The organism is Streptomyces bauhiniae (genome assembly GCF_004784475.1).
Taxonomy (GTDB): Bacteria; Actinomycetota; Actinomycetes; order Streptomycetales; family Streptomycetaceae; genus Streptomyces; species Streptomyces seoulensis.
The window spans coordinates 1-55571 of sequence record NZ_SRRT01000010.1 but is presented as its reverse complement, the minus strand read 5'-3'; the positions used below and the strand labels follow the sequence as shown (position 1 = coordinate 55571).

The 55571-nt window shown below is 72.0% G+C and carries 53 protein-coding genes and 4 tRNA genes (1 of these 57 running past the window's edge); 36 read left to right on the top strand and 21 right to left on the bottom strand.

Translation table 11 applies throughout. From position 1 onward, the window contains the following. Positions 1-1016: the 5' portion of a purple acid phosphatase family protein gene (locus E5083_RS28665; protein ID WP_208754183.1), read on the bottom strand. The gene continues 556 nt to the left of window position 1, outside the view; the window shows 1016 of its 1572 coding nt (coding positions 1-1016); it begins with the start codon at positions 1014-1016; its stop codon lies off the left edge, out of view. 165 nt (positions 1017-1181) lie between these two features. Here E5083_RS28665 and E5083_RS28660 point away from each other — a divergent pair, with 165 nt between their 5' ends. Further along, positions 1182-1439 (top strand): hypothetical protein, encoded by a 258-nt coding sequence (locus tag E5083_RS28660; protein ID WP_030816599.1) that lies wholly within the window; start codon positions 1182-1184, stop codon positions 1437-1439. Between the two features lie 25 nt (positions 1440-1464). Continuing rightward, the gene (gene glmS, locus E5083_RS28655; RefSeq protein ID WP_135788587.1) at positions 1465-3282 is read left to right on the top strand and encodes a glutamine--fructose-6-phosphate transaminase (isomerizing); all 1818 of its coding nucleotides are present in this window, start codon (positions 1465-1467) and stop codon (positions 3280-3282) included. A gap of 230 nt (positions 3283-3512) precedes the next feature. Here the strand turns inward: glmS and E5083_RS28650 are convergent, their stop codons facing one another. Beyond that, entirely contained in the window at positions 3513-4040 is a 528-nt protein-coding gene (locus E5083_RS28650) for a universal stress protein (protein ID WP_030816597.1), read from the bottom strand. Positions 4041-4362: 322 nt separating this feature from the next. Between E5083_RS28650 and E5083_RS28645 the strand changes: the two genes are divergently transcribed. The 5 genes from E5083_RS28645 (at position 4363) to cutA (ending at position 7522) form a co-directional block, all read left to right on the top strand. Continuing rightward, positions 4363-4608, top strand: a complete 246-nt coding sequence (locus E5083_RS28645) for a hypothetical protein (RefSeq protein ID WP_135788586.1) — start codon at positions 4363-4365, stop codon at positions 4606-4608. A gap of 387 nt (positions 4609-4995) precedes the next feature. Beyond that, the gene (locus E5083_RS28640) at positions 4996-6213 is read left to right on the top strand and encodes a GlxA family transcriptional regulator (protein WP_135788585.1); all 1218 of its coding nucleotides are present in this window, start codon (positions 4996-4998) and stop codon (positions 6211-6213) included. Between the two features lie 106 nt (positions 6214-6319). After that, on the top strand, positions 6320-6922 hold the full coding sequence (gene orn / locus E5083_RS28635; protein ID WP_135788584.1) for an oligoribonuclease: 603 nt from the start codon (positions 6320-6322) through the stop codon (positions 6920-6922). 106 nt (positions 6923-7028) lie between these two features. Beyond that, positions 7029-7101 (top strand) — tRNA-His (locus tag E5083_RS28630). Positions 7102-7201: 100 nt separating this feature from the next. Continuing rightward, positions 7202-7522, top strand: coding sequence for a divalent-cation tolerance protein CutA (gene cutA / locus E5083_RS28625; RefSeq protein ID WP_208754181.1), 321 nt, complete (start codon positions 7202-7204; stop codon positions 7520-7522). Here the strand turns inward: cutA and E5083_RS28620 are convergent. Next, complete coding sequence (locus E5083_RS28620) at positions 7519-8763, bottom strand: helix-turn-helix domain-containing protein (protein ID WP_244317684.1); 1245 nt, start codon at positions 8761-8763, stop codon at positions 7519-7521. The two genes, cutA and E5083_RS28620, sit on opposite strands and share 4 nt — an antisense overlap. 322 nt (positions 8764-9085) lie before the next feature. On the opposite strand from E5083_RS28620, the gene E5083_RS28615 reads away from it, so the two are divergent. The 5 genes from E5083_RS28615 (at position 9086) to E5083_RS28595 (ending at position 12480) form a co-directional block, all read left to right on the top strand. Then, a complete protein-coding gene (locus tag E5083_RS28615; protein ID WP_135788583.1) occupies positions 9086-9505 on the top strand; it encodes a hypothetical protein in 420 nt (139 codons plus the stop codon). Positions 9506-9693: 188 nt separating this feature from the next. Further along, entirely contained in the window at positions 9694-9990 is a 297-nt protein-coding gene (tgmA, locus tag E5083_RS28610; RefSeq protein WP_135788582.1) for a putative ATP-grasp-modified RiPP, read from the top strand. Further along, a complete protein-coding gene (tgmB, locus tag E5083_RS28605; protein WP_135788581.1) occupies positions 9990-10955 on the top strand; it encodes an ATP-grasp ribosomal peptide maturase in 966 nt (321 codons plus the stop codon). The genes tgmA and tgmB overlap by 1 nt, the downstream gene beginning before the upstream one ends. Beyond that, complete coding sequence (locus E5083_RS28600) at positions 10955-12091, top strand: methyltransferase domain-containing protein (RefSeq protein WP_135788580.1); 1137 nt, start codon at positions 10955-10957, stop codon at positions 12089-12091. The genes tgmB and E5083_RS28600 overlap by 1 nt, the downstream gene beginning before the upstream one ends. A 68-nt stretch (positions 12092-12159) precedes the next feature. Beyond that, positions 12160-12480, top strand: coding sequence for a DUF6087 family protein (locus tag E5083_RS28595; RefSeq protein ID WP_135788579.1), 321 nt, complete (start codon positions 12160-12162; stop codon positions 12478-12480). Positions 12481-12527: 47 nt separating this feature from the next. Here E5083_RS28595 and E5083_RS32085 read toward each other — a convergent pair whose 3' ends face one another. Further along, entirely contained in the window at positions 12528-12659 is a 132-nt protein-coding gene (locus E5083_RS32085) for a hypothetical protein (RefSeq protein WP_279632523.1), read from the bottom strand. A gap of 267 nt (positions 12660-12926) precedes the next feature. Further along, a complete protein-coding gene (locus E5083_RS28590; RefSeq protein WP_135788578.1) occupies positions 12927-13985 on the bottom strand; it encodes a LacI family DNA-binding transcriptional regulator in 1059 nt (352 codons plus the stop codon). 298 nt (positions 13986-14283) lie between these two features. Between E5083_RS28590 and E5083_RS28585 the strand changes: the two genes are divergently transcribed. The 4 genes from E5083_RS28585 to E5083_RS28570 all read left to right on the top strand — a co-directional run bounded on the left by E5083_RS28585 (position 14284) and on the right by E5083_RS28570 (position 19104). Continuing rightward, positions 14284-15606 (top strand): ABC transporter substrate-binding protein, encoded by a 1323-nt coding sequence (locus E5083_RS28585; RefSeq protein WP_135788577.1) that lies wholly within the window; start codon positions 14284-14286, stop codon positions 15604-15606. Next, positions 15603-16634, top strand: coding sequence for a carbohydrate ABC transporter permease (locus E5083_RS28580; protein WP_135788576.1), 1032 nt, complete (start codon positions 15603-15605; stop codon positions 16632-16634). The genes E5083_RS28585 and E5083_RS28580 overlap by 4 nt, the downstream gene beginning before the upstream one ends. After that, entirely contained in the window at positions 16621-17505 is an 885-nt protein-coding gene (locus tag E5083_RS28575; protein WP_030816590.1) for a carbohydrate ABC transporter permease, read from the top strand. The genes E5083_RS28580 and E5083_RS28575 overlap by 14 nt, the downstream gene beginning before the upstream one ends. A gap of 147 nt (positions 17506-17652) precedes the next feature. Next, entirely contained in the window at positions 17653-19104 is a 1452-nt protein-coding gene (locus tag E5083_RS28570) for a GH1 family beta-glucosidase (RefSeq protein WP_135788575.1), read from the top strand. 70 nt (positions 19105-19174) lie between these two features. Here E5083_RS28570 and E5083_RS28565 read toward each other — a convergent pair whose 3' ends face one another. From E5083_RS28565 to E5083_RS28555, 3 genes are all read right to left on the bottom strand, one after another. Beyond that, positions 19175-20614: a cellulose binding domain-containing protein gene (locus E5083_RS28565; protein WP_135788574.1), complete on the bottom strand. Its 1440-nt coding sequence runs from the start codon at positions 20612-20614 to the stop codon at positions 19175-19177. Positions 20615-20762: 148 nt separating this feature from the next. Further along, positions 20763-22139 (bottom strand): sensor histidine kinase, encoded by a 1377-nt coding sequence (locus E5083_RS28560; RefSeq protein ID WP_135788573.1) that lies wholly within the window; start codon positions 22137-22139, stop codon positions 20763-20765. After that, on the bottom strand, positions 22136-22840 hold the full coding sequence (locus E5083_RS28555; RefSeq protein WP_031182439.1) for a response regulator transcription factor: 705 nt from the start codon (positions 22838-22840) through the stop codon (positions 22136-22138). Before E5083_RS28555 ends, E5083_RS28560 begins: the two co-directional genes overlap by 4 nt. A 139-nt stretch (positions 22841-22979) precedes the next feature. Here E5083_RS28555 and E5083_RS28550 point away from each other — a divergent pair, with 139 nt between their 5' ends. After that, positions 22980-23501: a hypothetical protein gene (locus E5083_RS28550; protein ID WP_167513658.1), complete on the top strand. Its 522-nt coding sequence runs from the start codon at positions 22980-22982 to the stop codon at positions 23499-23501. Positions 23502-23507: 6 nt separating this feature from the next. Here E5083_RS28550 and E5083_RS28545 read toward each other — a convergent pair whose 3' ends face one another. Together E5083_RS28545 and E5083_RS28540 are read right to left on the bottom strand one after the other, a co-directional pair. Then, positions 23508-24374, bottom strand: coding sequence for a spermidine synthase (locus E5083_RS28545; protein WP_135788571.1), 867 nt, complete (start codon positions 24372-24374; stop codon positions 23508-23510). 47 nt (positions 24375-24421) lie between these two features. Next, positions 24422-24829 (bottom strand): hypothetical protein, encoded by a 408-nt coding sequence (locus tag E5083_RS28540; RefSeq protein WP_135788570.1) that lies wholly within the window; start codon positions 24827-24829, stop codon positions 24422-24424. A gap of 265 nt (positions 24830-25094) precedes the next feature. On the opposite strand from E5083_RS28540, the gene E5083_RS28535 reads away from it, so the two are divergent. Continuing rightward, positions 25095-26501, top strand: coding sequence for an NsdA family TPR-like regulatory protein (locus tag E5083_RS28535; protein ID WP_135788569.1), 1407 nt, complete (start codon positions 25095-25097; stop codon positions 26499-26501). A gap of 8 nt (positions 26502-26509) precedes the next feature. Here E5083_RS28535 and E5083_RS28530 read toward each other — a convergent pair whose 3' ends face one another. Then, entirely contained in the window at positions 26510-27106 is a 597-nt protein-coding gene (locus tag E5083_RS28530; RefSeq protein ID WP_135788568.1) for a histidine phosphatase family protein, read from the bottom strand. A 216-nt stretch (positions 27107-27322) separates the two neighbouring features. Between E5083_RS28530 and E5083_RS28525 the strand changes: the two genes are divergently transcribed. The 7 genes from E5083_RS28525 to E5083_RS28495 all read left to right on the top strand — a co-directional run bounded on the left by E5083_RS28525 (position 27323) and on the right by E5083_RS28495 (position 33544). Further along, positions 27323-28276, top strand: coding sequence for a phosphatase PAP2 family protein (locus E5083_RS28525; RefSeq protein ID WP_135788567.1), 954 nt, complete (start codon positions 27323-27325; stop codon positions 28274-28276). Then, positions 28173-29366 carry a hypothetical protein gene (locus tag E5083_RS28520; RefSeq protein ID WP_425276760.1) on the top strand — a complete coding sequence of 398 codons (1194 nt, stop codon included), beginning with the start codon at positions 28173-28175 and terminating at the stop codon, positions 29364-29366. Before E5083_RS28525 ends, E5083_RS28520 begins: the two co-directional genes overlap by 104 nt. Then, positions 29357-30955 (top strand): hypothetical protein, encoded by a 1599-nt coding sequence (locus tag E5083_RS28515; protein WP_135788566.1) that lies wholly within the window; start codon positions 29357-29359, stop codon positions 30953-30955. Before E5083_RS28520 ends, E5083_RS28515 begins: the two co-directional genes overlap by 10 nt. Next, on the top strand, positions 30952-32289 hold the full coding sequence (locus tag E5083_RS28510; RefSeq protein WP_135788565.1) for an AAA domain-containing protein: 1338 nt from the start codon (positions 30952-30954) through the stop codon (positions 32287-32289). Before E5083_RS28515 ends, E5083_RS28510 begins: the two co-directional genes overlap by 4 nt. Positions 32290-32402: 113 nt before the next feature. Further along, positions 32403-32774: a hypothetical protein gene (locus tag E5083_RS28505; RefSeq protein ID WP_135788564.1), complete on the top strand. Its 372-nt coding sequence runs from the start codon at positions 32403-32405 to the stop codon at positions 32772-32774. Positions 32775-32808: 34 nt separating this feature from the next. Beyond that, on the top strand, positions 32809-33480 hold the full coding sequence (locus E5083_RS28500) for a bifunctional DNA primase/polymerase (protein WP_341869892.1): 672 nt from the start codon (positions 32809-32811) through the stop codon (positions 33478-33480). Next, positions 33471-33544: transfer RNA gene (locus E5083_RS28495), tRNA-Lys, on the top strand. The genes E5083_RS28500 and E5083_RS28495 overlap by 10 nt, the downstream gene beginning before the upstream one ends. A 49-nt stretch (positions 33545-33593) precedes the next feature. Here the strand turns inward: E5083_RS28495 and E5083_RS28490 are convergent. After that, positions 33594-34808: a M6 family metalloprotease domain-containing protein gene (locus E5083_RS28490; RefSeq protein ID WP_167513659.1), complete on the bottom strand. Its 1215-nt coding sequence runs from the start codon at positions 34806-34808 to the stop codon at positions 33594-33596. A gap of 379 nt (positions 34809-35187) precedes the next feature. Between E5083_RS28490 and E5083_RS28485 the strand changes: the two genes are divergently transcribed. Next, positions 35188-36999, top strand: a complete 1812-nt coding sequence (locus E5083_RS28485; RefSeq protein WP_135788561.1) for a putative bifunctional diguanylate cyclase/phosphodiesterase — start codon at positions 35188-35190, stop codon at positions 36997-36999. On the opposite strand, the gene E5083_RS28480 is transcribed toward E5083_RS28485, so the two are convergent. Both E5083_RS28480 and E5083_RS28475 read right to left on the bottom strand, forming a co-directional pair. Then, on the bottom strand, positions 36978-38066 hold the full coding sequence (locus E5083_RS28480) for an LLM class flavin-dependent oxidoreductase (protein ID WP_135788560.1): 1089 nt from the start codon (positions 38064-38066) through the stop codon (positions 36978-36980). The two genes, E5083_RS28485 and E5083_RS28480, sit on opposite strands and share 22 nt — an antisense overlap. Before the next feature lie 95 nt (positions 38067-38161). Beyond that, a complete protein-coding gene (locus E5083_RS28475; protein ID WP_135788559.1) occupies positions 38162-38893 on the bottom strand; it encodes an aspartate racemase/maleate isomerase family protein in 732 nt (243 codons plus the stop codon). A gap of 230 nt (positions 38894-39123) precedes the next feature. On the opposite strand from E5083_RS28475, the gene E5083_RS28470 reads away from it, so the two are divergent. The 7 genes from E5083_RS28470 to E5083_RS28440 all read left to right on the top strand — a co-directional run bounded on the left by E5083_RS28470 (position 39124) and on the right by E5083_RS28440 (position 44155). Further along, a complete protein-coding gene (locus E5083_RS28470; RefSeq protein WP_135788558.1) occupies positions 39124-40071 on the top strand; it encodes a D-2-hydroxyacid dehydrogenase in 948 nt (315 codons plus the stop codon). 64 nt (positions 40072-40135) lie between these two features. After that, entirely contained in the window at positions 40136-41065 is a 930-nt protein-coding gene (ehuB, locus tag E5083_RS28465; RefSeq protein ID WP_135788557.1) for an ectoine/hydroxyectoine ABC transporter substrate-binding protein EhuB, read from the top strand. Next, positions 41062-41706 (top strand): ectoine/hydroxyectoine ABC transporter permease subunit EhuC, encoded by a 645-nt coding sequence (gene ehuC, locus E5083_RS28460; RefSeq protein WP_135788556.1) that lies wholly within the window; start codon positions 41062-41064, stop codon positions 41704-41706. Before ehuB ends, ehuC begins: the two co-directional genes overlap by 4 nt. Further along, the gene (gene ehuD, locus E5083_RS28455) at positions 41703-42353 is read left to right on the top strand and encodes an ectoine/hydroxyectoine ABC transporter permease subunit EhuD (RefSeq protein WP_135788555.1); all 651 of its coding nucleotides are present in this window, start codon (positions 41703-41705) and stop codon (positions 42351-42353) included. The genes ehuC and ehuD overlap by 4 nt, the downstream gene beginning before the upstream one ends. Further along, positions 42343-43116, top strand: a complete 774-nt coding sequence (gene ehuA, locus E5083_RS28450; RefSeq protein ID WP_135788554.1) for an ectoine/hydroxyectoine ABC transporter ATP-binding protein EhuA — start codon at positions 42343-42345, stop codon at positions 43114-43116. The genes ehuD and ehuA overlap by 11 nt, the downstream gene beginning before the upstream one ends. Positions 43117-43236: 120 nt before the next feature. Further along, entirely contained in the window at positions 43237-43995 is a 759-nt protein-coding gene (locus tag E5083_RS28445) for an IclR family transcriptional regulator (protein WP_135788553.1), read from the top strand. A gap of 86 nt (positions 43996-44081) precedes the next feature. Continuing rightward, positions 44082-44155: transfer RNA gene (locus tag E5083_RS28440), tRNA-Lys, on the top strand. Positions 44156-44458: 303 nt separating this feature from the next. On the opposite strand, the gene E5083_RS28435 is transcribed toward E5083_RS28440, so the two are convergent. From E5083_RS28435 to E5083_RS28425, 3 genes are all read right to left on the bottom strand, one after another. Next, on the bottom strand, positions 44459-45073 hold the full coding sequence (locus E5083_RS28435; RefSeq protein WP_135788552.1) for a lytic polysaccharide monooxygenase auxiliary activity family 9 protein: 615 nt from the start codon (positions 45071-45073) through the stop codon (positions 44459-44461). 159 nt (positions 45074-45232) lie between these two features. Further along, positions 45233-46351, bottom strand: a complete 1119-nt coding sequence (locus tag E5083_RS28430; RefSeq protein ID WP_135788551.1) for an SPFH domain-containing protein — start codon at positions 46349-46351, stop codon at positions 45233-45235. A gap of 87 nt (positions 46352-46438) precedes the next feature. After that, entirely contained in the window at positions 46439-47731 is a 1293-nt protein-coding gene (locus E5083_RS28425) for a peptidoglycan-binding protein (RefSeq protein WP_135788550.1), read from the bottom strand. 186 nt (positions 47732-47917) lie between these two features. On the opposite strand from E5083_RS28425, the gene E5083_RS28420 reads away from it, so the two are divergent. The 3 genes from E5083_RS28420 (at position 47918) to glxA (ending at position 52167) form a co-directional block, all read left to right on the top strand. After that, positions 47918-47991, top strand: a tRNA-Lys gene (locus E5083_RS28420). 367 nt (positions 47992-48358) lie between these two features. Then, positions 48359-50236, top strand: a complete 1878-nt coding sequence (locus E5083_RS28415) for a glycosyltransferase family 2 protein (protein WP_135788549.1) — start codon at positions 48359-48361, stop codon at positions 50234-50236. Next, the gene (glxA, locus tag E5083_RS28410) at positions 50233-52167 is read left to right on the top strand and encodes a radical copper oxidase GlxA (protein ID WP_135788548.1); all 1935 of its coding nucleotides are present in this window, start codon (positions 50233-50235) and stop codon (positions 52165-52167) included. The genes E5083_RS28415 and glxA overlap by 4 nt, the downstream gene beginning before the upstream one ends. A 9-nt stretch (positions 52168-52176) precedes the next feature. Here glxA and E5083_RS28405 read toward each other — a convergent pair whose 3' ends face one another. The 4 genes from E5083_RS28405 to E5083_RS28390 form a co-directional block, all read right to left on the bottom strand. Continuing rightward, positions 52177-53157: a glycoside hydrolase family 6 protein gene (locus E5083_RS28405; protein WP_135788547.1), complete on the bottom strand. Its 981-nt coding sequence runs from the start codon at positions 53155-53157 to the stop codon at positions 52177-52179. Between the two features lie 105 nt (positions 53158-53262). Next, the gene (locus tag E5083_RS28400) at positions 53263-53916 is read right to left on the bottom strand and encodes a class F sortase (protein ID WP_135788546.1); all 654 of its coding nucleotides are present in this window, start codon (positions 53914-53916) and stop codon (positions 53263-53265) included. Positions 53917-53928: 12 nt separating this feature from the next. Beyond that, the gene (locus E5083_RS28395; RefSeq protein WP_167513657.1) at positions 53929-54522 is read right to left on the bottom strand and encodes a hypothetical protein; all 594 of its coding nucleotides are present in this window, start codon (positions 54520-54522) and stop codon (positions 53929-53931) included. A gap of 118 nt (positions 54523-54640) precedes the next feature. After that, entirely contained in the window at positions 54641-55420 is a 780-nt protein-coding gene (locus E5083_RS28390) for an HAD-IIA family hydrolase (protein ID WP_135788545.1), read from the bottom strand. Between the last annotated feature and the right edge of the window lie 151 nt (positions 55421-55571).

Here is a 55571-nt window from a genome sequence, read left to right as displayed (position 1 = left end):
TCCAGCCATGTGGTCTGGGTGCCCCCGGAGATGCCGAGGTTCGCCGGGATCTCGTAGGAGATGTCATTGGCGTCCAGCGAGATGACGGCGGTGTTGCCGTAGACGAAGGAGTAGACGCCGGGGAGGTTGGCCGCGTCGGGGCCGTTGTCCGGGAGGGACCAGCGGGCCTCCTCGCCGCCGTAGCCGTTGGGCGAGTACCAGGCTTCCATGTCGTGGTTGCCGTAGGCGGGCATCCAGGGGATCTGCTTGGCGACGGACTCGGTCTGGTGCAGGAACTGGTCCCAGGTGCGCGAGTCGAAGCCGGTGTCGGTGGTCTTGCCGGCGCCGGCGGGGTCACCGTAGGCGATGTCGCCCGCGTGCAGGTGGAAGGCGGGGTTCTGGCCGAGGATCAGGGCGTTGTTGGCGAGGCCGTGGTAGCCGACGCCCTCGTCACCGAAGGCGGTGAAGGTGAAGGGCGCCTTGTGGGCGGGGGCGGTGGTGAAGGTGCCCAGCGTGCCGAGCAGGTGGGGTTCGGCGGGGTCGAAGCCCTGGTGGCCGACGCCGTAGTAGTAGGTCTGTCCGGGGCGCAGCCGGCTGAGGCGCGCGTGCACGTAGTACTGGGTGTGGTCGCCGCTGGCGCCGACACCGGCCGGGGTGTGCAGGGCGCGCACCTCGGCCTCGATCTTGCGGGAGAGGTCCCAGGGGTGGGCGCCGATGCGGATGAAGGGGCGCTGCACGGCGACCGGCACCTGCCAGGAGACGGTCACCTCGGTGCGCGGGTCGTTGCCCCAGGCCAGGTGGCGGCCGAAGGGGGCGGCCAGCGCGCCGTCCACGTGCTCGGTGCTACGCGGCGCCGGGGCCGCGGGGGTGGCGGCGGCGGCCGGGGTCACGGCGCCGGGTACGAAGGCGCCGCCCGCGACGGTGCCGAGGGTGACGGCACCGCCCCTGATCAGGGTGCGCCGGGAGAATCTGCTCCGCAGGTACTCGTGCCGCTCGGCCATGCTCATCCGCTCGGCCAGCTTCTCGGGTACGCCCATACGAGGAATGTCCATGACCAGCAAAACTCGTGGCCTGGGGCAACGTCGTCCAGGACGGAAAGTGGACACCGGGCGAACAGCGCGCCATGAGCGCACCAACAGTCGCCTGCCCGGAATCGGGCACGATTCTTGCGAAACCGGCGCCCGTACCCGAAGATCTACCGGGTGCACGAGGAACTTGTCGATCATCTGACGCGCTCGACCCCGCTCAGCCGGGGCGAGGCGCTGCGGGTGATACAGGACGTGCTCGCCTTCTTCGACGAGACGACCCAGGACTACGTCCGTCGTCGACACCGAGAACTGCAGGCCCAGGGCCTGCAGAACGCGGCGATCTTCGAACGGATCGATGCGGACCTGAAATACCGCGCGGTGGCGCCGCCCGAGCTCACGCTCCGGCAGTTGCGCCGCATGGTCTACGGCTGAGAAGCCAGGGTGAGGGAGCTACTACATGTGCGGAATTGTCGGATACATCGGTAAGCGGGACGTCGCTCCCCTGCTGCTGGAGGGCCTCCAGCGCCTGGAGTACCGGGGCTACGACTCGGCGGGCATCGTCGTCTCCTCCCCGAAGTCGGCCGCGCTGAAGATGGTCAAGGCCAAGGGCCGGGTCCGTGACCTGGAGGCCAAGGTCCCCGCGCGCTTCAAGGGCACCACCGGCATCGCCCACACCCGCTGGGCCACCCACGGCGCCCCCTCCGACGTGAACGCCCACCCGCACATGTCGGCCGACGACAAGGTCGCCGTCGTCCACAACGGCATCATCGACAACGCCTCCGACCTGCGCCGCAAGCTGGAGGCGGACGGTGTGGAGTTCCTCTCCGACACCGACACCGAGGTCCTGACCCACCTCGTCGCCCGCGCGGGCGCCGAGAAGCTGGAGGACAAGGTCCGCGAGGCGCTCCGCGTGGTCGAGGGCACCTACGGCATCGCCGTGATGCACGCCGACTTCCCCGACCGCATCGTGGTGGCCCGCAACGGCTCCCCGGTCGTCCTCGGCATCGGCGAGAAGGAGATGTTCGTCGCCTCGGACATCGCCGCGCTGGTCACCCACACCCGCCAGATCGTCACCCTGGACGACGGCGAGATGGCCACCCTGAAGGCCGACGACTTCCGTACGTACACCACCGAGGGCACCCGCACCAGCGCCGAGCCCACCACCGTGGAGTGGGAGGCCGCCTCCTACGACATGGGCGGCCACGACACGTACATGCACAAGGAGATCCACGAGCAGGCCGACGCCGTGGACCGCGTGCTGCGCGGCCGCATCGACGACCGCTTCTCCACCGTGCACCTGGGCGGCCTCAACCTGGACGCCCGTGAGGCCCGCCGCATCCGCCGGGTGAAGATCCTCGGCTGCGGCACCTCGTACCACGCGGGCATGATCGGCGCCCAGATGATCGAGGAGCTGGCCCGCATCCCCGCCGACGCCGAGCCGGCGTCCGAGTTCCGCTACCGCAACGCGGTCGTCGACCCCGACACCCTGTACATCGCGGTCTCCCAGTCCGGTGAGACGTACGACGTGCTGGCCGCCGTGCAGGAGCTGAAGCGCAAGGGCGCCCGCGTCCTCGGTGTGGTCAACGTGGTCGGCTCGGCCATCGCCCGCGAGGCCGACGGCGGCATCTATGTGCACGCCGGGCCCGAGGTGTGCGTGGTCTCCACCAAGTGCTTCACCAACACCACGGTCGCCTTCGCGCTGCTCGCGCTGCACCTGGGCCGCACCCGCGACCTGTCGGTGCGCGACGGCAAGCGGATCATCGAGGGCCTGCGCAAGCTGCCCGCCCAGATCTCCGAGATCCTCAAGCAGGAGGAGCTGGTCCGTGAGCTGGCCGAGGAGTACGCGGAGAGCCGCTCGATGCTCTTCATCGGCCGCGTCCGGGGCTACCCGGTGGCCCGCGAGGCGTCCCTGAAGCTCAAGGAGATCACCTACATCCACGCCGAGGCGTACCCGGCCTCCGAGCTGAAGCACGGCCCGCTGGCCCTGATCGAGCCGGCCCTGCCGACGGTCGCCATCGTCCCCGACGACGACCTGCTGGAGAAGAACCGCGCCGCGCTGGAGGAGATCAAGGCCCGCAGCGGCAAGATCCTCGCGGTCGCGCACCAGGAGCAGGAGAAGGCGGACCGGACCATCGTCGTCCCGAAGAACGAGGACGAGCTGGACCCGATCCTCATGGGCATCCCGCTCCAGCTCCTCGCGTACCACGCGGCGAAGGTCCTGGGCCGCGACATCGACAAGCCGCGCAACCTGGCGAAGTCGGTGACGGTGGAGTAGGACGGTGGAGTAGATCTCCCCCGGACACAGAGAAACGGACCCTCGCGCGAGCCTTCGTGGGGGTCCGTTTCTGTGCCGCTGTGCCCGGCCGGTGGCCGTCACCCACCGGCCGGCAGCACGACTCGCCTGCGGCGTCGGCTGTTGTATGCCCGGCAGGGGGGCGGGAACACTTTTACGCGCGAGTAGCTTCACAGAGCGCGAAGTGGGGCGTCCTGAGGGGAAGTTGAGGCTCAGGGGATCACGATGACGGGCCGCCGGGCCCGCTTGGTGAGGCGTCCGGCCACGGAGCCGAAGATCCGCCCCGCGATGCCGTGCGTGGAGCCGACGACGATCGCGTCCGCCTCGTACTCCCGCCCGACCTCCTCCAGTTCATGGCAGATGTCGCCGCCGCGCTCCACCAGAATCCACGGCACCTCGCTCAAGTGGTCGGCGCAGGCCAGTTCCAGGCCGAGCACCTCGGTGCGGTGGTCGGGGACGTCCACGAAGACGGGCGGCTCGCAGCCGGCCCACACCGTGGTCGGCAGCCGGTTGGCCACATGGACGATGATCAGACCCGAGCCGGAGCGGTGGGCCATGCCGACCGCGTAGGCGAGGGCGCGCTCGCTGGAGGTGGAGCCGTCGAAGCCGACGACCACTCCGTGCCGGAAGGCGGGATCGCAGGAAGGGCGTGCCTCTGATGCCGCCAGGGGGTCGGTCGCCGTGGGTTCGGCTACCGGCCGCTTGCGGTCCGCGGGTTCGAAGAATTCGTGACCGGCCATGGCTGTCTCGGCGTCGTGATCCTTGTATGAAGGGGGACATCGTGCGGCGGAGCTGTGTCCGGGAAACGTCTTCCCCTGCCCATACCCCCAAGGGTACGGCAGCAAGCCTCTCCATCGCAGTTCGTGCACACGCTCCGTGAGCGGCCCTCCGGGAGGTCCCGAGGGGTTCCAGGGAGCATGCACGAGCGGCGCCCCTTACGCAATGGTCGCTGCCCCGTACAGGCGGTTTGCCGGGACCCGCCCCTCATGGGGTGACCGTCCGGCCGTCCGCGCGTTGAACCCCCTGAATCCCCTGAACCAGAGCCCCCAGGGAGCCCCGCAGATGCCCGCACCCCGCTCCGCGCCCGGCCTGGACACCGCGCGCGAGGTGATCGGCTGGGCGGTGTTCGCCTGCGTGCTGGTGCCGGTGGTCCTGCTGTGGTGCGGTACGGCGCCGGTCGCGGCCGTGGGGGCGGGGCTGGGACTGGCCGGCGTCACCCTCGCCTGCCGGACGCTGCTGCGCCGTTCGCTGCGGGAGGCGGCGCGGGGAGTCGCAGATCACAGAGAAGCCAGTACACCGGTCGACTGACCGGTTTCCACACCCTCGAACGTTGGTTTTCAGCCAAGTTCCTAATATCGCTCCGGAGGGGTCCCAACCACCCCTCAACCCCCGTTCCACCTGCACAAACAGGGGTCGTCCGACCCGTCGCACCCTATGCGGTTTGGCCACCCCGCCCAGGCGTACTTCCCTGCACGCCCCACGAGTGCAACCCTTCGTGATCGAATGCTTCACGCCAAGTTGTCATGTCGACAATGCACCGCGTGTGGAACTGGCCACCGGCAGACCGCGGGAGCCAGTAGATTTCGATCTTGATGTCTTACGGCGGGGGACTCGTGCAGGACCGAGGGGAAACGTGCAGGAGCGACAGACCCGAAGCGTAAAGGGAGCCGCGACCACCGAGGGGGGCTTAGCAGTATGAGCCACGACTCCACCGCCGCGCCGGACACGACCGTCCGGAAACTCGCCGGGCGACGCCGCAAGGAGATCGTCGCGGTGCTGCTGTTCAGCGGCGGCCCCATCTTCGAGAGTTCCATACCGCTTTCGGTGTTCGGGATCGACCGCCAGGACGCCGGAGTGCCGCGCTACCGACTGCTGGTGTGTGCCGGCGAGGACGGCCCGCTGCGGACCACGGGGGGCCTGGAACTCACCGCGCCACATGGCCTGGAGGCGATCTCCCGCGCGGGGACGGTCGTCGTACCGGCCTGGCGCTCGATCACCTCGCCGCCACCGGAAGAGGCGCTCGACGCGCTGCGCCGGGCGCACGAGGAGGGGGCCCGCATCGTCGGCCTGTGCACCGGGGCGTTCGTCCTGGCCGCGGCCGGCCTGCTGGACGGCCGCCCGGCCACCACCCACTGGATGTACGCGCCGACGCTGGCCAAGCGCTATCCGTCGGTGCACGTCGATCCGCGTGAGCTGTTCGTCGACGACGGCGACGTGCTCACCTCGGCCGGTACGGCGGCCGGGATCGACCTGTGTCTGCACATCGTGCGGACGGACCACGGCAACGAGGCCGCCGGTGCGCTGGCCCGCCGCCTGGTGGTACCGCCCCGCCGCAGCGGCGGTCAGGAGCGCTACCTCGACAGGTCTTTACCCGAGGAGATCGGCGCCGACCCGCTGGCCGAGGTCGTCGCCTGGGCGCTGGAACACCTCCACGAGCAGTTCGACGTGGAGACGCTGGCGGCACGCGCCTACATGAGCCGCCGTACGTTCGACCGCAGGTTCCGCTCGCTCACCGGCAGCGCGCCGCTGCAGTGGCTGATCACCCAGCGGGTGCTGCAGGCGCAGCGGCTGCTGGAGACGTCCGACTACTCGGTGGACGAGGTCGCGGGGCGCTGCGGGTTCCGCTCGCCGGTCGCGCTGCGCGGGCACTTCCGCCGTCAGCTCGGCTCGTCGCCCGCGACGTACCGGGCCGCGTACCGGGCCCGCAGGCCGCAGGGTGAGCGGCCGGCCGAGCAGGAGCAGCAGCTCGCGCAGCACGGGATGCCGCAGGGGCCGTCGGGGCTGCCGGGCCACGGTCCGGTGGCGGTGCCGTCGGTGCTGCACCCGGACCGGGACGGCGGGGTGCCGCTGCAGAGCCGCCGGCACGCGGCGGGCGCGGTGAGTCTGCTGCCGGGGCCGCGCGGGGGCGGCTGAGGATCGTCTCGGTGGAAGGGGGCGGGGAGGGCTGGGCCTTCCCCACCCCCTTCTCGCTGTGTACGCGTGGGTCCAGGTGGCTGTGGGTCCCTTTAAGGTGAGACACATGAACGATCGCATGGTGTGGATCGACTGCGAGATGACCGGCCTCTCGCTGTCCGACGACGCGCTCATCGAGGTGGCCGCCCTCGTCACCGACTCCGAGCTGAACGTGCTCGGTGAAGGGGTGGACATCGTCATCCGCCCGCCGGACTCCGCGCTGGAGACCATGCCGGAGGTGGTGCGCCAGATGCACACCGCGTCCGGACTGCTGGACGAGCTGGCCGGGGGTACGACGCTGGCCGACGCCGAGGAGCAGGTGCTCGCGTACATCCGTGAGCACGTCAAGGAGCCGGGGAAGGCCCCGCTGTGCGGCAACTCCGTCGGCACCGACCGAGGCTTCCTGCTGCGTGACATGCCGACGCTGGAGGCCCACCTCCACTACCGGATCGTCGACGTCTCCTCGATCAAGGAGCTGGCCCGGCGCTGGTACCCGCGCGCGTACTTCAACAGCCCGGACAAGAACGGCAACCACCGGGCGCTGGCCGACATCCGCGAGTCCATCGCCGAGCTGCGCTACTACCGCGAGGCCGTCTTCGTCCCCCAGCCCGGCCCGGACTCCGACACCGCGAAGTCCATCGCCGCGAAGTACGTCCTGCCGCCCGCGTAGCCCCCTGGGAACGCGCGCCCGGAAACGTGTGCGCGAGCACCCCTGAAGACCCTGTAGACTTCTTCTCGGCCGGTCGGGGAAACGACAAGTTCCACCGCCGGTCGTGGTGGGTGTAGCTCAGCTGGTAGAGCACCTGGTTGTGGTCCAGGAAGTCGCGGGTTCAAGTCCCGTCACTCACCCTGAATGATCTAGGGCTGACCTGTGGAAACAGGTCAGCCCTAGATCTTTTTTGTGTTCTGGGAACATTCGGGCTCCGGTCCGGGCGGCTACGCTCGCCGGATGGCTGACTACTTGCAGGTCTCGACAGCGACCGAAACCCACGCCCAGGCCATCGCCCTGGCCGAGTCGGCGGTTCGCGCAAGGCTGGCTGCGGGCGCTCAGATCGTCGGTCCTGTTACCAGTGCGTTCTGGCACGCTGGGGAGTTCGGCATCGGTGAGGAGTACCAACTGCTCCTCAAGACGACGACCGCGAGGTATCCAGAGCTCGAGGCCCATCTGCTTGAGCGTCACCCTTGGCAGAACCCGGAGTTGTGCGCCGTGCCGATCGTGACCGGCGCCGCTGCCTGCCTGGAGTGGATCGGGAAGTTCACCAGCGACTAGGCGGTGCGCTCCACCAGCTCGGCGACTGCGGGGACCGCCGGGTGTCCGAGGGCGAGGGTGGACACGACCTGCCGGATGCGTCGCCGCGGGCGGACGGATGCCACCCCGTCCGCCAGATCCGCCGCGCGTACCGTCACTGCGGCGGCCTCCTCCACCTCTCCAGCCGTCGCGTACGCCTCGGCCAACCAGGTTGAGTACAGCGCCTTGTCACGCGCATGCGCGTCCTCGAATCCCTTCAGCCCTCGGACGAGCAGGGGGACTGCGCGCAGCGGACGCCGGAGCTCGGTCCAGCACCGTCCGGCCATGATGTCGAGTTCGGCCTGATCAACCCACGCCGACCAGTGCGGCTGGGGGTGGGTCGCGTCCTCTGCGGAAAGGGCCGTGTGGGCGGCGCTGAGGGCCCGCTCGGTCGCGTCGAGGTCACCGGCGACGGCGTGTGCGTAGGCGGCGCGTTCCCAGAGCAGGGCACGGACTGTAGCTGGTGTCCGCTCGGTGATCGCGTCGCAGGAGTGTGCCGCTATGGCGGCCGCCGCGCGGGGGTCGCCGCTGACCGCCTGGTAGGCGAGGAACGCGAGCGCGTTTCGTGCGACGTGTTCGGCGTTCGCCTCCTCCGCTGCGGACCGGCTCTCCCGGTAGAGGGTGCTGGCCTCATGCTCCCGGCCGCTGTCGAACGCCGCCCATCCTGCCTGCTGTGCCTGTTCGGCCAAAAGCTCAAGCAAGTCCCGGCGTACGTCGTTGCTGTAGCTCTCGCTGCGCAGGATGCGCTTGGTGTCCTGGTACTCACCCACGTAGACGCGGTAGGTGTCGCCGCCTCCGAGCAGGTCGTCCAGGTGCCGTAGCCGCGCGGTGCGTTCGCGGAGTCGCGCCACGGTGCTGGTGCCGACCCGCCCGTTGACGGGGGCCGGGGTGAGGTTGGAAAGGGTGGCGGCGAGGCCGATGACGCCTGCGGTCTGGAGCACCGCGCGGCGGCCGGGTTCTGCGTCAGCGGTGTTCTCCCAGGGGCGAGGAGCCAGCCCGATGAGGTGGCCGGGAACGCGGAGGGCGTCCGCGATGGCCCCGATCTTCTCGTAGCTCTCGACGCGGCCTTGCCCCCGGGCGAGGGTACCGACCCTCTCGGGCTTGATTCCGCACTCCGCAGCGATCTTCGAGTAGCTGATGTGGGCCTCCTGCCGAGCAATCCGGAAGACCGTCCCGAAGTCGTGCTCGCTCAGCGCCAGCACGACCTCTGGAAGTTCGAGCACGGCGGACGGCAAGGCAGTGGGCGGTTTCACCGGTATGTGGCCCCCAATCTGGCGGACAGGCTCGCCTCCGGGCCTACCCATGGTGGGGATACCCGGTTGCGGGATGGCAGTAGCCGCGCCAGGGCGAAAGCTGTGAACAGACCACGTGCCCGATGCCCGAGGGAGCGCCACCATGCAGCAACATAGCGCCGCCCGAACGCCGATGAGCCAGATTCTGATGCCGCAGGTGATGACGTCGGCTGTCCGAGCCGCGGTCCCCCAGCCAGTCGACGCGGTCAGCTCGTGGCTCGCTGGTGCGCACCCCGCCCCGGACCGAGTTCGCATGCAGTGGACGGAGGCCGAGGTCGCCTTGGTGCCGCTCGGCGTCCGATTCGCTGCGGTCCGCATCCCGGCCGCCATCATGCACGCCGCCATCGGCAGCGAAGAGCGCGATGCTGTCGCCGACGTCGCCCGCGACATCTTCCGGGGACCGGTCATGGCAGGGCTGCGCTCCCTCGGCCTCACCTACTGGGCGCTCGTACCGTGGCGCGCCAGCGTCTACTGGCCCGCGCTGCCCGACACCCCCTATCTCGGCAAGGGCGCTTACCTCAGCGTTCCCACCATCGACCGCACCGAGTTGCCCGGCCCCCACTGGATCGCCCCGCCTCGCTACGCCTACGACCTGTGCTCCCTTGAGCGGCTGTTCGATGTCGGTATGCGGGGCAGCCACATCCTGGAACGGGACGCCCGAACCAGACGCTGACGCCGATGCGCAGCCCTTCGCTGCGTACCTGAACTGTGCTCGGCGGTGAGGCATGCCACTTCGGCTCCGGTCCTCGAGCAGCTCAAGCCCCCGGCGCGGGTCCACCGCCCGAAGCGTTCCCCGCGGCAGGCCACCGCCCGCGCTGGGTCGTTCCACCCGTGCACCACCAACCATGATGGGAGAAGCACGTGACCACCGCACTCGAACGCGAGGGCTTCCCGCTCGTCGCACCCGGAGGCCGCACCCCATACAGCGCGGAGCCGCCGTCCGCCCCGCAGACCCGCCCGTGGGTCCTGCGGTTCGCCCGTATCCCCGACTCCACCAGTGCCGTCCGCGTTCCCGAGCACGAGTACGACCGGGACCGGCAGGTGAACGTCTCCTACGACGGCGGTGTGCTCACCTGCATGGCGAACACGCACACGCCGACCGTGCCCGACGGGAGCACCACGAACCCGCCGCAGCTGGACGAGGGGCCGAAGGACTAATGGGAGGGCCCGTCCTGATCATCGCGGCCAACGACGACTGGCCCACGGACCGAGTCGTCACTGAGCTGACCGGGCGAGGAGTCGAGGTGTTCCGCATAGACACCGCCGACTTCCCGCAGCAGCTCTCGCTCTCCGCGCGGATCGACCGCCATTCTGGCTGGACGGGCGAACTCGCCTCCGGGCACCGGACGGTGAACCTGCCCTGGGTTAGCGCGGTGTACTACCGCGCCCCCAGGGCATTTCAGTTCCCCGAAGGCATGTCCGGTCCGGAGGAGAGGTTCGCCGCAGCACAAGCGCGCGCCGGCCTCGGCGGCGTCCTGTCGGCCCTGAGATGCCACTGGGTGAATCACCCCACGGCCATGGCCCGCGCCGAGTACAAGCCCGTCCAGCTTGCCGCTGCCAGCCGGAGCGGGTTACGCATCCCAACGACGCTCATCACCAACGAGCCGGACCGGGTGCGGGCCCTCGCCAGCGAGGTGACAGAGGGCATCGTGTGCAAGCCGGTCGCCTCGCCCGTGCTCATCGAGGACGGCAAGCTCAAGTCCGTCTACACCCACCGCCTGCACCCCGAGGACCTCGTTGATCTCGAGGGCGTCAGCAGCACCGCGCACCTCTTCCAGGAGTGGGTGCAGAAGGATCACGAGGTGCGGCTCACCCTGATCGGTGACCGGATGTTCGCGGCCGCCATCCACGCGGGCAGCGACGCCTCCCACGAGGACTGGCGCAGCGACTACGGTTCACTCACCTACTCCGTGACCACCGTGCCCGACGACGTGGCCGATGGGATGCGCCGCCTGATGGCGCGGCTCAAGCTCGTCTACGGTGCGGCGGACTTCGTGGTCGGCCCTTACGGCGAGTGGACGTTCCTCGAGGTCAACCCCTGCGGGCAGTGGGACTGGATTCAGGCCGAGACCGGCCTGCCGATCGCCCAGGCGCTCGCCGACGAACTGCAAGGAGTGAGTTGATGCAGGTCGACTGGAAGCCGTACGCAGCAGGTCTCGCCGCCGAAGCAACCCACCCGAACTCGTTCTGGTGGGACTCCGTCAGCGAAGTGCCCCGGCACCTCCTCGTCCCCCGCTGGTACACGCAGGAGGCCGGCCGCTGGATGTGCGTGGACGGCCCGGCGGACGAGGAGGCGTGGGTGAAGGCCGCCTTCGCTGACAGCACGCTCGTCACCCGCGTAGGGCCAACGCACGCTGACCACGCCCGAGCGGACCGGCCCGCCGTCGGCAGACCCACGTCCTCGTCCACGCTGCCGAGCCTGGTCGTGGCGATGATGGAGCATGCCCGCGTCGCACCCGGTGACCGGGTCATGGACCTGGCCACCGGCTCCGGCTACAGCGCGGCACTCGGCTGCCACCTCCTCGGCGACGAGCTGGTGACCACCATGGACGTCGACGCCTACCTCACCGAAGTGGCGGCCGAGCGCCTGGACTTCCTCGGCTACCACCCACAGGTGATCACGGGTGATGCGACCGGCCCGCTCCCCAGCGTCTTCGACCGGATCGTGTCCATGGTGTCCGTGCCCCGTATCCCCGCGAGCTGGCTCCTGGCCCTCCCGGCCGGTGGACGCCTGGTCACCACCATCGCGGGGACCGGGCTGATCATCGCCGCCGACAAGACCCGCGACGGTGGCGCGACCGGCCGAGTCGAGTGGGACCGGGCGGCGTTCATGGCCACCCGGACCGGCAGTGACTACCCCGGCCTGCTGGACGGCGTGTTCGCCACGGCCGGCGAAGACGAGGGCGAAGTCCGCCTGTCCCCCTTCCCTGTGCTCGACGTGATGCGGGCCTGGGAGGTGTGGTCCATGCTCACCCTGGCCGCGCCCGGCATCGAGCATCGCACCGGTACGAGCGACGACGGCAGCCGCATGACGTGGATGCTGCACCCCGATGGTTCCTGGGCGCGGGCCCGGACCGCTCACGGCGAGCACACCACAACCGTCCACCAGGGTGGCCCGCGCCGGCTGTACGACCTGCTGGACGACATCCGCCAACGGTGGCTGGAACGCGGCGAACTCCCGGTGTACGGAGCGGCGGTCGCCATCACTCCGGAGGGGGAGACCACCCTGAGCCGCGACGGGTGGTCGGCGACATTCTGAAGGTGCTGTTCTCAGAGCACTGGAGTGCGGACAGACTGAACAGGCGGACGAGGAACGGGAGACACAGCATGGCCGAACACGAGGAGTCCTTGGACGGCTGGGCCGCCCGGCGGGACGCATGCCGTCCCGACCCCGGTGAGCGCCGCCCGGTGCCCCTCAGCGAAAGGGGGCGCGGAGCCCACGTCGCCCCGGATACGCCGCGCGGTGTGGAGGAGTGGGACGGGCAGGAGTGGGTGCCGGTCTCGGCAGCGGCGAACTACCCGGCCGCCGCTGCCGAGACTGGCGTGGACGCGGCAGCACGCGCAGAGCGGGTGCCACTGCCGAAGTTCGGGTGTCTCCCGGAACTGCCCGAGCCGTACCGGCCTACCATCCCCTTCCACCGGCCCTGAGACCCATGAATCCACGGTCGTCCTCGTCATTCCGACGAGGACGACCGTCACATCAGCAGCTCCGCGACCGGCACTCCGATGAGCCGCTCGATCCACAACAGCGTCTCCAGGGTTGGGGTCTCAAGGCCGGCCTCGATGCGTAGGGTTACGGCAGGCAGCGGTCCTCGCTCGTCGCCCACCAGACCATCAGCTGATAGGTCGACGTGACGTCCATCCGTTCGCGCAGGGCGACATGCGGCGCAGGATGGCCCGTTGACGGCTCGTGGTCACGACGTCCCGCAGGCTCTGGATCGCCTGGGCCCACGGGTGCAGCGCGCCAAGTCCGCTTCGAAGACGGCGTCCGCCCACGCCACCGAGGCGACATCTGCGACGCACCCTTGATCTGCCGGCGGTAGCCGGGCTCGTCAGGCAGCCGCAGGCCGTGCAGGGACAGATCCGCGCGTCCCCTACGACGACTCCCGCCCCACCAGCTCCGTAGCCAGTACCGCATGCCGCCGCTCCAACCCCCGCGTCCCCGCCGGACGGCGGTCCGCTATCTCCGTCAGGAGGAGGTCGATCATCGCGCGGCCCATTTCTTCTATCGGCTGGCGGACGCTGGTCAGGGGTGGGTCCATGTGGCGGGCGATGGCGGAGTCGTCGTAGCCGACGAGGGCGACGTCGGACGGGATGCGGCGGCCCGCTTCGCGGAGGGAGTGGCGGGCGCCGGCCGCGGTGACGTCGGAGGCGGCGAAGACGGCGTCGAGGTCGGGGCGGCGGGACAGCAGCGCGGACATGGCGCGGCGGCCGCCTTCCTCGGTGAAGTCGCCCGGTTCGACCAGGAGTTCGTCCACCTCAAGGCCCGCCCCGCGCAGCGCGTCGCGGTAGCCGTCGACGCGGCGCTGGGCGCCGTAGACGTCGGGGCGGCCGGTGATGTGGGCGATGCGGCGGCGGCCGCGGGCGAGGAGGTGCTCGACGGCGGAACGGCCGCCGCCGTAGTTGTCGGAGTCGACCGAGGTGAGGGTCTCGCCCGACGAGCGGGGACCGCTGATCACGGCCGGGATCTCCAAGCGGTCGAGGAGGTCCGGCAGCGGGTCGTCGGCGTGGACCGAGACCAGGAGGACACCGTCGACGCGGTGGGCGGAGAGGTAGTCCGCGAGCCGTTGCCTCTTGCGGTCGCTGCCCGCGAAGATCAGCAGCAACTGCCACTCGGTATCGGCCAGTTCGGCCCCCACCCCGCGCAGCATGTCGGAGAAGTACGGCTCGGCGAAGAAGCGGGTCTCCGGCTCGGGCACGACCAGCGCGATGGAGTCGGTGCGGTTGGCCGCGAGCGCGCGGGCCGCGGTGTTGGGGACGTACCCGAGTTCCGCGACCGCCGCCTGAACGGCCGCGCGGGTGGTGTCGCTGACCCGCGGGGAGCCGTTGATCACGCGGGAGACCGTGCCCCGGCCCACCCCGGCCCGGGCGGCCACCTCCTCGAGCGTCGGCCGCCCGCCGCCCCGGCCGCCCCGCACTCCGTGGCTCGTCATGGCCTCCGCCTCTCTCCGCGTACTGGTCCCACAGTGGCCCATGCCGTCCGCACCAAAACCCGTGGCCGGTTAACAGCCCTATAACTGAACCGTGTTGGCCGTGCGCACTCCCTTGACACCCCGTCCCGAACGGACGACTCTTCAACCCATCACATGTGGGAGCGCTCCCACACTACCTGACACCTACACAACCCGCACGTTCCCCGCCCGAGCCGCAGCGAGTACGAACGGGCCCAGATCCACGCGATTTCCATGCAGTTGGCCGGGGGGTCGGCACGTCAGGCAACAGGAGGACGCAATGCGTACGAGCATCCGCAGGTCACGCGGAACGGTGGCCATGATGGCCGCGGCCGCGCTGGCCACGGGTCTGCTGGCGGGCTGCGCCAGCGACTCGGACGACGGCTCGTCGGACGCGGGCAACGGCGACGGCAAGGGCAACATCACGCTGACGGTCGGCACCTTCGGGGTCTTCGGCTACAAGCAGGCCGGTCTGTACGACGAGTACATGAAGCTGCACCCGGACATCAACATCAAGGAGAACGTCACCACTCGTACAGACGTGTACTGGCCGAAGGTGCTCACCCGCCTCCAGGCCGGTTCGGGCACCGACGACATCCAGGCCATCGAGGTCGGCAACATCACGGAGGCCGTGCAGACGCAGGCCGCCAAGTTCGTCGACCTCGGCAAGGAGGTCGACAAGTCCCAGTGGCTGGACTGGAAGCTCGCCCAGGCCACCACCCAGGACGGCAGGACGATCGGCATCGGCACCGACATCGGCCCGATGGCGGTCTGCTACCGCAAGGACCTCTTCGCCAAGGCCGGTCTGCCCACCGACCGCACCAAGCTCGCCGAGCAGTGGAAGGGCGACTGGTCCAAGTACGTCGACCTCGGCAAGCAGTACATGAAGAAGGCGCCGAAGGGCACCAAGTACGTCGACTCGGCGTCCTCGGTGTACAACGCCTCCCTGGGCGGTGCCACCGAGCGGAACTACGACAAGGACGGCAAGGTCGTCTGGGACAAGTCCCAGGGTGTGAAGGACGCCTGGGACGACGCGATGAGCGTGGCGACCAGCGACATGTCGGCCAAGCTCAAGCAGTTCGACCCCACCTGGGACAAGGGCTTCGCCAACGGCTCCTTCGCCACGGTGGCCTGCCCCGCCTGGATGCTCGGCTACATCGGCGAGAAGGCCGGCGACTCGGGCAAGGGCAAGTGGGACGTGGCGGCGGCGCCGACCGCGTCCAACTGGGGCGGCTCGTTCCTCGGTGTGCCGACCGCGACCAAGCACCAGAAGGAGGCCGTCGCGCTGGCCAAGTGGCTGACCGCGCCGGAGCAGCAGGCCAAGGTCTTCGCCAAGCAGGCCAGCTTCCCCTCCACCCCGTCGGCGTACGCGGGCCTGAAGCCGCAGGCGGACACCACCGCGTACTTCTCGAACGCACCGCTCACCCAGATCTTCTCCGACGCGGCGAAGACCATCCCGGCCCAGCCGCTGGGCCCGAAGGACAAGCCGATCGACACCGCGATCAGTGACATCGGCATCCTCCAGGTCGAGCAGAAGGGCAAGTCCCCGGCCCAGGGCTGGGACGCCGCGTCCAAGGAGATCAAGGACGTGCTCGGCCAGTGACCTCCAAAGAGGCTCTCGCGCATCCCGCGTCGAGCGCCGAGACCGCGCCCGGCATCCCGCCGGGCGCGGTCCGGGGCGCTCGGGGTCGCGGTGCGCCGGACGGCGCCCCCTCCTGGCGCAGCCGGCTGTACCGCTGGGACACGAAGGCGTCGCCGTACGCGTTCGTGGCCCCCTTCTTCGTGCTGTTCGGTGTGTTCACACTGGTTCCGCTGCTGTACACGGTCTGGTACTCGCTGCACGACGTGCAGTTGTCCGCGCTCGACCACCAGAGCTGGACGGGCCTGGCCAACTACAAGAACCTGCTGTCCTCGGACTTCTTCTGGAACGCGCTGCGGAACACCTTCACCATCGGTGTGATCTCGACCGTCCCGCAGCTCATGGCGGCGCTCTGGCTGGCCCACATGCTCAACTACAAGCTGCGCGGCTCCACCGTGTGGCGCGTGGTGATGCTGACCCCGTACGCGACCTCGGTGGCGGCGGCGACGCTGGTGTTCACGCTGCTGTACTCGTGGGACGGCGGCATGGTGAACTGGATTCTCCACTTCTTCGGTGTTGACCCGGTCAACTGGCGCGAATCGGACTGGGGATCGCAGTTCGCGGTGTCGAGCATCGTGATCTGGCGCTGGACCGGCTACAACGCGCTGATCTACCTGGCCGCGATGCAGGCCATCCCGGCCGATCTGTACGAGTCCGCCGCGCTCGACGGCGCCAACCGGCGCCAGCAGTTCTGGCACGTGACGATCCCGCAGTTGCGGCCGACCGTGCTGTTCACGATCGTCGTCTCGACCATCGGCGCCACCCAGCTCTTCGGTGAGCCCCTGCTCTTCGGCGGGGTCAGCGGGACCAAGGGCGGCTCGGAGCACCAGTACCAGACGCTCGGCCTGTACATGTACGACCAGGGCTGGATCATCGGCAACCTCGGCAAGGCGTCCGCGATCGCGTGGACGATGTTCCTGGTCATGCTGATCATCGCCGCGGTCAACCTGCTGCTGACCCGCTGGCTGAGGAGGTCCGATGACCGCCGGTGACCTCGTTCTTCCCAAGGCGCGCACCGGCCGGCGCCGGGCCACGAAGGCGGGCAAGCAGTTGCACGCCGGTCCGGTGACATACGTGGCGCTGATCGTGTTCGCGCTCGTCTCGCTGGCGCCGCTGGTGTGGACGGCCGTCGCGGCCTCGCGCACCGACCGGCGGCTCGCCCAGGCCCCGCCGCCGCTGTGGTTCGGCGGCAACCTGTTCAAGAATCTGGAAGCCGCCTGGGACCAGGCCGGACTCGGCACCGCGATGCTCAACTCGCTGATCGTCGCGGGCACGATCACGGTCAGTACGGTGGTCTTCTCCACCCTGGCCGGCTTCGCCTTCGCCAAGCTGCGGTTCCGGTTCTCGGGGCTGCTGTTGCTGCTGACCATCGGCACGATGATGATCCCGCCGCAGCTCGCCGTCGTCCCGCTGTACCTGTGGATGAGCGACCTCGGCTGGTCCAACCAGCTCCAGACGGTGATCCTGCCGAGCCTGGTGACCGCGTTCGGCACGTTCTTCATGCGGCAGTACCTGGTGCAGGCGCTGCCGACCGAGCTGATCGAGGCGGCGCGGGTGGACGGGGCGAGCAGCCTCCGGGTCGTCTGGCACGTGGTGTTCCCGGCGGCGCGGCCCGCGATGGCGGTGCTCGGCCTGCTGACCTTCGTGTTCGCCTGGAACGACTTCCTGTGGCCGATCATCGCCCTGAACCAGCAGAACCCGACCGTGCAGGTCGCCCTGAACGCCCTCGGCACCGGGTATGTACCGGACCAGGCGGTCATCATGGCGGGCGCGCTGCTCGGCACCCTGCCGCTGCTGATCGCCTTCCTGCTGTTCGGCAAGCAGATCGTGGGCGGCATCATGCAGGGCGCGATCAAGGGCTGAGCGGTCCTGTCAGGGGCCGTCCTGTCAAGGGCCGTCTCGCCAAGGGGGCCGGGTCACCGACGTCCCGGCCCCTCCCCTTACCCCGACCTTTCCCAAGTTTCCCCGAGTCTTCCCGACGTCTTCCCGACTCTCGATGGGAGCGCTTCCATGCCCGACTCCTCCTCCACGGTCTCCCCCGTGGCCTCCGAGGTCACCTTCCCGCCGGCCTTCCTCTGGGGGGCGGCGACCTCCGCGTACCAGATCGAGGGGGCGGTGCGCGAGGGCGGCCGTACGCCCTCGATCTGGGACACCTTCAGTCATACGCCCGGCAAGACGGCGGGCGGTGAGACCGGTGACGTGGCCGTCGACCACTACCACCGCTACCGCGACGACGTGGCCCTCATGGCGGACCTCGGGCTCGGCGCGTACCGCTTCTCCGTCTCCTGGTCGCGGGTGCAGCCGACCGGGCGGGGGCCGGCGGTGCAGATCGGGCTGGACTTCTACCGGCGGCTGGTGGACGAGCTGCTGGAGAACGGCATCAAGCCCGCCGTCACCCTCTACCACTGGGACCTCCCCCAGGAGCTGGAGGACGCGGGCGGCTGGCCTGAGCGGGACACCGCGCACCGGTTCGCCGAGTACGCGCACCTCGTCGGCGAGGCGCTGGGCGACCGGGTGGAGAACTGGATCACCCTCAACGAGCCCTGGTGCAGCGCCTTCCTGGGCTACGGCTCCGGGGTGCACGCCCCCGGCCGGACCGACCCGGTCGCCTCGCTGAAGGCGGCCCACCATCTCAACCTGGCGCACGGGCTGGGCGCTTCGGCGCTGCGCGCGGCGATGCCGGCCCGCAACCAGGTCGCGGTCAGCCTCAACTCGGCCGTCGTACGCCCGGTTTCCGAGAACCCGGCGGACCTGGCGGCGGCCCGGCGCATCGACGACCTGGCCAACGGCGTCTTCCACGGCCCGATGCTGCACGGCGCCTACCCCGAGTCCCTGCTCACCGCGACGGCCCCGCTCACCAACTGGTCCTTCGTCCTGGACGGCGACCTCGCCACCAGCAACGCCCCGCTGGACGCACTGGGCCTGAACTACTACACCCCGGCGCTGGTCTCGGCGGTGACCGACAAGGTCAGCGGCCCGCGCGCGGACGGCCACGGCGCGAGCGAGCACTCCCCCTGGCCCGGCGCCGACGACGTGCTCTTCCACCAGAGCCCCGGCGCGCGCACCGAGATGGGCTGGACCGTCGACCCGACCGGCCTGTACGACCTGCTGCTGCGCTACACCCGCGAGGCCCCCGGACTCCCGCTGTACATCACGGAGAACGGCGCCGCCTACGACGACAAGCCGGACGCGGACGGCCGGGTGCACGACCCCGAGCGCGTCGCCTACCTGCACGCCCACCTCTCGGCGGTCCGCGACGCCCTGCGCGACGGCGCCGATGTGCGCGGGTACTACCTGTGGTCCCTGATGGACAACTTCGAGTGGTCCTACGGCTACGAGAAGCGGTTCGGCGCGGTCTACGTGGACTACGCGACGCAGGAGCGGACCCCGAAGTCCAGCGCCCGCTGGTACGGGGAGGCGGCCCGCACCGGCACGCTGCCGTCGGTGGAGTCGGCGGGCTGACCGGGCTGTTCCGGACGCACGAGTGAGGCCCGGCGGTCTGGACACCGCCGGGCCTCGCTTTCATACGCGCCTAGTTGAAGGCGGCGAACGCCTTGGAGAAGGCGAACTTGTCCTGGGTGATCGAGCTGCACGTGGCGTCGGCGGTCGGCTTGGTGCCGCCATCGCAACTCTTGTCACGGGTGCCGGACCACATGGACAGCGAGCCGATGCCCTTGGACTTGGCGAAGTCCACGAGCTGGCCGGCGTCGTCGACCTTGAAGATCTCGGTGGCCACGTCGTTGACACCGATCATCGGGGTGACGCCGACCGTCTTCCAGGCATCGTCCTCGGAGAGCGCGAGGACGCCCTTGATCTGGGCCTGGGTGGCGGTGGCGGCCTGGATCGCGTAGTCGCCCATGTCGCCGCTGTACGCCGGGCCGTAGTCCATCGCCATGATGTTGACGCCGTCGACGCGGACGCCGTTGGCCTTGGCGTCGGCCAGCAGGTTGACGCCGTCCTGGGTGAGGCCCTCGGGCATCACCGGGAGGGTGTAGGAGACGTCCAGGTCGGGGTGGGCGGCCTGGAGCTTGGCGATGGCCTGGGCGCGCTTGGTGTTGGCGGCGGTGTTGGGCAGCGCGCCGCCCTCGACGTCGAAGTCGACCTTGGTCAGCTTGAAGGCGTCGACGGCCTTGCCGTACGCGGCGGCCAGGGCGTCGGCCGAGGAGCAGGTGGTGGCCAGCTCCGAGCCGGAGGCGCCGCCGAAGGAGACGCGGACGTCACCGCCCTTGGCGCGCAGGTCGCCGATCTGGGCGGCCACGCCATCGGCGGTCAGGTCGCTCACCCCGCCCCACTTGGGGGTGCAGCCGCCGCCGTCGGTGACGAAGGCCAGGTTGAAGTTCTTCACGCCGGTGGCGTCGGCGGTGCCCAGCAGGTCGAACGCCGGGTAGAGCGAGGTGTCGACGTACGGGGCGAACCCGGCCGCCGCCTTGGTGCCGTTGCCCGCGGACTTGGTGGGGACCGGCGTCTCGGGCTGGCTGGGGGTGCTCCGGGTGGGCGCCGGGGTCTCGGGCTCGGTGGGGCGGCCGCTGGGCTCGGGGGTGGCGCCGGGGTCGGCGGCGCACTCGGAGCCGTCGATCCGACAGCCGGTGGGGTCGCCCGCACCGTCCACGACGAAGCCGACGGTGACCGACTTGCCCGCGGCCAGCCCGTCGGTGTCCCACTTGGCGGCCTTCACCGTGACGTGCTGCCCGCTCACGCTGGACTCGGCGTTCCACAGCGAGCCGAGCTTGGAGCCGGCCGGGAGGTCGAACTCCAGGCTCCAGTCCTTCTTGGCCGCTCCGGTGTCGTTGGTGACGACGTACTGGGCGCTGTACCCGGTCGACCACTCGCTGGTCTTGGTGTACGCGGCGCCGACCCCGGCGGCGTGCGCGACCCCGGTCACCAGGACCGCGCCGCCACCGGCCACGGCCGCCGCGACCACGCCGCCTATCGCCTTGTTCCTGCCACTGATCCTGCGCCGGTGCGTGCTCATTGGCGTGCCTGTCCTTCGTGCGGGGGTGGGGGGTGGTGGCAGCACGCTATCGATGCGGAATCCGGCAATCGGCTTATCCGGGACGGTGGTTGAAAGGCTTAGGGTGCGCTTAAGGAAGGGATCGGGACCGGTTAAAGGTCGAGACCACTCAGCGGCTGGGTATCAGCCTGCGCCGCCTGCGGACGGTGCCCCGGTGGCCGCGTCCGGCGGGCTTGCGGGCGTCGAGCTGGAGCCAGATCCGCACCTCGGTGCCGCCGAGCACGGAGGAGCCGATGCGGACGTCACCGCCCGTGGACTCGGCGAGACGGCGCACGATGTCCAGGCCGAGCCCGGTCGAGCCGGCCGTACCCGAACCCCGGCCGCGGGCCATCGCCGCGCGCGGGTCGGGTATGCCGGGGCCCGCGTCGGAGACCAGCACGATCACCGCGTCCTCGGCGTGGTGGACGTCGACCGCGAAGGCGGTGCCCTCGGCGGTGTGCCGGAAGACATTGCCCAGCAGGGCGTCCAGCGCGGCGGCCAGGTCGGCACGGGCCACCGGCACCCGTACCGGGCGCTCGGCACCGGCCACCCGCCACTTGCGGCCCTCGTCCTCGGCGAGCGCGGACCAGAACTCCATCCGCCCGCGCACCACTTCGGCCACGTCACACCCGGTGCCCGGTCCCACGGCAGCCGTCTGCGGCTTGGCCTCGCGGGCGGTACGGATGATCGTGTCGACCTCGCCCTCCAACTGGGCCACGGCCGCGCGGGTCTGGTCGGCGGCGGCACCGGCGCCCAGCGAGGCGGCGTTCAGCCGGAGCACGGTGAGCGGGGTGCGCAGCCGGTGCGAGAGGTCGGCGGCCAGTTCCCGTTCATTGGCGAGGAGTTGGACCACTTGATCGGCCATGGAGTTGAACGCGACCGCCGCGAGCCGCAGTTCGGTCGGCCCCTCCTCGGGCACCCGTGCTCCGAGCTGGCCCTCGCCCAGTTCGTGCGCGCCCTCCACCAGCCGCCGGGCGGGGCGCACCATGCGCACCCCGAGCCGGTCGGCGACCGCGACCGAACCGGCGATCAGCGCGAGCCCCACGGCGGCGAGCACCGCCCAGGCCGTGCCCACCCCGTTGCTCATCGCGGCCTCGGGCACCCACACCTCGACCACCGCGATGGCACCGGAGCCGAGCGCGACCGGCTGCAGCAGGGCGGAACCCCCGGTGACCTCGGTGGTGGAGGCGCGGCCCATCCGCCGCACCGCCTCGATGTCCCGGCCCGCGGCCCTGCCCCGGCCGAGGTCGAGCGCGCCCCGGTCGCCGTCGGCGGGCAGGTGCACGGACATCCCGGAGTCGGCCCCGGCCGCGGCCACCACCCGTTCCAGCTCGTCCCGGTCGGTGGTGATGGAGAGCGCGGGCGCCACGGCGGCGGCCTCGCGCTCGGCGCCCGCGAAGGCGCGGTCGCGGGCCATCTCCTTGACGACCAGGCCGAGCGGGACGGCGAAGGCCACGACCACCATGGTGGTCACCGCCAGGCAGACCTTGACCAGGGCCCATCTCATCGGGGCTCCCCCACGACGGGCGGCTCCAGCTTGACCCCGACCCCGCGCAGGGTGTGCAGATAGCGGGGGCGGGCGGCCGTCTCGCCCAGCTTGCGCCGGAGCCAGGACAGATGGACGTCGATGGTCTGGTCGTCCCCGTAGGACTGCTGCCAGACCTCGGCGAGCAGTTCCTTGCGCGGGACGACCACGCCGGGGCGGCCGGCGAGGAAGGCGAGCAGGTCGAACTCGCGGCGGGTCAGGTCGAGTCGGGCGCCGTCCAGCTCGGCCTGGCGGCGCAGCGGGTCGACGGTGAGGCCGCCGACCCGGATCACCGGCGAGGGCGGTGCCTCGGCGGCGCCGGAACGGGAGCGGCGCAGTACGGCGGCGATGCGGGCGGAGAGGTGCTCGACCGAGAAGGGCTTGGTCAGGTAGTCGTCCGCCCCGGCGTTGAGCAGCCGGACGATCTCCGTCTCGTCGTCCCGCGCGGTGGCGATGATGACGGGCACGTCGGTGATGCCGCGCAGCATCTTCAGCGCCTCGGAGCCGTCCAGGTCGGGCAGTCCGAGGTCGAGTATGACCACGTCGAACCGGAGATGGGCGACCTCGCGCAGCGCCTCCAGCGCGGTGCCGACGCTGCGCACCACGTGGGCGGCGTCGGTGAGATGCCGGATCAGCGCCGAGCGGACGAACTGATCGTCCTCGACCACGAGCACACTTGCCATGCGCCGCACCGTACGCCATGCGGACCAGCGAAGTGTTGGCCTGTGGACAACTCCCTGTGGACAACCGGCCGCCTCCGACAGCCTGTGCACAACTGGGGTCGCCTGCGCGGCGCGTGGCGGCTGAGGCAGTATGGCCCCGATGCGCAGAGGACTCGTACACGTACTGGCGTGGCTGCTGGCCACCGCGGCGGCGACCACGCTGTCCTGGTGGGGCGTGCACACGGTGATGGCGGGCACGGCGTACGACCCCCCGCGCGCCGTGCCGATCACCGCGGCCGAGGCCGCGGCCCACGCCTCCACCGCGACCCCGTCGCCCCCTTCGCCGACGCCGACCCCCACACCTCGCCGCACCTCGGCACCCCCGTCCCCCACCCCGACCCGCACCGCACCTACGGCCACCCCGACCCCGACTCCCCCGGCACCCGCCACCACCCCCGCCGGCAACGTCAAGGCGTACGACACCGGAGGCGGCCGGGCGGTGTTCGACCTGGGTCCCGCGAGCGCGACCCTGGTCTCCGCGACGCCGGGGACCGGCTGGTCGATGCAGGTGTGGAAGACGGAGACCTGGATCAGGGTGGAGTTCAGCCGCAGCACCGACCGCGTGACGGTCTTCTGCGACTGGCACGACGGCCCGCCGCACGTGGACGTGCAGACGTACTGAGGGAGTTCAGCGGAACACCGACGGCGGCGGAGCCGGTGAGGCCACCGCCGAGGTGTCCGTCACCGGGGTCGCGCCGCCGGTGAAGTCCGTGAGTTTCGCGCCGTGTTCGAGGCGGGCCGGGTGGGGGTCGGAGGCGGCCCGGCGGGTCAGCTCGGCCAGCGGGAGCGGGGTGTCGGAGGCGACCAGGATGGCGTTGCCGAAGCGCTTGCCGCGCAGTATCGCAGGGTCGGCGATCAGGGCGAGTTCGGTGAAGCGGGCCGCCGCCGTGGCGATCTGGGCGCGCAGGTGGGCGAGCGGGGGGCCGTCGGCAAGGTTGGCGGTGTAGACGCCGCCGGGGCGCAGGGCGCGGCGGACCTCGTCGAGGAACTCGGTGGACGTCAGATGGGCCGGGGTGCGGGCGCCGCTGAAGACGTCGGCGACGATCAGGTCGGCCCAGCCGTCCGGCACCTTGGCGAGCCCCTCGCGGGCGTCGGCCGAGCGCACCCGTATCCGGGCGCCGGGGTCGAGAGGCAGTTCCCGGCGGACCAGTTGGACCAGGGCCGCGTCGCGCTCCACCACCTGCTGGGTCGAGCGGGGCCGGGTCGCGGCGGTGTAGCGGGCCAGGGTGAGCGCGCCGCCGCCGAGGTGCACGGCCTGCACCGGCTTGCCGGGGGGCGCGGCCAGGTCGATGACATGGCCGATGCGGCGCTGGTACTCGAAGGACAGGTGCGCCGGGTCGTCCAGGTCGACGTGCGACTGCGGGGCGCCGTCGATCAGCAGCGACCAGGCCCGTGCCCGGTCGGGGTCGGGTATGAGTTCCGCGAGGCCGCCCTCGACGGCCTCCACCACGGCTTCGGCGGCCGCCCTGCGCCGGTTGTCCCTGGACCTGCCCATCGGCCCATTCTCGCAGGTGGCCCAGGCACTGTCGTCACCGTGCCGGGTCAGCGGCAACTGTCGGCGGCCTCGATCAGCCGGGCCGCCTCGCCGAGCGCCCGGCGCAGGATGGCCGGGTCGGTGGCGAGGTCGGCCTCGCCGGGCGGCAGCAGCCAGTCGGAGCCCTGCACGGGCGGCTCCGGGTTCAGCCGGAGGCCGCGCCCGGAGGTGCGGACACAGGTGCTGCCCGGCACGTCCCAGTGGCCGGCCGTGCCGGGCGGGACGAGGAAGCCGAGGGTGTCGCGGCCGTCGTCGTGCAGCACCGGGCCGACGCCCTCGGCGGCCTCGCGGCGCAGGATGTCGACGGCCTCCAGGCCCTGGCGGGTCGGCACCGTGACGAGGTCGCACGCCGCGTCGCCGGGCGGCCGCGACCACGACGGCACCGGACACGGATCGATGTTCGGACGGGTCTCCATGCCGGCCTCCAGCACGCTGCCTGTTGCGGTCCGTGAGGTACAACGCGTGACGGCGTCAAGGGCTACGGCACAAGTGCGCCGCAAAGGATGGCAGTTCATGGCAGATCGTGGATGAGATATCCGTTTTGTAGCCAAACACTGCGTGTCGGGCCGGACACAGCCTGTACGTTCTTGCCCCGCCGGACCCACGGTGTCACACGGGCGACCATGCCCGTGGAAGGCCCCGTTCCGGCATGGTTCGACGGTTCGCACGAGAGGACCGGCCATGGCGTCGTCCACCGATACCCCGGCGCAGCCCGACCGGCCGCCCCGCCCCAACACCGCCTTCCGGCAGATGCGCGGCCGCCGTTCCCCCGCCGAGTTCGCCGCCCTGGTGCGGCGCGCGGCGCGGGAGATCGGCGAGCGGGTGAGCTGCGACGCGCGCTACGTCGGGAGAGTCGAGGCGGGTGAGATCCGCTGTCCCAACTACGCGTACGAGCGGGTGTTCCTGCACATGTTCCCCGGCCGCACCCTCACCGACCTCGGCTTCGCGCCGCGCTCGGCCGTGCGGGGACGCGGCGCGCGGACGGCCGCGCCACCGGGCGCCGTCCCGGTCGCCGCGTACGAGCATCCTTACGACCCCCTGAACCACGAATCCCTGAACCACGAGGAGAGCGACGTGCTGCGTCGCGCATTCATGACCGGTACGGGTGCCACGGTGGCGGCCGCCGCCACGCTGGGCCCGCTGGGCATCGCCACGGACGCCTCGGCCGCCGCGCGGCGGCCGGGCGCGTCGGAGGCGGCCGCCGTCGAGGAGGCGGTCCGGAACATCCGGCTGCTGGACGACAAGCACGGCGCGGACGGCCTGTACCGGCGCGCGGCCGAGCCGCTGCGCGCCGCGTACGCCCTGCTGGACGCGGGCGCGACCCGGCAGACCACCGCCGAGCGGCTGCACGCGGGCGCCGGTGAACTGGCCATCTCGGTGGGCTGGCTGGCCCACGACTCGGGCCGCTTCGAGGACGCCCGCTCGCACTACGCGGAGGCGCTGGCCACCGCCCGGATGACCGGGGACGCGGGGCTGGAGGCGCACGCCTTCTGCAACACCGCCTTCCTCGCGCGGGACGCGGGGCGCCCCCGTGAGGCGGTCCGCGCCGCCCAAGCCGCGCAGCGGGCCGCCCGCCCGCTGGGCTCGCCCCGGCTGATGTCGCTGCTGGCGCTGCGCGAGGCCGGCGGCTGGGCGGGGCTCGCCGACCGCACCGGCTGCGAGCAGGCGCTCGTCCGGGCGCAGGCGCTGTTCGGGCGCGGTACGTCGGAGGCCGACCCGGAGTGGATGAGCTTCTACGGCGAGGCCGAGCTGGCCGGTCTGGAGGCGCAGTGCTGGTCGACGCTGGGCGACTGGCGCCGGGCGACCCGGCACGCCCGCCGCGCGGCCCGCCTCCAGGACCCGCACTTCTCCCGCAACATCGCCCTGTACACCGCCGAACTCGCCGACGACCTGGCCCGCGACGGCCACCCGGACGAGGCGGCCACCGCCGGACTGCGCGTGCTGGACCTGCTCGCTCAGGTGCAGTCCTCGCGCATCCACACCATGCTGGCGGGCACCGCGCGGGTCCTGCTCCCGCACCGCCGCGCGAGCGGGGTGGCGGACTTCCTGGACCGCCACGCCTCGCTGCCGCGCCCTCGGCGGGGGTAGGCCCCGCCCTAGCCGACCAGGTGCCCCGTGTCGTTCCAGCTCTCGATCGCCGGCTCGCCGTAGGCCCAGCCGAGGGTGGAGAGGGAGGTGGGGTTGAGGCGCAGGCGGGCGGCGAAGTCGATGGGGAGGCCGAGCCAGCGGGCGCCGATGGAGCGCAGGATGTGGCCGTGGGCGAAGATCAGGACGTCACGGTCGGCGGAGCGGGCCCACTGGACGACCTCGTCCGCGCGGGCGGTGACCTCCGCGAGCGTCTCGCCCTCGGGGACCCCGTCGCGCCAGATCAGCCAGCCGGGCCGGACGTCCTGGATCTCGGCCGGGGTCATGCCCTCGTAGGCGCCGTAGTCCCACTCCATGAGGGTGTCCCAGACCTCGGCGCGGTCCCCGAACCCGGCCAGCTCGCAGGTCTCGTGCGCCCGGACCAGCGGGCTGGTGCGCACCTCCACGTCCGCGAATCCGGCCGGCGGGGTCTGCCGCAGCCGCTCGCCGAGCAGCTTGGCCCCGCGCCGGCCCTCCTCTAGGAGCGGCACGTCGGTCCTGCCCGTGTGCTTGCCGGACAGCGACCAGGCCGTCTGTCCGTGCCGGGCCAGCAGGATGCGCGGTGCCATGGGGGACCTTTCCGGAAGAGGGACGCCGAGTGGACGCCGGGGAAACCCGTTCGCCGGGTCCTTCCATGATGGCGCACCGCGCGCGCGGGCAACCCGGTGGGCGACAGGTGCGTCTTCGAGAGCCGGAACGCCCGCGCGGACGGGCGGACCGACACCGTAAAGTGTCACGGCGCCCGCGGGGGGTGCCAGGCCAGCGCGAAGGGGGAGGGCGATCGGATGCCGCAGACCGAGGCAGCACAGACCGGGGCGGTGCCGCGTACCGGCCCGCGCTGGTGGACCGAGCTGCCGCTGATCCTGCTGGTCTACGGCTGCTACACCGCCGGCCGGCTCCTCGCGCGCGGGGACGTCTCCTCCGCCGTGGACCACGGTCTGGCCATCCTCGGCATCGAGAAGGCGCTGTACCTGAACGCCGAGCACCCACTGAACCGCCTCTTCACGGCGGAGCCCTGGCTGGGTGTGCCGGCCGACTTCTGGTACGCCTCGCTGCACTACGTCGTCACGCCCGCGGTACTGGTCTGGCTGTTCCGCGCCCGCTCCGAGCACTACCGGGCGGCCCGCACCTGGCTGATGACGTCCACCTTCATAGGACTCATCGGCTTCGTCCTGCTGCCCACCTGCCCGCCCCGCCTGCTCGCCCCCCGCCACGGCTTCGTGGACACCATGGCGCACTACAGCTCGTACGGCTGGTGGGGCGGCGAGGCCAGCGCCCCGCGCGGCATGGGCGGGATGACCAACCAGTACGCGGCGATGCCGAGCCTGCACGTCGGCTGGGCGCTGTTCTGCGGAGTCGTGCTGTGGAAGTACGGGCGCTCCCGCTGGGCCAGGATCGCCGCCGTCGGCTATCCGCTGCTGACCGCGATCGTGGTCATGGGCACCGCCAACCACTACTTCCTGGACGCGGTCGCGGGCGCGGTCGTGATGGGCGCGGGCCTGCTCCTGGCCCCGTACGTGACGCGGGCCGCGACGGCCGCGCGACTGCGGCTGACCGCCTGGGCGGCCCCGCTCACGGCGGGCGGAAACGCCGGTCCCGCTCCGATTGTCAGTGACGGATGCCAGACTTCCGCGGGTGAGCGAATTCCACGGCAGCGCGAGTCGCGGCTCGACCCCGCGGCCGGAACCGACGCCTCCCCCAGCGACGCGGGGGACGGCGCTGCGGCACCGGCTCGCTGAGCTGCGCGGTCCCGACGTACCGGCCAAGGCGCTGGACGCGCGCGCCCTCGCGGCGCTCGCGGCCAACCCGGGCTGCCGCAGACGCGCCATCCTGGACGGCGCCGGGGTGGACAAGGCCGCGCTCGCGGGCGCGCTGGGCGCCCCGTCGGACTACGGGCAGTCCCAGTTCGCGCTGATCCGGGGCAACACCTTCGAGGCCCGCGTGAAGGCGGACGGCGGCGCCGAGCTGCTGCGGCTCACCCACACCCTGCTGGACCCGGCCGCCGAACCGCCCGCCCGGGCGGCGGTGCCGGACCTGAGCGCGCCGGGCCCGGAGGGCCGTACCGCGCGTACGGCGCTGGCGCTGCGCGAGGCGGTCGCGGCGGGCGGCTGGACGCTGCTGGACCACCCGATGCTGGCCCTGGACGTGGCGGGTTCGCCCGCCTTCCTGGAGCCGGACGCGGTGGTGGTGCACCCCGACGGCGGCTGGACGGTCGTGGAGATCAAGTCGTTCCCGATGCTGGACGGCTCGGCCGACCCGGCGAAGGTGGGCGCCGCCGCCCGGCAGGCGGCGGTGTACGTGCTGGCGCTGGAGGCGGTCGCCGCCCGGCTGACCCCGCCGCCCGCCGTACGGCACGAGGTGCTGCTCGTGTGCCCGAAGGACTTCTCCAACCTGGCCACCGCGCGCGGGGTGGACGTACGCGCCCAGCGGGCGGTCACCGCGCGGCAGCTCGCCCGGCTGACCCGCGTGGAGACCATCGCGGAGGAGCTGCCCGAGGGCACCTGCTTCGACCCGGAGCGCCCGGCCGGTGAGCTGACGGCCGCCGTCGACGCGGTCCCGGCGACCTACGCGCCCGAGTGCCTGTCCTCGTGCGAGCTGGCCTTCCACTGCCGGGCGCGGTCCCGCGCGGCGGACGCGGTGACCCGGCTGGGCCGCCCGCTCCGCGCCGAGCTGGGCGACCTGGGCACGGTCCAGGACGTGCTGGCGGCGGCGCGCGGCGAGAGCGGCGACCCCGACGACCCGGTGGTGACCGCGCTGCGCCGGGCCGCCGCCCTGCGCGCCGAGGCGCTCGCCGAGGCGGCCGACCGGGAGGCCGTGCCGTGTCCCTGATCGCCACCCTGGCCCGCCTGGAGGCGGTCGCCACCGGCCGGGCCCAGCCCGCCGCGACCGTCCGGCACCGCCATCTGTCCGACCGCCCGCTGGTGTTCGTCCCGCTGACCACCGCCGGTGAGACGGGTGCTCCCCTCGGCGCGCTGGTCGGCACCGACCGGGACGCGCCCCGGCTACTGGTCGTACCGCAGCCCCGCGACCGCGACCAGCGCTTCGCGTTCCTCGCCGAGCTGGCCGACATCGTGCTGCCGCACCTGGACTCCTGCGCCGAGGCGGTCGAGACGGCCGAGCGCACCGACACCGACCCGGAGACCGGCAAGCGGGTCAAGGTCGAGGTCGACCTGTGCGTGGACGCGCCCCAGATCGTGGTGCCGAGCCGCGCGGGCCTGGACCTCGTCCGGCTGCTGGGCCGCTCGATGCGGTTCAGGCGTACGGCCGAGCAGGAGCCGGAGACGCCCTATCCGGCGCCGCCGCGCGTGCCGTTGCTGGGCCGCTGGCTGACGCACTACGGCGAGCGGTCGCGCGTGCCGGGCTCCTCGCTGCTGCTGGCGCTGACCGACGTGCTGTCCCGGCACTGGGCCACGGGGCAGTCCATGGTGGAGGACCAGCATCTGGGCGCCCTGCTGGCCTGGATCGACCCGCCCGAGGGCGAGTCCGGCGCCGAGGCGGCCGCGCGGGCGGAGCGGGCGCGGGACGCGGCCGGCCAGTTGCTGTGTCCCCCGGCGGGCCCGGCCACCGACCCGGCGTTCGACAACAAGCTGCTGGCCCCGGCCATCGAGCGGTACGACCGGGCGCGCACCGCGCTGGCCGCCGCCGAGGACGCCCCGAGGGCCGAGGATCTGCTGACCGCGCTCACCGCCGCCGAGCGGGAGATCCGCGAGCTGGTGGAGAGCCGTACGCGGCCGACCTGGGACGCGGTCTGGCGCGGGCTCGACCTGCTGCGGACGCTCCCCGAGGGCGGGCATGTCGAGGAGCGGTGGACCCGGGACCGCTGGTCGTTCACCGGGCACCGGGACCGGATCACCGCGGGCGAACCCCCGCAGCCGCGCCGGGACGACGCGGTGACCGCCGCCAACAAGCTGGCCTCGCGCGAACGCGAGCAGGCCCGGCTGGAGGCGCAGGAGGCGCTCGACGACCCGCTGGTGATGGCGGCCCGGCGGCTGGCCGGGGAGGCGTTCGCGGGCGAGGTGACCGAGGTGGTCATGGCGTACAGCGAGGGCAAGCGGCCGAGCCCGCGCCCGCTGGTGACCGTGCGCACCGAGGACCGTCCGCATCTGGGCGAGCGCGCCAAGGTGTACCGCGCGCTGGGCGGCAAGGCGCAGACGGCGGAGTTCGCCGGGTACGAGGGCGCGCCGGAGGACGGTGTGCTGGTGCTGCGGATCATGGACAAGATGGGCCGGGGCAAGGAGCCGGAGGCCGGTTCGGTGCCGGAGAAGGGCGACGCGGTGTGCTTCACGCTGTTCGAGCACGAGCAGCGCGGCGGCGCCAAGCTGCCCGACCCGGAGCAGACCCCGTGGACGCACGGCGGGCCGCCCGGTGAGCCCGTCGCGGAGGTGCCGGACGCGGTGACCGAGGAGGACGTGCTGTGACGACCGTGGACTTCGACCCCTCAGCCGCCGCCACGCGCGCCACGGACGCGATCCTCGCCGACACCCTGCACGGCACCGAGCGCGGTGTGGTGGTCGACTCCCCGCCAGGCGCCGGCAAGTCGACGCTGGTGGTCCGGGCCGCGCTGGAGCTGGCTTCGGCGGGCCGCCCGCTGATGGTGGTGGCGCAGACCAACGCCCAGGTGGACGACCTGGTGCTGCGCCTCGCCGAGAAGGAGCCCGACCTCCCGGTGGGCCGCCTGCACAGCAGCGACACCGACGCCTACGACAAGGCGCTGGACGCGCTGCCGAACGTCCGTACCTCCGCCAAGGCGGGCGATCTGAGCGGGCTCCCGGTGGTGCTGTCCACGGCCGCGAAGTGGGCGCACGTCAAGGTGGACGAGCCGTGGCGGCACGCGATCGTGGACGAGGCGTACCAGATGCGCTCGGACTCGCTGCTGGCCGTGGCCGGGCTGTTCGAGCGGGCACTGTTCGTGGGCGACCCGGGCCAGTTGGACCCGTTCTCCACGGTGGGCGGCGACCAGTGGGCGGGCCTGTCCTACGACCCGTCCGCCTCGGCGGTCACCACGCTGCTCGCGCACAACCCCGGCCTGCCCCAGCACCGGCTTCCGGTGTCCTGGCGGCTGCCCGCGTCGGCGGCGCCGTTGGTGTCGGCGGCGTTCTACCCGTACACGCCGTTCCGCAGCGGGACCGGGCACGGGGAGCGGCGGCTGGCCTTCGCGGTGCCGTCGAACGGCTCGGCGCCGGACCAGGTGATCGACGAGGCGGCGGAGTCCGGCTGGGGCCTGCTGGAGCTGCCGGCCCGGCACACCCCGCGCACCGACCCGGAGGCGGTGCGGGCGGTCGCCGTGGTGGTGCGGCGGCTGCTGGACCGAGGGGGCGCGGCCCTCTCCGAACGCGCGGAGACGCCGACCCCGCTGACGGCCGACCGGGTCGCCGTGGGCACCGCCCACCGGGACCAGGCGGCCGCGGTCCGCGCGGCCCTGGCCGACCTGGGCGTGGCGGGCGTCACCGTGGACACCGCGAACCGGCTGCAGGGCCGGGAGTACGACGTCACGGTGGTCCTGCACCCGTTCTCCGGCCGCCCCGACGCCACCGCCTTCCACCTGGAGACCGGCCGCCTCTGCGTCCTCGCCTCCCGCCACCGCCACGCCTGCATCGTGGTCTGCCGCGCGGGCGTCAGCGACCTGCTCGACGCCTACCCGTCGACGGAACCGGTCCAGCTCGGCACGCTGGTGAAGTTTCCCGATGGGTGGGAGGCGAATCACGCGGTCCTGGCCCACTTGGCCGAACACCGCGTCTCCCACCGGCCCTGACCCCCCGTGCGGGTCTGGCCCTGGGGCGGTCTTGCGTGGGCGCGGGACAATGGACGGTGGTCCGGCCGCTGGCGGGGCCGAGTGCAGCGAACGTACGAGGAGGAGATGAAGACATGGCGGAGCCCTCGCCGCGTCGGAACGAACCGCGGCTACGCCCCGCGCCCCTGCTCTTCGAGCCCGCGGAGGCGGCCGCCGATCCGGAGCATTTCTTCGACCTGGAGTCGATCGACGACCCGCGCGCCCTGCTGACGCGGGCCACCGACCTGACCCAGGCGTTCCGGGCGGCGGCCGACCGGGCCATGGAGTTCCAGGCCGTGGCGGCGGCCCAGCTCGCCGACCCGCGCCGGTTCGACCGGCTGACGGCGGCGGACATCGCCGAGCGGGCGGAGTGGACCGAGGACTACGCCAAGAAGATGGTGGAGTTCGGCCGCGACCTGATGCGGGGCGCCGACCCCGAGGGCCGCCGGGCGGTCGACCCGCACTAAAGGCCCGTCTCAGGGGCGCCCGCGCATCTGGCATATGCCAGGCGGGCAAGATACCCCCTCCCGCCCCCCGGTGTCCCCATTTTCCGCAACCCAGGGAAACCGCCCGCTCACCGCCGGTACACCTGTGTGCATGACCAGCGCACCGGACGTCACCGCAGCCACCGCCGAGGGAGCCGCCTGGCTCGCCTCCGCGGGAACGTATCCGCGCAGCACGCTCGCCTTCTGGGAGGAGCGGCCCGGCGCCCCCGTGGTGCTGCCCTGCGGCACGGTCTTCGACGTGGTGAGCGCGCCCTCGGTGTTCGGGCGCCGGATGCTGGACCGGTTATGGGGTGCGGACGGGCCGGGCTGCGGCCCGGTCGCGGTGCACCGGGGCCGGACCCTGCTGTTCGCGGCGCCGGGCACGGCCCACCGGCTGCCCTCCCTGCTGGCCTGGGAGGAGTGGGGCCCGCGCACCCACGCCGTCCCGCCGCTGCTCTGTCACGGCACCGGGGACGCGGTGACCGTCCCGGCACTGGAGGGCGACGCCGGACGCGCCCCGGCGGGGTCCCGCTGGCTGGTCGCCCCGGACACCCGGCACCCCTGGCTCCCCGGCCCCGAGGTGGTGCTCTGGGCGGCGGTGCGCGCGGCCCGTACGGCGGCCCGGGTATCGATTTTTCCTCCCGCCGACCAGGATGCTAAGGTCTACGACGTCAGCAGGCGCCGCTAGCTCAGTTGGTTAGAGCAGCTGACTCTTAATCAGCGGGTCCGGGGTTCGAGTCCCTGGCGGCGCACAGACAACGAAGGCCCTCGCGCAAGCGGGGGCCTTTCGCGTGAGCCCTTTCAGGCACCCTCCCCCGGTGTGATCCGTACCGTCCACGCCCCGGCCGGGGTGCGCTCCTCGACCTCCACCTTCACCCCGTCCCCCGGCACCGTGAAGCTCTCCCCCAGTGACACCGGCGCGTCGGCCAGCGGCGGATAGACGGAGTTCTCCCAGCACGCCTCGGTGTGCGGGTGGGCGTCGATCACGTCGACCGGGCCGTCCCCGGACTCGACGCCGGCGTGCACCCGGTAGACGAGGATGCCCTGCTTGCACGCCGTACGGTCGTTGCCCACCGGGCCGCGCGCCTCGAAGGCGAGGGCGGTGTCCGCGCCGGTGCGCACCACGGCGAGTTTGGTGCCGTTGCCGAGCCCGAAGGCCGGGGTGCCGGACGCGCCCCGCACCGGGACGCCGGGCCCGGCCGCGAGCGGCTCCAGGGTGAGCCGGATCGGGCCGGTCCCCCGGACGCAGGCCACCTGGCGGGGGTCCAGCCAGCCCAGCTTCCACTTGTGCCAGCCGAAGAGGTCCGGCGCGGCGCCGAACTGGCTGCCCATCAGGTCCCAGTCGCCGACGTGGGTGTCCCAGTCGTCCTTGGAGTCGGTCGGGCGGTGGTAGAGGTCGGGGAGGTCGAAGACGTGCCCGGTCTCGTGGGCGAGCACCAGCCGGTCGGGCGGGTGCTGCTCGAAGACGGTGACGACCCGGCGCACGTCGGTGCCGTCGAGCCGGACGGGCGAGTCCAGGTTGACGACCTTGGTGGCATCGGAGTCGACGCCGGGCGCGTCCGGGTCGGCCACCAGGTAGACCACGTCGTAGCGGGAGAAGTCCAGCGCCTTGTCGGCCACGGCGAACGCGTCCCGCAGATAGGCGGAGCGGTCCGCGGGCGCCCAGTCGCGCTGTATGCGGTACGCGGTGGACGGGCGCGGCATCTTGAGCCAGCGGTCCATCGGGTGCGGGCGCAGGGTGAAGCGGCCGTACGAGGACTGCTCGAAGTAGCGGCTGGTGGCCGGGAAGTGGTCGGCGGTCAGCTCGTCGGGGGTGGTGCGCGGGGCGGCGTCCGGGAAGGACAGGAAGACCAGGGCCGCGTCGAGCGTGCCCTGCGGGCGCGGGTAGGCGGAGTTCCAGGTGTCCAGGCCCTCGGAGTGGTGGGCGCTGGTGCGGTGCAGGGCGCAGGGCTCGGGCGAGAAAGGTTCGGCCACCGAGGGGCCGGTGAGGATCGAGGTCGCGGCGAGCGCCGACATCGTGGTGGCCACGGCGGCGGTGCTGCGCAGCTTGGGCACGTCGGGGACCTCCGGTCGCGGTTGGGGACACCGCCACCCAGACTGTGTGCTTATGTTGCGCTATGCCCTGTTTACCTGAACCGGAAGGGTGAGTGCGCCCGTTTGCGCCCCCGGCGGCCACCCCGGCGGCCACCCGGCGGTCGACACCCCGAATCACTCACGGAACGTCACAAGTGATCGTGGGCCTCAAGAACCCGTCCAGGTCCGGGCAGAAACGATCTGTCAGGAGGGCGGGTCGGTCGTGGAGACTGGAGACCGGCTGGAAGGGGCCGGGACCAGCCTCTATGATCGGCACACTTTCCGGCACGGACAGGGATCGAGTGCACTGCGGGAGCGAGCGGTGAGCGGAACGTCCGAAGGGCCGACGCCCGCGGCAGACCTCGACCGGTCAGCCGTGACCGACGGTGACCACATGACCTACCACCGGGTCTTCACCACGGCCCCGCTCCCCATGGCCGTGGTGACCCCGGACGGGCTGGTCACGCACGCCAACACCGCGCTGGGAGCGCTGCTGGGCACAACCGCCGAGGCACTGGCCGGCCGCCCGGCCGCCGACCTCGTCGACCTCGCCCCCGACCCGCGCACCCGGCACGCCTACCGCGAGGTGCTGGCCGGCCGGCAGGACCGGCTGCGCTGCACCCGGCGCCTCAAACAACCGGACGGGGAACCCGTTTGGGTGCGCATCACCGTCACTCCGCTGACCGAGGGCGCGCCGGGCGCCCTGCTGTCCGTCTCCGACATCAGCGCCCGCCGTGAACTCCAGGCGCGGCTGCGGCACTTGCGGATGCACGACCCGGTGACCCGGCTGCCCAACCGCACCCTGTTCTTCGAGCGGCTCTCCGCCGCGCTGGAGGCAGAGCCGGAGGACGGCACCGGAACCGGACGGATCGGCCTGTGCTGTCTGGACCTCGACGGGTTCAAGGCGGTCAACGACACCCTGGGCCACCGCGTCGGCGACCGGCTGCTGGAGGCCGTGGCCAAGCGGCTGACCCATGTGGCCGAGGAGACCGAGGGCGCGCGGGCCGGGGCCCCGCTGGTGGCCCGGCTCGGCGGCGACGAGTTCGCACTGCTCGTGGAGGACTCCACCGGCACCGAACAGCTCTCGGACCTGGCCGCCTCGGCGCTGCGGGCGCTGGAGGAACCGTTCGACCTCGCCGGGCGGCGGCTGTCGCTGACCGCGTCCATCGGGGTGGTGGAGCGGCACACCGCCGGGACGACGGCGACCGGTCTGATGCAGGCCGCCGACACCACGCTGTACTGGGCGAAGGCCGACGGCAAGGCCCGCTGGACCCTGTTCGACCCCGAGCGCAACGCGCACCGCGTCACCCGGCAGGCCCTCTCCTCCACGCTCCGCCCGGCCATCGAGCGCGGGGAGTTCGCGCTGGAGTACCAGCCGCTGGTCGGCATGGAGGACGGGCGGCTGAGCGGGGTGGAGGCGCTGGTGCGCTGGCACCACCCGCAGTTCGGCACGCTGACGCCGAATCGGTTCATCCAGCTCGCCGAGGAGGACGGCTCGATCGTGCAGCTCGGCCGCTGGGCGCTGGTCACCGCCTGCCGCCAGGCCCGGCAGTGGCAGCTCGCCCATCCGGACGAGCCGCCCATCTTCGTCAGTGTGAACGTGGCGGTGCGCCAGGTCTGGGACTCCGACCTGGTCGCGGACGTGGCCAGCACGCTCACCGAGACCGGGCTCGCCCCGCATCTGCTCCAACTGGAGCTGACCGAGTCGGCCGTGATGGGCTCCGGGGGCCGTCCGATCCAGGCGCTCCAGGCCCTCAGCGACATGGGCGTGCGCATCGCCATCGACGACTTCGGCACCGGCTACTCGAACCTGGCCTACCTCAGCCGGCTCCCGGTCTCGGTGCTGAAGCTGGACGGGTCCTTCGTACGCGGCTTCCAGTACGAGGGCCCGGCCGGAGCCGGGACCACCGCCAATCCGGCGGACGAGGTGATCGTGGAGGCGATGATCCAGCTCGCCCACCGGCTCGGGCTGACCGTCACCGCCGAGTGCGTGGAGACCTCAGCGCAGGCCACCCGGCTGCGCCGGATCGGCTGCGACACCGGGCAGGGCTGGCTCTACTCCCGCCCGGTGCCGCCGGACCGCATCACGGAGCTGCTCGGCGTGCAGAGCAGTTACGCGGCGGGCAGGCCGTAGGCGTCGGCGATCAGGTCGTAGGAGCGCAGCCGCAGTTCGCCGCGGTGGGCGTGGCTGGTGAGCATCAGCTCGTCGGCGCCGGTGCGCTTCTGGAGGTCGTCCAGGCCCGCGCGGACCTCGTCGGCGGTGCCGTGCACGATGTTGCGGGTGAAGGAGGCCGCGAACTCCTCCTCCATCGGGCTGAATTCGTGCCGGGCGGCGTCCTCGGGGTCGGGGAAGAGTCCGGGACGGCCCATGCGCAGCCGGAGCATGTTCAGCGCGGTTGCGCGCACCTGGCGGGCCGCCTCGGCCTCGTCGTCGGTGGCGAGCGCGGAGACGCCGATGAGGGCGTAGGGCTCGGCCAGCACCTCGGAGGGGCGGAAGGTCTCCCGGTACAGGTCGAGCGCCGGGATGGTGTTCTGCGCGGAGAAGTGGTGCGCGAAGGCGAAGGGCAGGCCGAGCATTCCGGCCAGTTGGGCGCTGAAGCCGGAGGAGCCGAGCAGCCAGACCACCGGCCGGTGCGCCGACTGCACACCACCGGGGGTACTGCCCTGCACCGGGCCGGGGATGGCGTGGATACGGGCGTAGGGGTGCCCGTCGGGGAAGTCGTCGTCGAGGAACCGGGTCAGCTCGGCGAGCTGCTGCGGGAAGTCGTCGGCGCCCTCGTTCAGGGTGTCGGAGCGGCGCAGCGCGGCCGCCGTCGCCCCGTCGGTGCCCGGCGCCCGGCCGAGGCCCAGGTCGATCCGGCCCGGCGCCATGGCCTCCAGGGTGCCGAACTGCTCGGCGATGACCAGCGGGGCGTGATTGGGCAGCATGACGCCGCCCGAGCCGAGCCGGATGCGCTCGGTGTGGGCGGCGAGGTTCGCCAGGATGACGGCGGGCGAGGAGGAGGCGACACCCGGCATCGAGTGGTGCTCGGCGACCCAGTACCGGTGGAAGCCGCGCGCCTCGGTGCGGCGGGCCAGCTCCACGCTGGTGCGCAACGCGTCGCTCGCGGTGCTCCCGGCGCCCACGGTGACCAGGTCGAGTACGGAGAGGGGGACGGGGGCGGTGCCGTGCACGGCGCCCCGGATCTCGTCTGCCGGCACGGTGGATGCCTCCTGTTTACGGCGTGCTCTGTCCTGTCGTGCCGTAACAGGAGGCAGTCCCCGCTTATTCCCCCGGGCCGCCCTGGAGCCACACGTCAGAGCTGGACGACGGGCTCTCGGGTGAAGAGGGTGCCGAGGGTGTCGGTGTGCAGCCGGCGGTCGGCGAGCCGGAGCCCCTCCCACACCGAGACCTGGGACGCGGTGAGCACCGGCTTGCCGAGCGCGGCCTCCAGCGCGGACAGGTGGGCGGCGGTGCGCAGCGCGGTGTCGGGCAGCAGCACCGCCTCGGCGTCCGGGGTGTCGGCGGCCCGCGCCAGGGCCAGCAGTTCGGCCTCGTCTCCGTCGGCGGCGCGCTCGGCGGTGAGGGCGTCCACCTCTTCGGCGCCGGTCACCTCCAGGCCGCCGTCGGCCAGGAACGCCCTCAGCAGCGCGGCGGTCTTCGGCGGGTAGGCGTGCGCGACGGCGACCTTGCGGGCGCCGAGCGCCTGGGCGGCGTGCACGAAGCCCAGCGAGGTGGAGGAGGCGGGGAGTCCGGCCTGCCGGGCCAGTTCCGTCGCCTCGGTGTGCGCGCCCTTCCAGCCGTGCGCGAAGCCGCCCGCCGGGCTGGTCCACACCACGGCCTCGGCGCCGGTCAGCCGCAGCCCCTCCATGGCCGCCGTGAGCCGTCCGGCGAAGTCCGCGCCGTGCAGCGGGTCCACCGCGTGGGCGTCCTCGCCGGTGCCGGTGTGCACCAGGTCAAGCCGCACCGCGCCGGCGAGCAGTTGCTCGATGCGCGGGTAGTCGTCCTCGCCGCGATGGCCCGGGCAGAGGAATCCGATCGCTGTCATGTCGGCCTTTCTGTCTTCGTCCACGGTCTGTTCAGGGATCTCCCCTGCGTCTTCCCCCGCTTCCCGCGAGGGCGCCCCGTGTGGCCCGCACGGCGGTACGGGCACCCCCGCTCCCGGTTCGGGTACCCAGCACAAGCCGGATCGTCCCCTCGGGGCGCGGCCCGTTGACGGCACCGGGCCCCCGTGCCAGCGTGGGGCGAGCGCGCGGGGAGAGGGGAGATGGCAGGCCGATGACCCTCCCCACCCTGCTGGTGCTGGGCGCCGATCCGCCGCCGAGACTCGGCCGGCTCACCGGGCGCGCCCGCGTGCTGCACACCGACGACGCCGGGCTGGCCGCGCTGCTGCCGGAGGCGGACGTGCTGCTGGTGTGGGACTTCCGCTCGCGGGCGGTACGCGACGCCTGGCCCGGCAAGGGGCGACGCCCGGCCTGGGTCCACACGGCGAGCGCGGGCGTGGACCATCTGCTCTGCCCCGAACTGGCCGCCTCCGACACGGTGGTGACCAACGCGCGCGGTGTCTTCGACCAGCCGATGGCCGAGTACGTGGCCGCGCTGGTGCTGGCGGCCGCCAAGGACCTCCCCCGCACGGTCGGCCTCCAGCGGGACCGCGTCTGGCGGCACCGGGAGACCCGCCGGGTGGCCGGCACCCGCGCCTGTGTGGTCGGCTCCGGGCCGATCGGCCGGGCCATCGCCGCCACCCTGAAGGCGCTCGGGGTGACACCCGCGCTGGTGGGCCGGGTGCCGCGCACCGGCGTGCACGGACCGGCCGACCTGGACCGGCTGATCGCCCGCGCGGACTGGGTGATCGCCGCCGCCCCGCTCACCGAGCAGACGCGCGGCATGTTCGACGCGCACCGCTTCGGGGTGATGCAGCCCTCGGCCGTCTTCGTCAACGTCGGCCGGGGCGAGCTGGTGGACGAGTCCGCCCTCGCCGAGGCGCTGCGCAGACGCTGGATCGCGGGCGCCGCCCTGGACGCCTTCACCACCGAACCGCTGCCCCCCGACAGCCCGTTGTGGGACCTGCCCGGTCTGCTGGTCTCCCCGCACATGAGCGGCGACACGGTCGGCTGGCGGGACGAACTCGGCGCCCAGTTCGTGGACCTGTTCGAGCGCTGGGCGGCCGGAAGACCGCTGGTCAACGTGGTGGACAAGAAGCGCGGTTACGTTCCGGGCCACTGAACTCCCGCTCCATGGCGGGAAATCGGCGCGCATGACCCGTGCGGCCCTGGGTAGCGGCGCCGCCATGGCTTCTCGACTTGGCAAGGACACGGAAAGAATCCGGCCGCCGGTGCGCCTGAGAGACAGACGGGCGGTGCTGCTGGGCGCCCTGGCACTGGGCGGGGTGGGAGCGCTGGGGGCGACGGGGTGTACGCGGGTGGCGGCCGACTCCGGTGGGAAGGGCGGGGAGCTGCTGGACCGGCTGCGCGCGCAGGGTGTCGTACGGCTGGGAATCGCCGGTGAGGTGCCCTTCGGGTTCATCGACCGGGACGGCAACCTCACCGGGGAGGCGCCGGAACTCGCCAGGGTGATCTTCAAGCGGCTCGGGGTGGAGCGGGTGCAGCCGGTGCCGACCGAGTTCGGCTCGCTCATACCGGGCCTGAACTCCCAGCAGTTCGACGTGGTGGCCGCCGGGATGTACGTCAACGCCGAGCGCTGCCGCCAGGTCATCTTCGCCGACCCGGACTACCAGATGAAGGACGCCTTCATCGTCCGCAAGGGCAACCCCAAGGGGCTGCGCTCCTACCAGGACGTGGTGAAGAAGAAGGCGAAGTTCGCTACCGGCGCCGGGTACGCCGAGATCCAGTACGCGGTCGAGGCGGGCTACAAGGAGAGCGACATCCTCATCGTGCCGGACCAGGTCGCCGGGCTGAACGCGGTGGAGGCCGGGCGGGTCGACGTGTTCGCCGGTACGGCGCTCACCACCCGCGAGGTGGTCAAGAAGTCCCGCAAGGCGGAGTCCACCGAGCCGTTCGCCCCGCTCGTGGAGGGCGAACCGCACGTCGACGGCGGCGCGTTCGCGTTCCGGCCGGTCGAGACCCGGCTGCGGGACGCCTTCAACACCGAGCTGCGCGAGCTGAAGCGCACCGGTGAACTGCTGCGCATCCTGAAGCCGTTCGGGTTCACCCAGGCGGAGATGACGGACCTCACCGCGAAGGAGCTGTGCGGCGGATGACCTCGGGACTGTGGGAACTCGTCCTGCGGGGCGTCTGGACGACCGTCCAGCTCCTCGTACTCAGCGCGCTGCTGGCGTCGGCGGTGGCCTTCGCCGTCGGCATCGCGCGCACCGACCGGCGCCGGCTCGTCCGCTTCCTCGCGGGCCTGTACACCGAGGTGTTCCGCGGCACCTCGGCGCTGGTGATGATCTTCTGGGTGTTCTTCGTGCTGCCCATCGCCTTCGGCTGGCAGCTCGTCCCGCTGTGGGCGGGTACCCTGGCACTCGGCCTGACGTACGGCGCGTACGGGTCGGAGATCGTGCGCGGCGCCCTGAACGCCGTCGACCCCGCCCAGCGCGAGGGCGGGATCGCGCTCGGCTTCACCGGCTGGCAGCGGATGCGGCTGATCCTGCTGCCGCAGGCGGTGCCGGAGATGATTCCGCCCTTCTCCAACCTGCTGATCGAGCTGCTCAAGGGCACCGCGCTGGTGTCGGTGATGGGCATGGGCGACCTCGCCTTCAGCGCCAACCTGGTGCGGCTCGCCCTCCAGCAGAGCGCGGAGATCTACACGTACGTGCTCCTCATCTACTTCGTGATCGCGTTCGGGCTGACCCGGTTGATGCGCTCGCTGGAGAAGCGGCTGAAGGGTGGTGTCGCATGACGTGGGACTGGAACGCCGTGAGCGACTTCATGCCGTACTTCTGGCACGGTCTGCTGGTCACCCTCCAGGTGGTGGCGCTGGGCTCGCTGCTGTCGTTCTCACTGGGGCTGGTGTGGGCGCTGCTGATGCGGGTGCCCTCGCGCTGGGTGCGCTGGCCGGTGGGTGTGGTCACCGAGTTCGTACGGGACACCCCGCTGCTGGTGCAGTTGTTCTTCCTGTTCTACGTGCTGCCCGAGTGGGGCGTGACCTTCTCCGCGCTGACCACCGGTGTCTTCGCCATCGGGCTGCACTACTCGACGTACACCATGCAGGTCTACCGGGCCGGGATCGAGGCCGTGCCGGTGGGCCAGTGGGAGGCGGCGACCGCGCTGAGCCTGCCCCGGCGGCGGACCTGGACCGCGGTGATCCTGCCGCAGGCCCTGCGCCGGGTGATTCCGGCACTGGGCAACTACGTGATCTCCATGCTGAAGGACACCCCGATGCTGATGGTGATCACCGTGCTGGAGATGCTCGGCCGGGCCCGGCTGTTCTCGCAGCAGAACTTCCAGTTCACCGAGCCGCTGACCGTGATCGGCGTGGCCTTCATCGTCCTGTCCTACCTGGCCTCCCTTCTCCTGCGAGCACTGGAGCGACGCCTTGTCCGCTGACATCACCCTGCCGAAGCAGACCCAGTCCGGTGAGCTGATCCGGCTGGAGCAGGTCACCAAGCGCTTCGGCCCCAACACGGTCCTCGACCACCTGGACTTCTCCGTGGCCGCGGGCAGACATGTGACCCTGATCGGCCCCTCCGGGTCGGGCAAGACCACGATCCTGCGCCTGCTGATGACTCTCACCCAGCCGGACGAGGGCACCATCACCGTGGACGGCCAGGCGCTGTTTCCGGCGCCGGAGAAGCAGGTGCGGGAGGTGCGGAAGAAGATCGGGATGGTCTTCCAGCACTTCAACCTGTTCCCGAACATGTCCGTGCTGCGCAACATCACCGAGGCCCCGGTCCAGGTGCTCGGGCTGTCCAGGGACGAGGCGGAGGCGCGGGCGCGCGAGCTGCTGGAGCTGGTCGGGCTCTCCGACAAGCTCGACGCCCGGCCCACCCGCCTCTCCGGCGGCCAGCAGCAGCGGGTCGCCATCGCGCGGGCGCTCGCCATGCGGCCGCGGGTGCTCCTGCTGGACGAGGTCACCAGCGCGCTCGACCCGGAGCTGGTCGCGGGCGTGCTGGACGTACTGCGCGACATCGCCCGCGGCACCGACATCACCATGCTCTGCGTCACCCACGAGATGGGGTTCGCGCGGGACATCTCCGACCAGGTGCTGATGTTCGACCAGGGCCGGGTGGTGGAGTCCGGGCCGCCGGAGAAGATCTTCGGCGACCCGGAGCAGGAGCGGACGCGGGAATTCCTGAGCGCGGTGCTGTAGCCGAGCGGGGCGCGGAGGCGGCTGTCAACTACCCCTCCGCGTCCGCCCGTTGGCCGGTACCGTGGAAGCGATCCGCCGACCGGATCGCACGGCCGAGGAAGCGAGCGCAGGGGGAAGACCGTGGCACTGACGCACGAGCCGACCGCCCCGTACCACTCGGCGCAGGACGCCCTGCGCGTGCTGGAGTCCGTGGCCCGCCATCCCGCCGGGGCCGACGCGGCCGGGCTGGCCCGCGAGGCCGGCCTGGACCCCGGCCGGCTGACCGCCCTGCTGCGCATGCTGCGCCGCGAGGGGTACGTCGAGCAGACCGCCGACGGCGCCTGGATCACCGGCGACACCCTGCGCCGCCTCACCTCCGCCCACGGCCACGACCGCGCCCTGCGCGAGAAGCTCCAGCAGACCCTGGACCGGCTGCGCGACTCGGTCGGCGCGGCGGTCTACATCAGCCGGTACGAGGACGGGGAGGTACGGGTCACCCAGTACGCGGCCGGGCCGGGCGCCCCCGCGGTCAACGAGTGGGTCGACTTCCGCTCCTCCGCGCACGCCACCGCCGTCGGCAAGAGCCTGCTGACCCAGCTCGACCACGACGCCCGGCGCGACCATCTGTCCCGGCACCGGATGGCCCGGCTGACCTCGCGGACGATCACCAGCGACAGGCTGCTGCTGTCCCGGCTGGAGTCCCAGCCGCCCACGGTCCCGGTGCTGGACCTCCAGGAGTACGCGGTCGGCACGGTCTGCGCGGCCGTCCCGATCACGGCCGGGGCGTCCGTCGGCTGCCTGGCCGTGTCGCTGCCGGTGGAGCGCGCGCACCGGCTGCGCCGGGCGGCGGACGCCCTCAACCGGCACGCGGCCCCGGTCCTGCTCTCGCTGGCGCTGTAGGTGGTCCGGAGGTGGTCCGGAGCACCCTCGGGGACCGGGTAGTATTTTCTCTGTCGCCGGCCGCGAAAGCGGAAGGCGGGAGTCATGCGCCGCTAGCTCAGTTGGTTAGAGCAGCTGACTCTTAATCAGCGGGTCCGGGGTTCGAGTCCCTGGCGGCGCACATCTGCCGAGGGCGGGTCGGGAAACCGATCCGCCCTCGGCGTTTTCGGCGTCCTCGGCGTCCTCCCCGGGCCGGCTGGAGCGCGGTGGCCCACTGTGGCCGCTCTGCGAGATAGCGCACCACCACGTGGTCGCCCGCCAGCACGGTCGAGTCTCCCCCGGTCTCGTCGAACCGGAACCTCCCGCCCTCGCGGGTGGTGTACTCGTACACATGGTGGAGCGTGCGAAGTACAGCAGTGCTTCCATCAGGCCCCCCTGGGTCGGCACGTACCCGTGGCGTGGGGCCGGCGGCCTCAGGCGAAGCTCAGAATGTGACGTCCGAGCAGGCGTAGAAGGCGTTCGCGGTGTCGGCCACGTTCCACACCGCGAGGATCACGTGGTGGCCGGTCAGCCCCCGGGGCAGGGTGCCGCTGTGGCTGAGCGTGGACGGCGGGCGCTGGCCGTTGTACGGCACCGAGAGGAACGGGGTCAGGTTGAGGTCGGACCGGGCGAGGGCGTGGTTCTGGTTCCAGCCCTGCTTGGTGACGTAGTAGGTGAAGTCGCTGGTGGCGTGCATGGCGGTGAACTGCCAGCGGAAGGTGTACGACTGGCCGCCGGTGACCTTGGTGGTGGGCCAGGCGCCGCCGCCGGGGGTGCTGGGGGCGTTGAGCTGGCCGAAGCGGCTGTTGCCGCCGCTGCAGAGCTGGCCGTCGCCGGGGCCCGCGCCGGGGAAGCCCTTGGGGCCCTCGACGCTCTGCGGCTCCCACTGGATGTCGCCGCAGTTCGCCACGGCGCCGTTCTGGCACTGCTTCTGCCGGCTGACGGGGAGATCGGTGTAGCCGTGGCCGCTGGCGCCGCCGGTGGAGAGTACGAAGGCGCCGGCGGTGGCCATGCCGAGCACGGCCGCGGACAACGCTGACAACCTGGTCCTGGTACGCATGCTGCCGCTCCTGGGGAACGTCGTGGGGGAAGGTTCACTGAGCCGGGCTGTGCGGTGGCGGTGCGATGTGCTGCGATGCGCTGACGGTGCGATAGGTCCAGACCAAGTACCAGATTATTGCCGGGAGTTGAACGTGTCCATACCATTCGGCGGCCTGCGTCAGGCCGGTTCCCGGCGGGCCGAGCAGAAGGCCACCGTGAGGTCCCGGACCAGCGCCTTGCGCTCGTAGTCGTCCAGCTCGACCAGCCCGCGCGTGGTGAGCCGGGTGACCGTGTCCTCGACCGAGTCCACCACCGAGCTGAGCATGGTGGCCCGCTGCTGGGCGTCGAGCGCGGCGATCCGGCGGCGCTGCATGGCGGCGGCCACCTCGGGCGCGTACTCCACCCGGACCGGCTGCACGGAGAACACCTCCACCCCGACCGGCGCCACGTCGGCCGCGACCAGCCGGGTCAGCGCGTCCCCGGCCGCGTCCGCCCCGCTGCGCGCCCCGCCCGGCAGCTCCACCGGGACCCGCGCGAGGGCCGACTCGACGCATTCGCGCAGGTAGGTCTCGTGCTCCTCGATGCCGAGCAGCGCCCGCGCGGTGTCCCGCACCCGCCACACCACCAGCACCACCACCCGCAGCGCCACCCCGTTCGCGTCGGCCGCCGGCACCGCGCCGCTGCGCCAGTGCCGCAGCCGCACATCGGCCCGGCGCCGCCTGAGCAGCGGGTTGATCCACAGCAGCCCGGTGCGCCGTACGGTCCCCCGGTAGCGGCCGAACAGCCCCAGCACCCAGGCCCGCCCGGTGCGTCCGCGCGCCAGCCCGCCGAACCCGAGCAGCCCCAGCGCCCCGGTGCCCGCGTACGCCGCCCACTGCGCGGCACCGAGCCCCGCGCCGGGATGCGCGCCGAGCACCTCGCCGGGCAGCACCCCCGCCCACCAGGTGGTGGCGAGGCACCCGGCGACCCCGCCGAGCCCGGCCAGCACCCCGGCCGCGCCGGGCAGCACCCGCGCCGGGCGCTCCTGGAGGTCCGGGTCGGGGCGCAGTTCGGGGCGTCTGCGGACCGGTGCCGGGCGGACCTGCCGGGGCTGTTCGCCGGTGCCCCGGCGGCGGTTCACCACGGCGGGGCGCCGCGCCTCGGGGGCGGGTTCGTCGCGGAAGAGCAAGTGGACGGGGATCTCGGTGGTCGCCTCGTTGTGGATCAGCCGGGGCGGCCGGACGGCCGTCCCCGCGCCGCCCGGCAGGCTCTCCGGGTGTTCCTCGGGCTCGTGTGTGTGGGGTGTGGTGGTGCTCATGGGTGCCTCCAGCCTCCGCGCCGGGTGCGTCATGACAGGGGATGCCGGGCCGCGCGCGGACGCGGGACCCGGAGGTGACCGGGCGCCTCAGCCGAACAGCCGGCGCCAGGTCTCGGGGCCCGGATAGCCGTCCGCCGCTCCGCCGCGCCAGCCCTGGGCGCGCTGGAAGGCTTCGACGGCACGCCGGTCGGACTCGCTCCAGCGGGGTCCGGGTCCGGTGGCGTAGAAGCTGCCGAATCCTTTCTTCACCAGTTGCCGCCCCAGTTGGGTGACGTAGGCGTTGTTCGCGCCCGCCTTGAAGTACTGCTTACCGGGGAAGGCCGGGACGCCGCCGGGGCCCGCCGAGCCGGCCGCGATGTCCTTGCCCGTGCCGGTGACCAGCAGCTCCCAGGTGCGCGGGCCGGGCAGCCCGTCGGCGTTGGTGCCGGTCCAGCCCTGGGCCCGCTGGAACGCCTGGGTGGCCCGCCGGTCGGCCTCGCCCCAGACCGGGCCGGGCCCCGTCGAGTAGTACGGGCCGCCGCCCCGGGCGACCAGCATCTCGCCGAGCTGGGTGACGTACTTGTTGTTCGCGCCGGGCCCGAAGTACTTGGTGCCGGGGAAGGGCACCGGGGTGGCCGTCGGCTCGGCGCCCGCCGTGCCCGCGGTCACGCCCTTGTAGCGGTAGGGGACGTACTTGCTGGTGTTGTTCCAGTAGGGGTAGGGCGTGCTCTGGCGGCGGGTGTGCGGGGGCGTCTGCTCGTACGCCGTGTAGGCGGTGTGGGTGTAGTCGGTCCAGCCGCCGAAGATCACGACGTGCGAGCCGCCCTGGGGGTCGGCGGTGTTGTGGAAGAGCAGGATGTCGCCGGGCTGGAGTTCCTCCTTGGTGATCTTCACCGCGAACTGGCCGAGGCTGCCCGTCCACTCGTTGGAGAGCAGCCCCCAGGCCATGGAGACATAGCCCGAGCAGTCCTGGCGGTACCCGTCCGACCAGAACGCGGTCATGCTGTACGGCACCTGCGCGGTGACCCACTGCTTGGCCCGGTTGATGATCGCCGTCCGGGTGGTGGCGGGGGTCTTGGTCTGCGGCCGGGCGGGTGAGCCGGCCGGGCCGTGCAGGGGTGCGGTGCCGCCCTGCGGGGTCGCGGAGCCCCCGTCCGCCGCCGGGGCGCCGGGGCGGTGCGGGGCCGCGTGCGGGGGCGGCGCCTGGGCGAGCGCGCCGGCCGCGGGGGCCGCGCCGAGCACGGCGGACGCGGCGGCCGCCATGACCACGGCGCTCCGGGCGGCCGGGCGGCCTCCGGTACGGGCGGACGCCGGGCGGGGGGCGAGCCGCCGCCACCGGACGCAGCCGAGGCAGTCGCAGTCGCTCACCGGATCGAATTCCTCGAACACCGGAGCCGCCATGCGATCTGCCTCACATTCGGGGTGGATATGTCCGCGTGTGTGCACGTTGATCAGTCTCACAACTGTCCGCGTGACGCGCATGTTGACGGTCCGAATGGTGCACACCCCCGCGCGGGGCCCCCGGCGGGGCCGTCCGAGGCGGTCAGGAGCACCCTGGCGGGTCCTGTAGAGTTTTCCCGTCAGCAGGCGCCGCTAGCTCAGTTGGTTAGAGCAGCTGACTCTTAATCAGCGGGTCCGGGGTTCGAGTCCCTGGCGGCGCACAGACAACGAGCAGGCCCCCCGTTCACGCGGGGGGCCTGCTTGCGTTTCCGTTCACCGCAATGAACGGTTTTGACCGGTAAACAACAGGTTTCGCATCTTGCGATCATGCTCGTCGGCGTAGAACCCTGTTGTCCACGATGCCGTGGAAACACGGCAGTTGGGGGGAAGTACCGGTCGCGCACCGCGCCCAGGGGGGCCATCTCGCGCCGCGACCGGAGCATCGCCGTTCCCTGCCCTGCTCACGGTGAGTCAGGGCGTGGTCACGGTCGCATGCCATGACGTCGCCCGCGCCGGCCTGGGGAGGTCCGTCGCGGGCGGAAGGACTGACGAAACACGCGCCGACCCGCGCGTGTGGGGGGATGACTCATGACGGACGATCCGTCACGCACCACCAGACCGGGAACCGTCGCGCACCGGCCCGGCCGGACCGCGAAGGGCCTGCCGCGCTACGACTACGAGCACTACAGCCGCCTCGCCGGCCCGCTCACCCAGCCGCCCGACGGCCGGCCGTACACCGTCCGCTACCGCTCGCTGCTCTCGCAGGAGCCGCACCGGGTGCGGGCCGCGCTCATGCTGGGCGCCGCCCCGCTGCTCTCGCTGGTCCTGCTGGGCTGGCTGCTCCAGCCGGAGCACTGGACCGAGCGCGACTACCCCGCCTACGGCTTCCTGCCGGCGCTGGACACCCTGATGCTGGTCTCGATCGGCCTGATCGAGTTCTTCCGCTGTCTGAACGTGCTGTCCAACGCGCACGCCACCCTCGTCGCCCGCGACCCGGTGCCGGTGGTGCCAGAGGCCGGGACCCGCGTGGCCTTCCTGACCTCTTTCGTGCCCGGCAAGGAGCCGCTGGAGATGGTCACCCGGACCCTTCAGGCGGCCGTCCGGCTGCGCCACCGGGGCCTGCTGCACGTCTGGCTGCTGGACGAGGGTGACGACCCGGCCGTCAAGGAGGTCTGCGCCCGGCTCGGCGTCCGCCACTTCAGCCGCAAGGGCGTGGCGAAGTGGAACCAGCCCTCGGGCCCGCACCGCGCGAAGACCAAGCACGGCAACTACAACGCCTGGCTGGACGCGCACGGCGACGCCTACGACTTCTTCGCCTCCGTCGACACCGACCACGTCCCGCTCCCCAACTACCTGGAGCGGATGCTCGGTTACTTCCGCGACCCGGACGTCGGCTTCGTCATCGGCCCGCAGGTGTACGGCAACTACGACACGTTCGTCACCAAGGCCGCCGAGTCGCAGCAGTTCCTCTTCCACGCGCTGATCCAGCGCGCCGGGAACCGCTACGGCGCCCCGATGTTCGTCGGCACCTCCAACGCGGTACGGATCGGCGCGCTCAAGCAGATCGGCGGGCTGTACGACTCGATCACCGAGGACATGGCGACCGGCTTCGAGATGCACCGGGCCACCAACCCGGCCACCGGCCGCAAGTGGCGCTCGGTCTACACCCCGGACGTGCTCGCGGTGGGCGAGGGCCCGAACGCCTGGACCGACTTCTTCACCCAGCAACTCCGCTGGTCGCGGGGGACGTACGAGACGATCCTCAAGCAGTACTGGAGGGGCTTCGGCACGCTGCCGCCGGGCAAGCTCCTCAACTACACGCTGATGATCGTGTTCTACCCGATGTCCGCCCTCAACTGGATGCTGGCCGCCCTGAGTTGCGCGCTCTTCCTGGGCCTGGGCGCCTCGGGCGTGAACATCGACCCGACCGTCTGGCTGATGCTGTACGGCAACGCCTCCGCGCTCCAGATCGGCCTCTACCTCTGGAACCGGCGGCACAACGTCTCCCCGCACGAACCGGAGGGGTCCGGCGGGATCGCGGGCATGATGATGTCGGCGCTCTCCGCGCCGGTCTACGCCCGCTCGCTGCTGGACGCGGTGCTGCGCCGCAGGAGCGGCTTCGTGGTGACCCCCAAGGGCGACTCGGCCAGCCCGGACACGTTGTTCGGGACGTTCCGCATCCACTGGTTCTTCATCGCGGTCTTCGCGGGCTCGCTGACCGCCGGCTTCGCGCTGGACCACGCCCACCCGGCGATGATCACCTGGGCGGCCTTCGCCCTGCTGATCACGGCCTCGCCGATCCTGGTCTGGGGGTGGTCGCTGCGGGGTGAGCGTGCGCCGGGTGCGGCCGCCGAGTCCGTGCCGGAACCGCAGCCCGCGCCGCGCGTCCCGGTGCAGCGCACGGCCCGTGACAGCGAGCAGACCCTGCGGATCGCCGTCGGCGGGCCGGGGGGACGGGACGCATGAGGGACCTCACCGGCCGCCGCCGCGCCCGCCGACTGGGGATGGGCGCCGTGGTGGTCCTCGCGCTGGCCGGGATGAACGGGCCCTGGCTCTACCGCTTCGGCACCGAGCGGTACCACCGGTACGAGATCGACAGGCCGGAGTACAAGGCCGCCAACGGCCGCTGGGAGATCGTGGAGTTCCCCGAGGAGTACCGCCAGGACACCATCCACGCGGCGCTGCTGCGTACCGGCAAGGTGCTGCTGGTGGCGGGGTCGGGCAACAAGCAGGAGAACTTCGACGCCAAGAAGTTCGACACCCGGCTCTGGGACCCGGTCAGGGGCACGGTCAAGAAGATCCCCACGCCCAAGGACCTGTTCTGCACCGGCCACACCCAACTGGCCGACGGCAGACTGCTGATCGCGGGCGGCACCAAGCGGTACGAGAAGCTCAAGGGCGATGTCACCAAGGCGGGCGGCCTGATGATCGTCCACAACGAGAACCCGGACCGCCCGGTCACGCTGCCCGCCGGCACCCGGTTCACCGGACGGAGCAACGGCCGCACCTTCGTCTCCAGGGACCCGGTGCTCGTCCCGCGTGCGAAGAAGGTCTTCGACCGCGCGGGCCGCTTCCTGCGCAACGACCCCGGTCTCGGCCGGATCTACGTCGAGGCGCAGCGCAGCGGCACGAAGTATGAGACCGGCACCCAGGACAACTACCGGGTGCGCGGGCTCACCGGCGCCGAGGCGCGCAACACGTACGGCATCGCGCAGAAGCTCGCGCTCGACAAGAAGGACTTCCAGGGCATCCGCGACGCCTTCGAGTTCGATCCGGTGGCCGAGCGGTACATCAAGGTCGACCCGATGAACGAGGCCCGCTGGTACCCGACGCTCACCACCCTGTCGGACGGCAAAGTGCTCAGCGTCTCGGGGCTCGACGACATCGGGCAGTTGGTGCCGGGCAAGAACGAGGTGTTCGACCCGGCGACCAAGAAGTGGGCGTACACGCCGACGATTCGGCAGTTCCCGACCTACCCGGCGCTGTTCCTGATGCAGAACGGCAAGGTCTTCTACTCGGGCTCCAACGCGGGGTACGGGCCCGACGACGTGGGCCGCAAGCCCGGCGTCTGGGACGTGGGCACGAACGAGTTCACCGAGTTGCCGGGGCTGAGCGATCCCGACCGGCTGGAGACCTCGGGCACCGTGCTGTTGCCTCCGGCGCAGGACGAGCGGTATCTGGTGATCGGCGGGGGCGGGGTCGGGGAGTCGGCGCTGGCCAGCAGGAAGACCCGGCTGATCGACCTCAAGGCATCCGATCCGCGGTTCGTGGACGGGCCCTCGCTGGAGAAGGGGACGCGGTATCCGCAGGCGTCCGTGCTGCCCGATGACACCGTGCTGGTGTCGGGGGGTTCGGAGGACTACCGGGGGCGGGGGGACTCCGACATCCTCCAGGCGCGGATCTACCACCCGGACAGCGGCCGTTTCACGCGGGTCGCCGATCCGCTGGTGGGGCGGAACTATCACTCCGGGTCGATCCTGCTGCCGGACGGGCGGGTGATGTTCTTCGGCTCCGACCCGCTGTACGGGGACCGGGCGAACACCCGGCCGGGGAGCTTCGAGCAGCGGATCGAGATCTACACGCCGCCCTATCTGTACCGGGGTTCGCGGCCGTCGCTGGGCGCGGGGCCGGAGCGGATCGCGCGGGGTGGGTCGGGGACGTTCGTCTCGCAGCATGCGTCGAGCATTCGGAAGGTGCGGTTGATCCGGCCGAGTGCGGCCACGCATGTGACGGATGTGGATCAGCGGTCCATCGCGCTGGGGTTCAGTGTTTCGGGGGACCGGGTGACTGTGCGGGTGCCGTCCAACCGGAATCTGGTGCAGGCGGGGTGGTACATGCTGTTCGTGGTTGACGATCAGGGGACGCCGTCGAAGGGGCGGTGGGTACGGGTCCCTTAGTCCTCGGCTTTAGTCCTCGGTCAACTTCAGGGCGTACTCCGGCCACCACTGGCCTGCCTTCGGGCCGCCCCTGCATTCGCCGTCCGACTCTCCTGGGCGTTTCACCCACAGGTAGGCGTCGACCAGGGGGTCCGCTGTGTCGGTGGTCGGAGGCTCGCCCAGGGCCCGGCCCGGTGGGTTGCACCAGCGTTCCTCGGGGGCGCCCTCGGTGTACGGGCCGTTGCCGTTGCGGCTGGTGTCTATGACGAAGTGTTTGCCGCCCACCTTGGCCGAGAGGCGTTTGCCGTAGGTGACGGAGTCCGTCGTGGAGTAGAAGTTGGAGACGTTGACGGCGAAGCCGTCGGCGTCCTCCACCCCGGCCGACTTCAGCGGAGCGAAGATCTGGTCGGGGTGGCCCCAGCCCGCGTTGCCCGCGTCCAGGTAGACCCTGGTGTGCTTCAGGGTCGCGAGCCGGGTGACCGCGCCCCGCAGGAGGTCGTAGCGCTCCTCGTGGAATTCCTCAGGGGTGCAGCCGTCCACCAGGTGGAGCAGGGCGTCCGGTTCGAGGACGACGGTGGCGGCACGGTCGCCGATGCCTCGCGCGACCCCGTCGACCCAGGCCCGGTAGGCGGCGCCGTCGGCCGCGCCCCCTCGCGAGTACTGGCCGCAGTCGCGGTGCGGGATGTTGTAGAGGACCAGCAGGGCGGTACGGCCGGACTTGGCGGCGGCCTCGGTGTACCCGCGCGCCTCCCCCTCCGGGTTCTCGGGGCCGAGCCACTCCCCCACCGGCTGCTCGGCGATCCGCCGTATCCGCGCGGCCTCGGTCTTCCGGCCGGCCTTCTCGTAGGCGGCGGCCTGGCGGGCGGCGTTGCCGTCGGGGTTGACCCAGTAGGGGCTGGACCGCTGCGTGACCGGCGCTCCCCCGGCGCCGTCCCCCGATGAACACCCGGCCGTCAGCAGTGCCGCCCCCAGCAGCACCACGGACGCGCGGGTCCCCCATTTCCCGTCCATGCGTTTCCCCCTGGGCGCATTCGCTCCGGAGGGCCAATCGTGGCATACCGGCCGTGCCGGACATGGCCAGACGTGGAAGCCAACGCCCTTGATTGTCAGGGGTGTTCAGGTTCCGGTACCGGTGAGGTACGCGGAGACGACCACGTTGGCCGTGTAGGCGCGGGTGGTGCGGTCGTAGGTGCCGCCGCAGGTGATCAGACGGAGTTCGGCGCGGCCGGGGTGGCGGGTGCCGTAGGCGCGGGTGGCGTCGAAGTGGTCGGCGGGGAGGACCTCGACGTCGTCGATGGTGAACCGGGCGACCTTGCCGTCCGCGCGGACCACCCGGACGGTCTCGCCGGGTTCGAGGGTGCTGAGCCGGTAGAAGACGGCGGGCCGGGTCTCGGTGTCGACGTGGCCGACCAGCAGCGCCGTGCCGTTCGCGCCGGGCGCGGTCCCGGCGCCGTACCAGCCGACCACCCCCGGCTGGTCGAAGGGCGGCGGGTCGATGGCGCCCCGGCTGTCCAGCCCGCGCTTCACCACCGGTGCCTGGATGGCGAGTTGGGGGATGTCGACGCGCTGCGGGGCGGAGTCGGGCAGCGGGGTCGCCGGGGCGGGCAGGGTGACGCCATTGAGTCCGGCGACGTCGCCGTGCGTGGTGCCGGCCGGGCTGTCGGGCAGCCCGGTCACGTCACGCCCCCAGAGCCAGAGTCCGAGCAGCAGCACGGCCCAGGCCACGGCGGTGACCGTCCGGCCGGTGGTACGCCCCTGCTCCTCGGGCATCCCGGCGCCCGCTCAGCCGTCGTTCCGGCTCCGGCGGGACCGGAGCGCCCCGACCGTCACCGCCGCGCAGCCGGCGAGGGCCAGCCCGGTCAGGGCCTGGGCGGCGCCGGGTCCCGAGCCGGTGGGGGCCACGGTGGCGAACAGCGTGCTGGTGTCCGCCCCGGCGGCCGTACCGCCGCCGCCCGCGTGGACCGGGGCGACGGGGGAGGGCCCGGTGTCCGGTCCCGAGTCGGAGTCCGGGCGGGTGCCGGACCCGGCCTCGTCGACGCTGATCCGGCCGGTGAACGAGTAGTCGGCGCAGGTGATCCGCACGTCGTACGCGCCCGCCTTGAGGGAGGTGCGGACGCGGGTCTCGCCGGACAGGTCGCCCTGGCCGCCGGTCAGCCGGGCGTCCGAGACGAACGCGCTGGAGACCGCCGTGCCCTGCGAGGCCGTACAGCCGCGCACCCGCAGCGACACGTCGGTGCCGGGCAGCGGGACCGCCGGGGCCACGGTGAGCCCGCCGGTGCCGTGCGTGCCGCCGCCGTCCGCCGCGTGGGCGGCCGACGGGGTGAACGCGGTGGCGGCGATGATTCCGGAACAGAGAGTGAGGCGAAGTGAGCCCATCGTGAAACCTCCAGATAGTGGGAGGTTCCCCCGTCCGGTGCGCACCCGCATCCGGACAGGGCGTCCGATTGCTCCGTATGGGTGGGACCGGGTTTGAGGCGCCGGGCATCTTCCCAGCTCAGACGAGGTCTACGAGGTCCGCGATGGAGTCGACGACCTTGGACGGGCGGAACGGGTAGCGGTCGATCTCGTCCGCCTGGGTGACACCGGTGAGCACCAGGAAGGTCCGCATCCCGGCCTCCAGTCCGGCAAGCACGTCGGTGTCCATGCGGTCACCGATCATCGCGGAGGTCTCGGAGTGCGCGCCGAGCACATTGAGGCCGGCCCGCATCATCAGCGGGTTGGGCTTGCCGACGAAGTACGGCTTCTTCTTGGTCGCGGCGGTGATCAGCGCGGCGACCGAGCCGGTGGCGGGCAGCGCGCCCTCGGTGGAGGGGCCGACGTTGTCCGGGTTGGTGGCGATGAACCTCGCGCCGTCGTTGATCAGCCGGACCGCCTTGGTCATGGCCTCGAAGCTGTACGTACGGGTCTCGCCCAGGATCACGAAGTCCGGGTCGTGGTCGGTGAGGATGTAGCCGACGTCGTGCAGCGCGGTGGTCAGCCCGGCCTCGCCGATGACATACGCGCTGCCGCCGGGCCGCTGCTCGTTCACGAACTGGGCGGTGGCCATCGCGGACGTCCAGATGTTCTCCACCGGCACGTCCAGGCCCAGCCGCTTCAGCCGGGCGTGCAGGTCGCGCGCCGTGTAGATGGAGTTGTTCGTCAGCACCAGGAACGGCCGCTCGGCCTCCCGCAGCTTCTTCAAAAACGCGTCGGCGCCGGGAATGGGCACCCCCTCATGGATCAGAACGCCGTCCATGTCGGTGAGCCATGACTCGATGGGCCTGCGGTCTGCCATACGTACATCCTCCAGCGAGTGTCTGCCGACGGCTGAGGGGTCCAGGGTAGTTAGGGGGGAGGGGTTGCGGGGGGTGGGGGTGGGGTGGGTTGGGGTGTTGGGGGAGGTGGGGGGCTTGGGGTCAGGGGCGTTGGGGTGTCGGGGAGGCTGG

Bases quoted from the DNA above. Each gene is read 5' to 3' on its own strand.
- E5083_RS28615 (WP_135788583.1), top strand. From the start codon at position 9,086: ATGCAGTGGACGGAGGCCGAGGTCGCCTTGGTGCCGCTCGGCGTCCGA.
- E5083_RS28550 (WP_167513658.1), top strand. From the start codon at position 22,980: ATGCGCAGAGGACTCGTACACGTACTGGCGTGGCTGCTGGCCACCGCG.
- E5083_RS28490 (WP_167513659.1), bottom strand. From the start codon at position 34,808: ATGTCGGCGCTCGCCGCGACCTCGATCCTCACCGGCCCCTCGGTGGCC.
- E5083_RS28640 (WP_135788585.1), top strand. From the start codon at position 4,996: ATGAGCCACGACTCCACCGCCGCGCCGGACACGACCGTCCGGAAACTC.
- E5083_RS28555 (WP_031182439.1), bottom strand. From the start codon at position 22,840: ATGGCAAGTGTGCTCGTGGTCGAGGACGATCAGTTCGTCCGCTCGGCG.
- cutA (WP_208754181.1), top strand. From the start codon at position 7,202: ATGGCTGACTACTTGCAGGTCTCGACAGCGACCGAAACCCACGCCCAG.
- E5083_RS28570 (WP_135788575.1), top strand. From the start codon at position 17,653: ATGCCCGACTCCTCCTCCACGGTCTCCCCCGTGGCCTCCGAGGTCACC.
- E5083_RS28390 (WP_135788545.1), bottom strand. From the start codon at position 55,420: ATGGCAGACCGCAGGCCCATCGAGTCATGGCTCACCGACATGGACGGC.
- E5083_RS28415 (WP_135788549.1), top strand. From the start codon at position 48,359: ATGACGGACGATCCGTCACGCACCACCAGACCGGGAACCGTCGCGCAC.
- E5083_RS28545 (WP_135788571.1), bottom strand. From the start codon at position 24,374: ATGGGCAGGTCCAGGGACAACCGGCGCAGGGCGGCCGCCGAAGCCGTG.
- E5083_RS28470 (WP_135788558.1), top strand. From the start codon at position 39,124: ATGACCCTCCCCACCCTGCTGGTGCTGGGCGCCGATCCGCCGCCGAGA.
- E5083_RS28535 (WP_135788569.1), top strand. From the start codon at position 25,095: ATGGCGTCGTCCACCGATACCCCGGCGCAGCCCGACCGGCCGCCCCGC.
- glxA (WP_135788548.1), top strand. From the start codon at position 50,233: ATGAGGGACCTCACCGGCCGCCGCCGCGCCCGCCGACTGGGGATGGGC.
- E5083_RS28405 (WP_135788547.1), bottom strand. From the start codon at position 53,157: ATGGACGGGAAATGGGGGACCCGCGCGTCCGTGGTGCTGCTGGGGGCG.
- tgmB (WP_135788581.1), top strand. From the start codon at position 9,990: ATGGGAGGGCCCGTCCTGATCATCGCGGCCAACGACGACTGGCCCACG.
- E5083_RS28650 (WP_030816597.1), bottom strand. From the start codon at position 4,040: ATGGCCGGTCACGAATTCTTCGAACCCGCGGACCGCAAGCGGCCGGTA.
- E5083_RS28400 (WP_135788546.1), bottom strand. From the start codon at position 53,916: ATGCCCGAGGAGCAGGGGCGTACCACCGGCCGGACGGTCACCGCCGTG.
- ehuD (WP_135788555.1), top strand. From the start codon at position 41,703: ATGACGTGGGACTGGAACGCCGTGAGCGACTTCATGCCGTACTTCTGG.
- E5083_RS28530 (WP_135788568.1), bottom strand. From the start codon at position 27,106: ATGGCACCGCGCATCCTGCTGGCCCGGCACGGACAGACGGCCTGGTCG.
- E5083_RS28590 (WP_135788578.1), bottom strand. From the start codon at position 13,985: ATGACGAGCCACGGAGTGCGGGGCGGCCGGGGCGGCGGGCGGCCGACG.
- E5083_RS28425 (WP_135788550.1), bottom strand. From the start codon at position 47,731: ATGGCGGCTCCGGTGTTCGAGGAATTCGATCCGGTGAGCGACTGCGAC.
- E5083_RS28395 (WP_167513657.1), bottom strand. From the start codon at position 54,522: ATGGGCTCACTTCGCCTCACTCTCTGTTCCGGAATCATCGCCGCCACC.
- orn (WP_135788584.1), top strand. From the start codon at position 6,320: ATGAACGATCGCATGGTGTGGATCGACTGCGAGATGACCGGCCTCTCG.
- E5083_RS28475 (WP_135788559.1), bottom strand. From the start codon at position 38,893: ATGACAGCGATCGGATTCCTCTGCCCGGGCCATCGCGGCGAGGACGAC.
- E5083_RS28565 (WP_135788574.1), bottom strand. From the start codon at position 20,614: ATGAGCACGCACCGGCGCAGGATCAGTGGCAGGAACAAGGCGATAGGC.
- E5083_RS28500 (WP_341869892.1), top strand. From the start codon at position 32,809: ATGCCAGGCGGGCAAGATACCCCCTCCCGCCCCCCGGTGTCCCCATTT.
- E5083_RS28435 (WP_135788552.1), bottom strand. From the start codon at position 45,073: ATGCGTACCAGGACCAGGTTGTCAGCGTTGTCCGCGGCCGTGCTCGGC.
- E5083_RS28595 (WP_135788579.1), top strand. From the start codon at position 12,160: ATGGCCGAACACGAGGAGTCCTTGGACGGCTGGGCCGCCCGGCGGGAC.
- E5083_RS28585 (WP_135788577.1), top strand. From the start codon at position 14,284: ATGCGTACGAGCATCCGCAGGTCACGCGGAACGGTGGCCATGATGGCC.
- E5083_RS28525 (WP_135788567.1), top strand. From the start codon at position 27,323: ATGCCGCAGACCGAGGCAGCACAGACCGGGGCGGTGCCGCGTACCGGC.
- E5083_RS28575 (WP_030816590.1), top strand. From the start codon at position 16,621: ATGACCGCCGGTGACCTCGTTCTTCCCAAGGCGCGCACCGGCCGGCGC.
- ehuB (WP_135788557.1), top strand. From the start codon at position 40,136: ATGGCTTCTCGACTTGGCAAGGACACGGAAAGAATCCGGCCGCCGGTG.
- E5083_RS28505 (WP_135788564.1), top strand. From the start codon at position 32,403: ATGGCGGAGCCCTCGCCGCGTCGGAACGAACCGCGGCTACGCCCCGCG.
- E5083_RS28645 (WP_135788586.1), top strand. From the start codon at position 4,363: ATGCCCGCACCCCGCTCCGCGCCCGGCCTGGACACCGCGCGCGAGGTG.
- glmS (WP_135788587.1), top strand. From the start codon at position 1,465: ATGTGCGGAATTGTCGGATACATCGGTAAGCGGGACGTCGCTCCCCTG.
- E5083_RS28600 (WP_135788580.1), top strand. From the start codon at position 10,955: ATGCAGGTCGACTGGAAGCCGTACGCAGCAGGTCTCGCCGCCGAAGCA.
- E5083_RS28430 (WP_135788551.1), bottom strand. From the start codon at position 46,351: ATGAGCACCACCACACCCCACACACACGAGCCCGAGGAACACCCGGAG.
- E5083_RS28560 (WP_135788573.1), bottom strand. From the start codon at position 22,139: ATGAGATGGGCCCTGGTCAAGGTCTGCCTGGCGGTGACCACCATGGTG.
- E5083_RS28540 (WP_135788570.1), bottom strand. From the start codon at position 24,829: ATGGAGACCCGTCCGAACATCGATCCGTGTCCGGTGCCGTCGTGGTCG.
- ehuC (WP_135788556.1), top strand. From the start codon at position 41,062: ATGACCTCGGGACTGTGGGAACTCGTCCTGCGGGGCGTCTGGACGACC.